The following is a 55382-nucleotide window of genomic DNA, read 5'->3' on the forward strand; positions in this document are numbered from 1 at the left end:
AACGACCCACCCGGACCTCCCTGCACACCGACCCGGTCCTGCCGCCCGGCGTGGACACGGTCCTGTCGGTGCTGCGCTCCTCGGCGGTGGTCCTCGACGAAGGGGACGCCGTCGTCAAGGCCAGCTCGGCGGCGTACGCCCTCGGTCTGGTGCGCGGCGGCAAGCTCTCCGTCGAACCCATGCTCCAGATGGCCCGGGACACCCGGCGCGACGGCGAGATACGGCAGGTCGAGCTGGATCTGCCCCGTCGCGGCACCGGCCGCGGCGAGGCCCTCGCCGTCTCCGCCCGGGTGGCCCCCCTCGGCTCCCGGCTCGTACTGCTCCTCGTCGAGGACCTCACCGAGGCCCGGCGCATAGAGGCGGTACGGCGCGACTTCGTCGCGAACGTGAGCCATGAGCTGAAGACACCGGTCGGCGCGCTCTCCCTGCTGTCCGAGGCGGTCATGGACGCCTCCGACGACCCGGAGGCCGTGGAGCGCTTCGCCGGGCGCATGCAGATCGAGGCGACCCGGCTCACCAACCTGGTGCAGGAGCTCATCGACCTCTCCCGGGTGCAGAACGACGACCCGCTGGAGGACGCCGAGCCCGTCCGTGTGGACGAGCTCGTCGCCGAGGCGATCGACCGCTGCCGGCACGCCGCCGGCACGAAGCAGATCAACATGGCCGCCGGCGGCACCGAGGACCTCAGCATCTGGGGCAACCGGGGCCAGCTGGCCGCGGCGCTCGGCAACCTCGTCGAGAACGCCGTCAACTACTCGCCCGCCCGAACCCGCGTCGGCATCGCCGCACGCCGGCTCACCGCACCGGGCGGGGACCACATCGAGATCGCCGTGACCGACCAGGGCATCGGCATCTCGGACAAGGACAAGGAGCGCATCTTCGAGCGCTTCTACCGCGTCGACCCGGCCCGTTCCCGTGCCACAGGTGGCACCGGCCTCGGTCTCGCGATCGTCAAGCACGTGGCCGCCTCGCACGGCGGGGAGGTCACGGTGTGGAGTTCCGAGGGACAGGGCTCCACGTTCACCCTGCGGCTGCCGGAGGCGGGTGCGGCCCGCGACCGTGCTCAGCAGCACCCCGATCTCGACGACGAGGCCGGGCAGCCCGCACTATCGAATTCCCCCACTTCCCCCGACTCACCCGCGTACGAAACGCTTTCCGCCCCGGAGGTCCTTCCGTGACCCGAGTGCTCGTCGTCGAGGACGAGGAGTCCTTCTCCGACGCCCTGTCGTACATGCTCCGCAAGGAGGGCTTCGAGGTCGCCGTCGCGACCACCGGGCCCGACGGACTCGACGAGTTCGAGCGCAACGGCGCCGATCTCGTCCTCCTCGACCTGATGCTGCCCGGCCTGCCGGGCACGGAGGTCTGCCGTCAGCTGCGCGGTCGCTCCAACGTGCCGGTGATCATGGTCACCGCCAAGGACAGCGAGATCGACAAGGTTGTCGGCCTGGAAATAGGAGCCGATGACTACGTCACCAAGCCGTTCTCCTCACGCGAGCTGGTCGCCCGTATCCGGGCCGTCCTGCGCCGCCGCGGCGAGCCCGAGGAGGTCACCCCGGCCGCGCTGGAGGCGGGCCCGGTCCGCATGGACGTGGACCGCCATGTGGTCACGGTCTCCGGCTCCAAGGTCGACCTGCCTCTCAAGGAGTTCGACCTCCTGGAGATGCTCCTGCGCAACGCGGGCCGGGTCCTGACCCGAATGCAGCTCATCGACCGGGTCTGGGGTGCCGACTACGTCGGTGACACCAAGACCCTCGACGTCCACGTCAAGCGCCTGCGCGCCAAGATCGAGCCGGACCCGGGCGCCCCGCGCTACCTGGTCACGGTCCGCGGCCTCGGCTACAAGTTCGAGCCGTAGACCGCGGGGAGAAGACAAGACGAAGGGCGGGGCCCCGGATTTCCGGGGCCCCGCCCTTTTTCCACAGCTGTGGAGCCGTCTCTACGGCGATGCGGTCGCCGTCAGCCGGTCAGTGACCGGCGGCCGACTGCGAGGCGGCGTCCGTCGGGGTGGCCGTGCCGGCTCCCTGACCGCCCTCGGTCCCGGCACCGGGGGTCTCCGAGGAGCCCGCGGAGGCACCACCGCTCGGCGTGGCCTCGGCGCCGGCGTTCGGAGTACCGGTCGGGGTCCCCGTCGGCGAGGACGCCGTCTCCGGCGCGGCCGGGACCTCGGTCGGCCCCCAGCCCTCGAAGTAGTTCTCGGCGGGCACCACGAAGGCGCGCAGGCTCACGTCACCGGTCTCGCTGAAGGTGAAGGTGATCTTCTGCGCGTTGCCGTCTCGGACGGCCTCACGGCTGCTCGACAGCACCGCGGAGGCGTTGTCCTTGCCGCCGATGATCAGCCGGCCGCCGGCCGGGATGGTCAGGCTGCCGCCCTTGGCGGCCTTGAGCTCGGCGGTCTTGTCGGTGTCGTCCACCTTGATCGCGTCGAGCGTCTGGGCCGTCTTGCCGGAGTTGAACAGGGTCGCGGAGATCGCGGCCGGCCCGGTCGACTCCAGGTCGGGCTGGGTGATGACGAGGGCGTTCTGGATCTTGATGTCGCCGACGCTGGTGGCCGCGTTGTCCGGCTTGATCTGCAGCGTCTGGGCGTCGTTTCCTGCGGCGCACGCGGCGAGCGAGGTGATCGAGAACGCGAGGGCGGCGGCAGCGAGTGCGCCGCGTCGAAGGCTGCTGCTCACGGCGGCGGCAACTCCTTGACTCGAACGGGGGGCGCGTAAAGCCGCCCTAAGTGTCTGTCAGCGGCCTTAGGTTACCGAGCCGTTCCCGCGCGACCGCACCCGACCCTCCCCTCACAGGCCGAACAGCCGTCGAAGTCCCTCTTCCAACCCCGTCTCTTCACCCACAAGCGGCCCGGGAGTCACATTGCCCGGTCGCTCGTCCGTCATTCACATAAGCCCCTCGCAAGCACCCGCGCAAAATCTCCGTGAAGGAATGTGCGACGCCCCGGAAATTGATCACCGGCCATGCCGTCCGACCTGGCTGTGATCAATTCCGGGATTCGTCCGGGACCCGACTCGGGACGCCGAACGGAGTAGCGGAAGTCGCACACTTGGAACCGGACATTTGTGTACGTTCGACCACTTGGAGGCGCCGCCGGATGTGTGTAACGTACGCGTTTCCCTGCGTCCGCAGAGCCGCTCCCACCTGCGAATACCTTCTTCCGGTCGGCCCGCGAAGCACGTTCCTGTTGGAGTTGTCAAGCCCCGAGATATGCCCTGACCTGCGAAAACGCCATTCAGAACCCGCAGTTTCCGTGTTACCCTGGATAGCCACGGAAGGGGTACCTGTCACATGACGTTCAAGGTTGGCGACACCGTGGTCTATCCCCATCACGGGGCCGCGCTGATCGAGGCTATCGAAACTCGCCAGATCAAAGGCGTGGACAAGACCTACTTGGTGCTGAAGGTCGCCCAGGGTGACCTGACGGTACGTGTGCCAGCGGACAATGCGGAGTTCGTCGGCGTGCGTGATGTGGTCGGTCAGGACGGGCTGGACCGGGTCTTCGAGGTGCTGCGCGCGCCGTACGCCGAGGAGCCCACGAACTGGTCGCGTCGTTACAAGGCAAATCTGGAGAAGCTCGCCTCCGGCGATGTCATCAAGGTCGCGGAAGTCGTGCGTGACCTGTGGCGTCGTGAGCGCGAGCGCGGACTCTCCGCCGGTGAGAAGCGCATGCTCGCCAAGGCCCGCCAGATTCTGGTGAGCGAGCTCGCCCTCGCGGAGAACACCAACGAGGACAAGGCCGAGGCCCTGCTCGACGAGGTTCTCGCGTCCTGACGCGGTTTCATCCGCCTCAGTTCATTCAGCACAGTGCTGTATGGCTTTAAAAAGTGCCGCGGTGCCCGATGACGTATTTCCTGTCGCCGGGCGCTGCGGCATGTTCGCTCGCGGGCGCTGTTCCACCTGCTTCGCAGGCCGCTCTCGGGGGTGCCCCCGATACTTGACGTGCCGGGCCCGGCAGCAGGCTCGACCGACTGTCACGGAAGGGTCCGGTCAAGGCTCGCGCCCGGCACTCCCCCAAGCTCTCGAATTCAGTCGAGCAGGGGGCACCCCCAGGGCCATACCCAACTAGGCCGAGCACACAAACCTGACAGGAACCGATGTCTGACGATTCGCGCCCTTCGCCCTCGGAAACCCGCAGCGCAGCCCGTACGGCCGTGGTGATTCCGGCCGCCGGCAGGGGCGTACGCCTCGGTCCGGGCGCGCCCAAGGCACTTCGCGCGCTGAACGGCACGCCCATGCTCATCCACGCGGTCCGCGCGATGGCCGCGTCCCGTGCCGTCTCCCTGGTGGTCGTCGTCGCCCCGCCCGACGGCGCCCCCGAGGTCAAGAGCATGCTCGACGCCCACGCCCTGCCCGAGCGCACCGACTTCCTGGTGGTCCCCGGCGGTGAATCCCGCCAGGAGTCCGTCAAGCTCGGCCTGGACGCGCTGCCGCCGGACTTCGACATCGTCCTGGTGCACGACGCGGCGCGCCCGCTGGTGCCGGTGGACACCGTGGACGCGGTCATCGAGGCAGTGCGCGACGGAGCGCCGGCCGTGGTGCCCGCGCTGCCGCTCGCGGACACCGTCAAGGAGGTCGAGCCCGCGCGGACGCCCGGCGCACCCGAACCGGTCGTGGCCACCCCCAACCGCGCCCGACTGCGTGCCGTGCAGACCCCGCAGGGCTTCGACCGCGCCACGCTGGTCCGTGCCCACGAGACGGTGACGGACGACGTCACCGACGACGCGAGCATGGTCGAGCAGCTCGGCCCCACCGTCGTGGTCGTCCCCGGCCACGAGGAGGCCTTCAAGGTCACCCGTCCGCTGGACCTGGTCCTGGCCGAGGCGGTCCTGGCGCGCCGGAGGCTGAACGATGGCTTCTGAGCAGCCGATGCCGCTGCCCCAGGTGGGCATCGGCACCGACATCCACGCCTTCGAAGAGGGCCGCGAGCTGTGGTGCGCCGGCCTGAAGTGGGAGGGCGAGGGCCCCGGACTCGCCGGCCACTCCGACGCGGACGTCGTCGCGCACGCCGCGTGCAACGCGCTGTTCTCGGCGGCCGGCCTCGGCGACCTGGGGCAGCACTTCGGCACCGGGCGCCCCGAGTGGTCGGGCGCCTCCGGCGTCGTACTCCTCACCGAGGCGGCCCGGATCGTGCGTGAGGCGGGCTTCCGCATCGGCAACGTCGCCGTCCAGGTCGTCGGCCCCCGCCCGAAGATCGGCAAGCGGCGCGACGAGGCGCAGAAGATCCTCTCGGAGGCGACCGGCGCGCCGGTGTCGGTGTCGGGCGCGACGACGGACGGGCTGGGGTTCCCCGGCAGGGACGAAGGGCTGATGGCCGTGGCGACCGCGCTCGTGGTGCGGACCACGATCTGACTGTTATCCACAACCGTCCGAGGCACCGGGCATCGCCGACTACCCTGGACCCGTGACTATTCGCCTGTACGACACCAGCGCCCGGCAGATCCGTGACTTCACCCCGCTCAAGCCGGGTTGCGTCTCGATCTACCTCTGTGGCGCCACCGTGCAGGCAGCACCGCACATCGGACATATCCGCTCCGGCCTGAACTTCGACATCATGCGCCGCTGGTTCGAGTACCGCGGCTACGACGTCACGTTCATCCGCAACGTCACGGACATCGACGACAAGATCATCAACAAGGCGGCGGACCAGGGCCGCCCCTGGTGGTCCATCGGCTACGAGAACGAGCGCGCGTTCAACGACGGTTACACCGCGCTCGGCTGCCTGCCGCCCACCTACGAGCCCCGCGCCACCGGCCATGTCACCGAGATGGTCGAGATGATGCGCACGCTCATCGAGCGCGGCCACGCGTACGAGGCCGGCGGCAGCGTCTACTTCGACGTGCGCTCCTGGCCGTCGTATCTGGAGCTGTCCCGGCAGGACATCGACGACCTGCGCCAGCCCGACGAGGGTGTCGCCGGCAAGCGCGACGCCCGCGACTTCGCCATGTGGAAGTCGACCAAGCCGGGCGAGCCCGACTGGGAGACCCCGTGGGGCCGGGGGCGCCCCGGCTGGCATCTGGAGTGCTCGGCCATGGCGCACAAGTACCTGGGCAGCGCCTTCGACATCCACGGCGGCGGCCTGGACCTGATCTTCCCGCACCACGAGAACGAGATCGCCCAGGCCAAGGCCTTCGGCGACGACTTCGCGCGGTACTGGGTGCACAACGCCTGGGTCACCATGAGCGGCGAGAAGATGTCGAAGTCGCTCGGCAACAGCGTGCTGGTCTCCGAGATGGTCAAGGCCTGGCGCCCGATCGTCCTGCGCTACTACCTGGGCACCCCGCACTACCGCTCGACCATCGAGTACAGCGAGGATGCCCTGCGCGAGGCCGAGTCGGCGTTCGCGCGGATCGAGGGCTTCGTGCAGCGTGTGGTCGAGAAGGCCGGCGCCGTCGAGCCGTCCGCCGAGTTGCCGCCCGCCTTCGTCGAGGCCATGGACGACGACCTCGGTGTCCCGCAGGCCCTCGCCGTCATCCACACCACGGTCCGCCAGGGCAACAGCGCGCTGGCGGCCGACGACAAGGAAGCCGCCGTGGCCCGCCTCGCCGAGGTCCGCGCCATGCTCGGCGTCCTCGGCCTGGACCCGCTGGACGCCCACTGGGCGGGCGAGTCCGACCGGGGCGAGGACCTGCACGGCGTGGTCGACAGCCTGGTCAGGCTGGTTCTCGACCAGCGCGAGGCGGCCCGCACCCGCAAGGACTGGACGACCGCGGACGCCATCCGCGACCAGCTCAAGCAGTCCGGCCTGGCCATCGAGGACGGCCCCGACGGACCCCGCTGGAGCCTCGGCCCGCGCTGACCGGACCCGGCTCCCGGAAGATCGATTGTGCCGCCCGGCCCCCCGGGCGGCACACTTCATAGACGTACGTACGACACACCCACGACAGACAGGTAGGTCATGGCCGCGAACAACCGCCGCATGTCCGGCAAGAAGGGCGCGCAGGTCGGCAGTGGCGGCCAGCGGCGCAAGGGTCTCGAGGGCAAGGGCCCGACGCCGCCCGCCGAGATGCGCAAGAAGCACAAGAAGAACCGCATCGCGACCGCCAAGGCGAAGCAGGCCGCGCGCCGCCCCGCGCCGCGCGGCCGTGGCGGCAAGGGCACGTCCGAGATGGTCGTCGGCCGTAACCCGGTCGTCGAGGCACTGCGCGAGGGCGTCCCGGCCTCCACGCTCTACGTCCAGCAGTTCATCGACAACGACGAGCGTGTCCGCGAGGCCCTCCAGCTCGCCGCCGACCGCGGCGGCATCAACCTCATGGAGGCCCCCCGCCCCGAGCTGGACCGCATGACGAACGGCCTGAACCACCAGGGCCTCGTCCTCCAGGTCCCGCCCTACGAGTACGCCCACCCCGAGGACCTCGCCGCCGCCGCGGCCGACGCGGGCGAGGACCCGCTGATCGTCGCCCTCGACGGTGTGACGGACCCGCGCAACCTCGGTGCCGTGGTCCGCTCCGTCGCCGCCTTCGGCGGCCACGGGGTCGTCGTCCCCGAGCGCCGTGCGGCGGGTATGACGGCCGGTGCCTGGAAGACGTCCGCCGGCACCGCGGCCCGTACGCCGGTCGCCCGCGCCACGAACCTGACCCGCGCGCTGGAGGCGTACAAGAAGGCGGGCATCGCGGTCGTCGGTCTCGCGGCCGACGGCGAGGCGGAAGTCGGTGACCTGGAGGCCCTCGACGGCCCGGTGGTCATCGTGGTCGGCAGCGAGGGCAAGGGCCTGTCCCGCCTGGTCGGCGAGACGTGCGACTTCCGGGTCCGCATCCCGATGCCGGGCGGAGCGGAGTCCCTCAACGCCGGTGTGGCGGCGGGAATCGTCCTCTACGAGGCGGCCAGCCGACGCGCCTGAACAGACATCCGTGGCGTCACCCGTGCGGGTTAATTCTGGTGACAGTGGTGCGACCTGCGCATCTTTGACGGGGTCCGGACAGATCGGACCGGTCAAAGCAGTGTCCTAACCACACGTCACTCGGTTAGTTGAGTGTGGACACCAGAACACCCCGCACACCCACGGGGGACCGTTCGTCGGGATACGACGACGCTCCCGCGCTGAGCATGGTGAAGGTGCCGAGCGATCCGGCGCAGATCATCGTCAATCACGCGAGCTTCCGCGTGCTGCTGGGTTCGTCTGCCCGGCGCACCAAATCTCCGCGGATCGCACGGCACTTGAGCGCCACCGAGGCCACCTCCCTGATGCCGCTCGTCAACGCGGCCGGCAGAGCGGGCGCGGCCCCGGGCGCCCGCCGCCGGGTCGCCGTCTGGAACGGCACGTCCGCGCCCGACGACACCGGCGCCCACCGGCTCCTCCAGGCCGTGCGGGACGGCAGCGTCCGCCACGGCGACGAACCGCTTCCCGCCGGGGGCGGCACGCAGGTCATCCCGCGCGTCGACGTCGGTTACGACGGCGGCTACGAGGACGAGATGGCGCGGACCGTCGAGACCCCGATCGTGGGCGCGCAGCGCACGCACGAATCCGTCGAGACCCGGCTGCTGCCCCACATGCGCACGGTCGAGAGCGCCTACGACGAGGAATTCGAGTACGCCGCCGAGGACTTCGTCGACGAGGAGCCCGACGGCCCGGACGACGACGTCGACGACTCGTCCCGCCGCCCGGGCGCCGACGACCCCGCGCGGCACGCGTACTACCCCGGCCGCCGTATGAACCTCGGCGTCGTCCTGCTCCCGCTCCGGGTCTTCCTCGGCTTCATCTCCATCTACGCCGGCATGGGCAAGCTCTGCGACCCCGTCTACTTCGACGGCGGCAAGCGCGGCTCGATGGTCAAGTGGCTCAACACGCTCCACCCCTGGGAAGTGGCCGAGCCCCTCCGCCAGTTCGCCCTGGAACACCCCGTCGGCTCCGGCCTTGTCATCGCCTTCTTCCAGGTGATCGTGGGCGTGCTGACGGTCCTGGGCTGCTGGCAGCGAGTGGCCGCGGTGGTCGGAGCCCTGCTGTCCGCCGCGCTCCTGGTCACCGTCAGCTGGAAGAGCGTCCCGGTCTACGACGCCCCCGACATCATCTACCTCGCTGCCTGGTCCCCGCTGATCATCGCCGGCGCCCCCGTCTACTCCATCGACGGCCGCCTGGCGGGCATGGCCTGGCGCCGTCTGGGCCCCCGCTCCGACATCTGGGAGCTGCGCCGCTACGTCCTTCGCCGCGGCGCCCTGATCACGGCGATCGTCACCGGTCTGACCCTCCTGGTCGGCTCCCTGCTCGGTGGCGCGGTCCGTGACGCCGACCGTGTCGTGGTCCCCGGCCCCGGCGAGGCCCCGCGCAACGAACTGCCGGGCTCGCCCCTGCCGGAGGAGTCCGACCGGCAGCACGACAAGTCGCCGTCCGCCTCCAACTCGCCCACCCAGGGCGCGACATCGGGCGCGACGACCCCGTCGGGCGCGGCGACGACGCCGGGCGCCACCGCCGACACGGGTTCGACGGGCGTCGGTACGCCCAGCCAGACGCAGGGCACGGAGGGTCAGGCCCCGCCGCAGCAGTCGGCTCCCGCCGACGAGGCGCCCAGCACCACCACCGGCCCCACCTCCGGAGGCCCCACCTCCGGCGGCAACTCCTCAGGCGGCTCCACGGAAGAAGAACCGGGCCTGGTAGGCGGCCTCCTGGGCTGACCCCTCCCCACCCCGAACGGGCCCCGGCCGCCCCCAGCGCCCGGGGCCTCTCGCCGTCCCCACCCACACCAACCCTCCCAACCCCTGGGACCACCACCCCAGCCCCCGCTTCGGCCTAAAGGACCTCGTCCTCAATCGCCGGACGGGCCGAGCGCTTGGCGGGCTGAGAGATCCGCGGGCCGGCAAGGAGGAGGGGCCGAGGCGGGGCCAGAGGCAGGCGGGACTCCTCGGCCTCAGCGCCGGGCGGTTGAGAGTTCGCGGGGCGGAGGGGCAGCTGGCGCCTGTGAGTGGGGGGCGGGGTGCCATGCCTACTGGCGCCGGGCTGGTTCAGAGATGCCGCCCGGGGCCGCAGGCCGGGGTTAGCAGAGGCGAGTTCCCTTGGCCGCTTGCGCTGGCGTAGGGAAGGCGCGGGGAGGCCGCTGAGGTAGGGCTGATGCCGGGCGGCGTCGGCCCGGCGAGGATCTGGTCGTCGTACCCCCAATTGCCCGCCAGCCGCGTACGGCGGCAAGGGGACGTGCCGGGGGGTGTCCGCCCGCAGCGGCCGGCGTCAAGAAACAGCGGCCCTCTGAGGCACAGCAACCGCCGGACCGAGGACGGACACCCCCCGGCACGGCCCCGACCCACCCCCACCCGCAGGCGCTACACGACGACGAACCCCCATCCCGCCGGCGTCAGCGCCCCAGCGCCGCCAATTCCTTCGCGGCCTCCGTCAGGTCCTTCGCCGTGTCGATGGCACGCCAATACGCCCCCTGCGGAATCGGGAACCCGGCCAGACGCCGCTCACGGGCAAGGTGAGGGAACGTCGTGCGCTCATGGTCACCGCGCTCAGGCAGCAGCGAAGAGAACTCGGGCGAGAACACATACACACCCGCGTTGATCTCGAACGTCGACGGCGGAGCCTCGATGAAGTCCGTGATGTGCCCGAAGCCGTCCGTCTGCACAGCCCCCCACGGCAGACGAGGCCGAGCGAGCGCCAGCGTCGCCACAGCGTCCCGCTCGGCATGGAAGTCGGCCATGTCGCGCAGCGAGAACCGCGTCCAGATGTCACCGTTCGTCGCATACCAGGGCCTGTCCGGATGCGGCAGATGCGCCGCCGCGTACTTCAGACCGCCACCCCGCCCCAGCGGCTCCGTCTCGACGACGGTCGTGACCCGCACAGGAAGATCCGCCGACTTCAGCCAGTCCTGAAGCACCTCGGCGAGATGCCCACAGCTGATCACCACATCCGTCACACCCTCCTCGGCCAGCCAGACGAGCTGGTGGCCGATGATCGGCGTCCCCGTACCGGGGATCTCGACCATCGGCTTGGGCCGATCGTCGGTGTACGGACGCAGCCGGGACCCCTGGCCCCCGGCCAGGACGACGGCTTGAACGGGGCGGGTCGCGGCGTTCGGATCAGTCATGCCCGAACTGTACGCGGCGCCCCGCTCACGGCATTCGTCGGCAACGGTTCCTCAATCAGCCGTTACCGTCCGGAAGCGGAGTGTTCCTCGAACCGCACCCAAATCGGGGCGGCGGCAGCAACGCCGGGCGCCACCCAGTGGCGCCGGCGCTCGCGCCCACCGTCAGCTGTGCGCCGCGGCGACCCCCGAGGCGAACGCGGTGTCGCAGACGGGCCGGGAATACGACTGTGCCCGAGTCGGCCCGTACACACGAACCGCCGCACGACCGAGCGCGCGGGCGATCGAGGCACAGTGCCGGGCGAGCGACGGCCGGTCGTCGACGGCCTGCTGGAGGTGGGTGAGCGCGACGCTCGGGTTCTTCTCCTGGAGCTCGGTCAGCAGCTGGTCGCGCAGCACGTCCTGCGGAGCACGCGGCGCGCTGTTCCTCGCGGCACCCGCGCTCGAGACGTCGGTCGCGGTGAGCACCGAGTCCGAGGGGTTGCCCGACCAGTTGACCCGGGTGACCGCGAGGGTCCCGGAGAGCACCAGGACGACGGGCAGGACGAAGGCGATGGTGCGGCCGAGCTGGCGGGCGGGGCCCCGGTGGCCGCGTCGTGTCTGTTGGTTGGTGGAGTGCTTCACGCGAGTGAGGGTAGCGTTCGGTGCTGATATGGCGACATTTAGTCACCGGTTCGGGGGACGAAGGGGCCTTCAAACTCGGGCGGCGCGTTGACGCACAGCGCTCGAAATGACCGGTATGCCGGGGTATTTGTCGACAACGAAGAGGGCCCCGCAGCGCTCTGCGGGGCCCTCTTCGTCAACCTGGGTGAATTACCCGGAGTTGTGCTGCCTCAGTCGGACAGGCGCGCACCCGTGGAGGTGGAGAACACGTGGGTCTCACCGGAACGCGGGACGACGTGCAGCGTGCTGCCCTTCTCGGGCACGTCACGGCCGCTGACACGGACGACGAGGTCCTTGCCGTCGTCGCCCACCTTGGCGGTGCCGTAGACGTACGCGTCGGCGCCGAGCTCCTCCACCACGTTGACGGTGACCGCGAGACCCTGGTCCGACTCGGCGCCGGCCACGTCGAAGTGCTCGGGGCGGACGCCCACGGTGACGGTCTTGTCGGTGGCGCCGGCGAGCGCCTCCCGGTCCACCGGCACGACCGAGTTGCCGAACTTCACGCCGCCGTCGGTGATCGGGACCTCGACCAGGTTCATGGCCGGGGAGCCGATGAAGCCGGCGACGAAGAGGTTGGCCGGACGGTCGTACATGTTGCGCGGGGTGTCGACCTGCTGGAGCAGACCGTCCTTGAGGACGGCCACGCGGTCGCCCATCGTCATGGCCTCGACCTGGTCGTGGGTGACGTAGACGGTCGTGATGCCGAGACGGCGCTGGAGCGAGGCGATCTGCGTACGGGTCGAGACACGGAGCTTGGCGTCGAGGTTCGACAGCGGCTCGTCCATGAGGAAGACCTGCGGCTCACGCACGATGGCGCGGCCCATCGCGACACGCTGGCGCTGACCACCGGAGAGCGCCTTCGGCTTGCGGTCCAGGTACTCGGTGAGGTCGAGGATCTTCGCGGCCTCTTCGACCTTCTTGCGGATCTCCGCCTTGTTGACGCCGGCGATCTTGAGCGCGAAGCCCATGTTGTCGGCGACGGACATGTGCGGGTACAGCGCGTAGTTCTGGAACACCATGGCGATGTCCCGGTCCTTCGGCGGCAGGTGCGTGACGTCGCGGTCACCGATGCGGATGGCGCCGCCGTTGACGTCCTCGAGCCCCGCCAGCATGCGGAGCGAGGTGGACTTGCCGCAGCCGGACGGACCGACGAGGACGAGGAACTCGCCGTCCCCGACCTCGATCTCCAGACCGTCGACGGCGGGCTTCTCGGTGCCCGGGTAGATCCGGGTCGCCTTGTCGAACGAGACAGTGGCCATGATGAATGGGCCCCCTTCTACCGGCAGGAACGTGCCGGACGATCCGTTGTAGGAAGGTGGTTGGTTTAGTCCACATGAGCGGACTGGCTCTGGACGGTACCTGGCGTTCGCCTGGTCTGTCAGTACCTGGGGGCATGTGAACTTCGCGGAAATTTTCGACAGGGCCCACTCGGAACCTGGGTACACTGCACGGGCGCGTGCGTGACAGCGCGTGCAGGCCTCCTTAGCTCAGTTGGTCCAGAGCGGCTGTCTTGTAAACAGCAGGTCGTCGGTTCGAATCCGACAGGGGGCTCAATCTGCGGGGCGGTTGTCGATGACACCGCCCCGTTCTGCTTTTCCCCACACCCGTGTCGGTGAATTCCCTCGCCTCATGTCCCCATAGGGACACGGGACATGCGCCTGCGTGGAATAGGATCCCGGATCGCTACTGCTAGTGTTCGTGCAGTCACAGTAGGCAATCAGCCTCAATGTTCATGTAATGAAATCCGAGGGTTCCATGCGCAAGCTTCACAAGGTCATGATCGCCGCAGCTGCTGCCGGCGGCCTGTCCGCCGTCGGTGCCGGTACGAGCGTCGCCTACGACGCCGCGCCGTCCGTTTCGGACCTTTACCGCCCCTACCAGGAGTGCAGCCCGCAGACGGTTGCCGCGACCGACGTCCCGGTCGCCGTGCTCGGTCTGTCCGAGACCTTCGACACCACCTGCGGTCAGTTCAACAACGCCTTCACCGGCTGAGGTCGGCGGCGTAGTCGTGCGCGACGCCTTCCGCGGGCCCCTTCGGGGTCGTACCCGAAGGGGCCCGCTCATGCGTGGATGCCCGGGGCGCGAGCACGCGCCGGCGGCCCGCGCGCGGTCGCGACGGCCCTGATGAACTCCGGTGCGGCGATGTGCGGTTGGTCGGACGCGGATCGGTCGCCCTCAGGTCAGTCCTTCGTTTCCTAAGCGAAACGGCCCCGAGTGTCCCGGTTGTGTGGGGCGCCGGGGTCCGTCTCTGCGACACCCCCAGGGCCCGGCGCGGCCGTTCGCGGTGTACGACGTCCGGGCACACCCCCACAAAGGAGACGCAACACATGTTCAACGGCAAGAAGTTCGTGGCCCTCACAGGGCTTCTCGGCGGCCTCGCCATGACCTGTCTCGGCGCCACCCAGGCCCACGCCGCGGGCCCGGGTGCCTGCACCATGGACCCCGGGGGCAACATCATCTGCACCCAGCAGGTCACGGGCCAGACGCCGGAGGGCGATGGCTTCACCCTGCGCAGGACGGTCAACTGCCAGCCGACGCAGCCCTTGACCCTGCCCACCCCGGGCGTGCTGTCCAACGGGCAGACGAGGATCGGCCCGCACATCACCTGCGCTGATGCCGAGACCCCCGCTCCGGTGGCGGCCCCGACCACCACCGACACCAGCGACCGGGACGAGAGCAGCCCGTTGCTGGCGCGCCTGTTGGGCTGAGCGTCTTCTTCGGCGGATGGCCGGACCGGGTTACCGGGTCCGGCCATCCGCCGTTTTCGCGCGTCCACGACCCATTTCTCGGCAAATGGGTGACCGGCACTCAACGCCCGTGTCCAGACAGCGGGGACGCGTCGTTTCCCATTCAGAGAAATCGGTGTGCGCACCGATGCCTTGTCATGGCCCGACACGACACGGAAGGGACAGAGGTCCCAAATTGCTACGGTTTGCGTGTATATGCTCACATTAAGTAGTCAAGCCAGGGCGTCACGCCCCGGGAAGAAAGGGTCAAACTATGCGCAGGTTTCAGCGCGTTGCAGTCGTAGCAGCTGCGGTCGCGGGTCTGTCCGCGTTCGGTGTCGGCGCCGGTAGCGCCTTCGCCGGCGACGAGGGCTACGACGGTCAGGCTGTCACCGCGGTCGCCACCTCGACGGCCAACGCCGTTGCCACGGCGGGTGCTCCGTACGACAAGGCTGCCGCTGCTCCGCAGGCCGCTCCGCAGGCTGCGCCGGAGGTTGCTCCGCAGGCCGCCCCCGAGGTCGCCCCGCAGGTCGCTCCCGAGGCCGCTCCCGAGGTCGCCCCGCAGGCTGCCCCCGAGGCTGCCCCGCAGGTCGCTCCCGAGGCTGCCCCGCAGGTCGCGCCGGAGGCCGCCCCCAAGGCCACCCCCGAGTACGGCTACGGCGAGTACACCGCTCCGACCGCCGCCCAGTAACCAGACCCCGAGGGTCGATGCGCGATTCTCAGGGCACAGCCGCATCGACTTCCGTCGGAACACCGTATGCACGGCGCACGATCTGAATGCTCCCGCTCCTGGTTCAGGGAACAGGTCGGGCCGTTCCACGGTGTGCTGGACAACACCCTTAGCAACGCAGCCCGGACGCGCGGCAGACCCATCAGGGGAGCGCGGCCGGGCTGTGTCATTTCCGGACTCCTCCAAGGCAATCCGAGATTCTCCAAGGCAGAAGGAACGCAGCACATGATTGCTCGACACAAGATCGCCACCGTCTCGGGGCTCCTCGGAGCTCTCGCCGCGCTCTACGGCACCGCGGTGCCGGCGCACGCCGACGACACCAAGGGCGCCTGCAAGATCACCGCCCAGGGCGACATCGTCTGCGTCAAGAAGAGCGAGGTCGTCCACAAGGACAAGCGCAACGGGTACGTGCTCCAGCAGAAGCAGGACTGCTCCACGGTCGAGCGGCCGAGGTTCGTCGGGCCGGAGGAGGGCATGAAGAACGGCGGGTCCGTGCAGAGCGGCCCGGTCGTGGAGTGCAACAACCGGGCGAAGCTGCCCAAGGGCTTCAAGCTCCCCAAATTCGACTTCTGAAGCACATCGAAAACACAATGCCGGATCGGAAGGAATTCCGATCCGGCATTCTTTTATTATTAGTACGTTTATGGTGGCGGCCCGGAAAATGCCGGTGCCCCGGCCGTACGGCCGGGGCACCAGGGGAAGGATCTGGCCTACGTCACTTGCCGAAGGCGCTGTTGTTGCAGCCCATGCTCGAGCCCAGCGCGGTCTCCTGCGCGCCCGGGTTGCCCTCGCCGTTGAGCAGGTTGCCGCCCAGGCCGTTGGCGATGCCGACCTGGCCGAGGATGTCGACGTTGGCGTCGTGCGAGCGGCAGGTGCTGCTCTGCAGGATGCTCAGGCTGCTGCCCTTGCTGCTCTTGCCGTAGTCGCCTCCGTCGGCGTGGGCGACGCCGGACCCCAGAAGTCCGACGCTCCCGAGGGCGGCGACCAGGACGGCGGCCTTGCGGAGCTTGTGCATGTTCATCTCCGGTGGAGTGGAGTGGGTCGATCTGGTGCAGACCGACTTCGTACATTTACGGAGGCTAATAGGAAGTATTCCGACGCAATCGGCGGCACGCCGAATTCTGAAAAGACTCACCATCTTGGCCGATAGCGCCGAAATGTTCTGGCGAACGAGCCAATCCGGCGCAAAGAGGAGTCCCGGCACCGGGCTTGACGCTCGGTACCGGGACTTTGTTTCCCGCTTCGGCCGGCCGTGCGGCCGTCAGTGCCTCAGAAGGCGCTGTTGTTGCAGCCCATGCTGGAGCCCAGGTGGGTGTCCTGCGCGCCCGGGTTGCCCTCGCCGTTGAGCGCGCTGCCCAGCAGGCCGTTGAGGACGCCGACCTGGCCGAGGACGTCGACGTTCAGGTCGTGCGACTTGCAGTTGGAGCTCTGCAGGACGCTGAACTTGTCGCCGCCCTTGCCGCCGTGCCCGCCGTGGCCGTCAGCGGTGGCCGTACCGGCACCCATGAGGCCGATGGTGCTGATGGCGGCGACCAGGACGGCAGCCTTGCGAAGCTTGTGCATGTCTTCTCCGGTGGAGTGAGGTGGGTGCGATCTGTGCGAGATCGACTTCGTACAGTTACCGGAGATTAATACGAAGTATCCAGACATATATGAACGACGCGCCGAGGTTCGCGATCTCACGCCGGAAGCACCCAGAAGTCGCATCACATGCGAACGGGCCCCAGGCGCCGGCCGTCGCACCGGACGCCTGGGGCCCGTGGTCGAAAGTCGGCGTCAGCCCGTGTAGCGGGCGTGGGCCAGGGAGTTGGCCTGGCTGTTGGCCTGCTCGCACTTGACGCCCTCGGTCTCGGCGGCGGCGAGCACGGCGACCGGGACGGCGGCGTTGAGCAGGGACTGCGGGCTGCACTCCTGGTACGGGCGGAACAGGTTGGCCTGCTCGATCGGCCCGGACGGCGCGACGTTCGGCTGCTGGTTGACCTGGGGGCTGATCTTCGGGCTCAGTTGCGGGTTGACCTGAGGGGTGACGTCGGCACCGTGGGCGGGCAGCGTCGCCGGCCGCTGTGCGTTGGGCAGGTTGGAGCGCTGGGCGCTGGCCTGCGAGTTGGTCCACGAGGTGGCCTGGAGATCCTGCTGCGGAGCGGGTGGCGGGACGGAGCCGTAGCCGACAGGGGCGTCGGCGACGCTGGGGCCGACGCCGATGGCCGACAGACCACTGGCTGCTGCTACGACGAGCGCGACCTGGTGAAGCTTGCGCATGGAACTCGGCCCTTCATTGACCTGTGCATGAACGTACGGAAATGCGACTGCGATGGACCATCGCTCTCTCTCCTGGTGCGGAACGAGGCAACTGCGAATCCAGTCACGTGAGTCGGGAAGGGGTCACCCAATTGCCGCAGGGTGTGTAAATCCGATGGATGGCAATGGGGTGACGGAATTACGGATCCCGTGACTTGGCCGAGTAAATGTCGTTGCCAGTCGAGAGAGGGCAGTACCAGGAATCGGTAGGAGAAGCCATGGGTTCCGCTGCCGGCTCCGGCGTGAAGTCCACATGACAGCTCAGGCATTACCCCTGTAAGGGCGCAGTACGAATATCAGACTGAGCACACGCAAGACTGCACTGAATACAACGGATTTCCCTGTACAGGTAATGAAGGGCCGAGGGTTCCATGCGCAAGCTTCACAAGGCCGCGCTCGTCGTCGCAGCGGCCGGCGGTCTGACCGCAATCGGCGCCGGCGTCAGCGAGGCGGCCGACTATCCCGTCGGGTACGCAGGTGCCGCTCCGGCGCCCGCTCCCGAGTACCCGGCACCTCAGTACGCTCCCGCTCCGCAGTACGCCCCGGCGCCCCAGTACGCCCCGGCTCCGCAGTACGCTCCCGCTCCGCAGTACGCCCCGGCGCCCCAGTACGCTCCGGCCCCGCAGTACGCTCCGGCTCCGCATTACGCGCCGCCGCAGGTCACCGCGTCGGCCCGGTCGGCGGGCTACGCCGAAGCCTCCCGTCCCCAGTACCAGCCGCAGCAGGCTCCCCAGTACGCGGCTCCGGCGCCCGCCCCGCGTGAGCAGACCGGTTACGCCACCGCCTCGGCCTCGTCGGGCGGTTCCGCGCAGGCCGGCGTCCCGCAGTACTCCGCCCCGGCGCAGGCGGCTCCCCAGGTCACGCCGCAGGCGGCCCCGCAGGTCATGCCGCAGGTCGCCCCGCAGGTGTCCGCTCCGCAGGTCTTCAACCCGGAGCCCCCGCCGCGGGTCGCGCCGCAGGTCAACCCGCAGGTGAACCCCGAGGTGAGCCCGCTGATCAACCCGCTGAACACCAGCACTCCGCAGGTGCCCGGGCTCGGCCTCGGACAGGTCGCGGCGCCGCCCGTGGGCCAGCTGGGTCTGCCCCGCCTCGGCTGACGGCCGTTCGCAACAGGCCGTCGTTCCAACCTCATTCGCTGCACACCCTTCCGCTCGATCCATACGGAGAAGAAATGCGCAAGCTCCACAAGGCCGTCCTGGTGGGCGCCGTCCTCGGCAGTGTCGGTTCCCTCGGCATGGGCACCGCCTTCGCCCACGGTGAGGCCGGGGCCCACGACGTGGACATCACGCAGGGCATCGAGTGCCGTTCGCACGACATGAACATCGACGTCCTCGGCAGCGTCGGCGCCCTCAACGGCGTGCTGGCCAACGCGCTCAACGGCGAGGGCTCCCCGGCCGCGCAGCCCAGCCACCTGGGTTCGGACATGGGCTGCAACAGCTCGGCGCTCAAGTAACCGTACGAAGCGTCCGGTTCGACGCCCGCTCCGTCACGGGGCGGGCGTTGGACTTGCGGGCCGTGGACACGGCAGCGATCCGGCGCGGGCCGGGCCGTGCCGTGCACGCCGAGTGAAAGGGCGACCTGTCGCATGAGACTGTCCTGTGCCGACGAGATGCTGCTGCTCAACGGCTGTCCGGGAGTCATCGGCCTGGCGACGGTCCTCACCGGCGAACGGCCCGATGTGCAGCGGGTGCGGGCCCGTGTCGTCGAGCGCTGGGCGGGCCTGGAGCGGATGAGCTGTGTGCTCGACAGAGCGTGCGGACGACGAGGGTGCGCGCGGTGGGCCGTACCGGGGCCGTTCGATCCTGTCGCGCAGGTCGTCGAGGAACGGGCCACGCTGGACGAACTGTGGGCCCGCAGTGTGGACCGGCCGCTCGCCGACGGGGTGCCGCCCTGGCGGCTGCATGTGATCCCGGACGCCGAGCGCGGCGGTGACTTCGCGCTGGCGCTGGTGGCGCAGCACGCGCTGCTGGACGGGCGGTCGCTCGCGACGCTGATGCGTGCGCTGATGGACGACCCCGGGCCGGCGGGCCGGCGGGAGCGGCCGGTGCCGTTGCCGCGCAGCGGACTGCGCGCGGCCGGCCGGGAACTGAAGGCGATGTCGGCCCCCGGACAGGCCCTTCCGACATGGCCGCCGGAGCGGACGTACACCTCGGTCGCGGTGCGTGAACTGCCCGCGCACATCGTCCGGTCCGCGCGCCGGCAGCCCGCCGACGGCCGCGGCGCGACGCTGAACGAGCTGCTGGTGGGCGCGGTGGCCGGGGCGCTGCGGGCGAGGTTCGGGCCGGTGCGGCGGTGGCAGGAGCGGGACGTGCCCGTGTACACGGCCGTACCGTGCGATCTGCGCGGCCGGGGGAATCCGGGTGAACTCGGCAACACCCTCACCGTGGTCCGGGTGCCGCTGCCCGTCGACCTCGACGGCTCCGTGGCCCGGCTGCGGGCGTGCCAGGACGCGATGGCCGCCGTCCCCGACCGGGCCGCCGTACACGCCACCGTGCTGTTCCCGGCGGCGGAGGCGGCGCGGCGCACCGGGCCCTGGGTGACCAGGCTGCTGACCAGCCGGGGGCGCCACTCCTGTTTCGCGGCGACCGCGACCACGGCCATGAAGTGGCCCGGCGGGCCGGGCACCTTCCAGGGCCGCCGGCTCGTGCGCACGGTCGGGCTGCCGCCGCTGCAGTACCCCGGCACCGTCAGCTTCGCCCTGGCACAGGCAGGGGACGCGTTCACGCTCACCGCGGTGGGCAACGCGGGCCCGGACGACGCGATTCGGCTCGCCGACGCGGTCGTCACGGAGTTCGAGACATGGGCTCGGACGGCGACGCCGTCAGTGCTCTGACGGCACCAGGAGAGGGAGGCAGTTGCATGGAAGCCGAATGCCGGGACACGGGCGGCGTATGGGAAGCGCTGCGGCCGCTGTGCGCGCAGGTGATGTCGGTGCCGCAGGAGGCGGTCGTGCCGCAGGCCCGGCTGGTCGCCGACCTGGGAGCCGACAGCCTGGACATCACCGAACTGGAGGCGGCGTCCGAGGAGTTGTTCGGGGTGACCCTGCGCGGGACCGACAAGTCCGCGGTGGCGACCGTGGGTGATGTCGCCGAGCTCATCGTGCGGCTGCGCGCCGGTACGCCCGACGCCCACAGCACCCTGGCCCGATGACCGGCCCGAACGCCGTCGCCGTCACGGGCCTGGGCGTCCGCTGCGGCGCCGGGGCGACGCCCGAGGAGCTGTGGGAGAGCCTCGTGCGGTGTCGTTCGGCGAGCACGCTGCACGCCTTCGACGACGAGGGCACCGTCGTACACCCCGCGTGTCCCATGCCCCGCTTCGACCCCGCCGGGTATCTGACGGTCAAGGAGATGCGGCGGGCCGACCGGTCGGTGCAGCTGGCGCTGTGCGCGGCCGCGGACGCCGTGGAGGACGCCGGGGGGCTCCATGTCCCCTCCCGCAGGCGGGCGGTGGTCACCGGCACCGGCTACGGCGGGGTGATCAGCCAGGAGAGCGGCATCGGGCATCCCGACGTGCTGTACGCGCCGCGGCTGATGCACAACGCGGGGGCGTACTGGATCAGCGACCGGTTCGGTGTGACCGGGCCGAGTCTGACGATCTCCACCGCCTGCGCCTCCGGGACGCACGCGGTGGGCGAGGCGATGCAGATGATCCGGGCCGGTTCCGCCGACGTGGTGGTGGCCGGCGGGCACGACAGTCCGCTGACGGCCACGACCGCGCTCGCCTTCGGGCGGGCCGGGGCGATGGTCACCGAGTGCGAGGACCCGGCAGCCGCGTCACGGCCGTTCGACGCCGGGCGGCAGGGGTTCGTCCTCGCCGAAGGAGCCGCGTTCCTGGTGCTGGAGCGGCTGGACCTGGCCCGCGCGCGGGGCGCCCGTATCCACGCCACGCTCACCGGGTACGGACGCACCTCCGACGCCCACCACCTCACCGCGCCGCATCCCGACGGGCTGGGTGCCGTCGCGTGCATGGAGCTGGCGCTCGCCGACGCCGGGACCACGGCCGACGCGGTCACGCACGTCAACGCGCACGGCACCGGCACCGAGTTGAACGACCTCGCCGAGGCGCGGGCCATCGCGACCGTGTTCGGGTCGCGCAAGGTGCCCGTGACCGCGCCGAAGGCCGTGACCGGGCACGGGCTGGGGCTGGCCGGAGCGCTGGAGGCGGTGATCACGGTCATGTCGGTGCGGGAGGGGCTCGCGCCGCCGACCGCGCACCTCACGCGCCTCGACCCCCGGTGCGAGCTGGACCTGGTCACCGGTGAGCCGCGCAAGATCCCCGACGGGCCGGTGATCAGCAACAGCTTCGCCTTCGGGGGCCACAACGCCTGTGTCGTCCTCGACTCGCCCCACGTCTGAGCGGCGAGGGCGGGACCAAGGGCGAATCGGGAACGGGAGGCTGTGGAAGATGAGGCTGACGGCCATCGAGGAAGGCCATCTGCGCAACGGGATGCCGGGGACCATCGGCATCGCCGCGGTGTTTCCCGGAGAACCGTTCGATCCGGCGCGGGTGCGGACCAGGGTCCAGGAACGATGGGGCGCCCTGGAGCGGATGAGTCTGGTCCCGGTGCCTCCCGCCGGGCCGTCGGCTGTGTACGGCCACCGGTGGTCGTCCGCCCGGCCGTTCGATCCCGCCGATCACGTCGCCGTCAGCGACCAGGACGTGGACTCCCTCTTCGCCGACGGTGTCGCGCGCACGCTGCCGGCCGGGCGGCCGCCGTGGAAGCTGCTGGTGACACGGCACCCGACCGCGGCGGGCGAGCAGGCCGTGGTGCTGTTCGCCCATCACGCGCTGCTCGACGGCAGGTCGCTGGAGACCCTCTTCCGGCTGCTGATGGACGACGCCGCGCCGCCGAGGCCGCCGGCACCGGTCGAGGGGACGCGGCAGCGGCCGTCGGTGGGGCTCGCCACCGTCGGCAGGGAGCTGCGGCGCATCGGGGTTCCCGGCCAGCCCGTCCCGCCGTCGTCCGGCGGGGGACCCGGGCCGTCGGTGGCCGTCGTGCGGATCGACCCGCAGGTGATGCGCGCTGCCCGGCGTCAGCCGGCCGGTGGACGCGGGGCGACGCTGAACGAACTTCTGCTGAGCACGTACGCCGGAGCCCTGCGTGCCTGCCACGGGCCCCTGCGGTCCTGGCCGAAGGGACCGACGCCGCTGTACGCCACGGTGCCGGTCGACCTGCGGACCCGGTACGACGCACAGCGGCTCGGGAACGGCGTCACCGCGCTGCGTATCGCGCTGCCCGTCGACCTCGACTCGCCGGTGGCCCGGCTGCGGGCCTGCCAGGACCAGGTCGCCGAGTTCGAGCACCGCCGCGAGGCGCATCGCGCGATCCTGCCCGCGCTCCAGGGCGCCGCGCGTACCGTGCCGTGGCTGGCTGGGGTGATGGCCAGGCGTCTGGCGCGTCCCGAACTGACCACGAGCCTGTGCACCGCCTTCAAGTGGCGTGACAACCCCAGCCACTTGGACGGGCGGCCTCTCGCGCGTGTCGTCCCGCTGCCGCAGTTGTCGCCGCCGGGTACGGCGAACCTCTGCCTCGTGCACACCGCCGACGCCTACACCCTCACCGTCGTCAGCCATCTGCGCACGGGTGACGCCGAGCTGATCGGGGCCGCGGTGGTCCGGGAGCTGGAGGCGGTCGCGGAGGGCGGGGCGCCTGCCGCACGGGCGGTCGAGGGCCTTCGTATGTCGTGAGTCCCCTGTCGTGAGTCCCCTGTCCTGCGGCCCCTGTCCTCAGTCCCTTGTCCTGAGTCTCGTGTCCCGGTCACGGCTTTCGGGCGTCGTGGCTCAGGGTGCGGGCCAGCCGGGGGCGGGTCAGGGCGTCGGTGCTGTCGACGAACTGGTCCACCGTGCCGACGGGCGGCATGTCCTTCAGCACCGGGTCGCCTATGCGGGCGAGCAGGGCGGTCGTGAAGCGGTCGGCGCGCAGGACCTCGAAGGGGCGGGAGTGGTACGGGCGGGTGCTGGGGGAGACGCGGTCGGTCAGGTGCAGGTCGTTGTGCTGGTGGGCGACGATCTCGTAGGCGTGAGCGAGATGGCGTTCCCGGGTGTGCCAGTCCGTCGCGGCGAGCGCGGCCGTCAGGACGGGGGACAGCCGGGGCCCGGCGGCGGTGCGGGCGAAGGCGCTTCCGAGCCATTTGCCGTACGGCGGATAGCGGCGGTCCATCAGCAGGCACAGCCGCATCAGGTCGCGGGCCAGGCGGGCGGCGGTGACGGCGGAGCCCAGTTCGTCGCCGACCTCGCCTGCGCGGCCCACGAACGCCTCCTCCTGCGCGATGCGCTGCCACTGGCAGGCCAGGACGTACAGCCAGACGTCATGGGGGTACCAGCGCAACGCGCGGCGTAACGGGGTGAGGGTGTGCAGCCCGTCGTGGAACACGGCGCCCGCGGTGACCTCGGCGAGCAGCTGGGTGGGGGTGGCCAGCCAGTCGGCCGTCGTGAGGCCCTGGGCCGGGTCGAAGCCGAGGGTGTCGTTGAACCAGATGGCGGCGCCGGTGACTTCGACGCGGTGGTGGACGGGGCCTTCGGTGGCGCGCATGACGCGGATGTCCCGGTCGGCCGCCCCGGTGAGCGCGAAGTTCGTGGGGTGGCCGAGGAACGTCTTCGGGAGGTGCTCGGCCAGCACGTGTCTGATCCGGGCGGCGTGCCGGGGCACGTCGTGGCGGTGCAGGAACACCTGGAGGCGTGGGCCCCATTCATGGTCGGCCGAGCGCGGCGTGTCGTGGCCGAGCACCTCGGAACCGCTGCCGATACGGGCGGCCGAGTGGGGGACGCCGGGAGCGGCCTCCTCCAGCAGCGGCCGCACCGCGTCGGTGTAGAAGCGGCGGGAGAGTTCGAGACCGGGGACGAACTCGGCCTCGGACGTGGGGGAGTTGGAGGGGCGGCGCATATTCGTGGGGCTCATGCCAGGGAGCCGTGCCCAATCGGTGGGCGGTCATGCGCACAACGTTCACACCGACGTGGGCCGGGGGTCGGAGCCGAGCTTCGTCAGGGACTCGTCCGTCAGGCGGTATACCGTCCACTCGTTCTGGGGGCGGGCGCCGAGGGAGTCGTAGAAGGCGATGGACGGGGTGTTCCAGTTCAGGACGGACCACTCCAGGCGCTGGTAGCCGCGTTCCACGCAGATGCGGGCCAGTTCGGTGAGGAGGGCCTTGCCGTGGCCGGCGCCGCGGGCGGTGGGGCGGACGTAGAGGTCCTCCAGGTAGATGCCGTGGACCCCGCGCCAGGTGGAGAAGTTCAGGAACCAGACGGCGCAGCCGACGGTCTCGCCGGTCGCGTCGTCGGCGGCGATGTGGGCGTAGGCGGCGGGGCGGTCGCCGAAGAGGGCCTCATGGAGCTGCTCCTCGGTGGCCTTGGCCTCCTCCAGTGCCTTCTCGTACTCCGCGAGTTCCCGGATCAGGGCGTGCAGGGCGGGGATGTCGGCGGGTGTGGCGGGTCGGATCATGAACCGAGGCTATGGCCTCGCCGGCGGATCGCGGCCTAGCAGGGGTGCTTCCGCAGGCGGCGGGCGATTTCCAGGTGTGCGTCGAGCGGGGCCTCGCCCTCCTCGATCTGCCACAGGGAGTTCTGGAGCACGCGGCCCAGTGTCCAGGCGCGGGCCCGGGCCCGGTCCAGGCCGAGGACCTCCGTCATGGCGTCGAAGCGCCAGAGGACCTCGTCGGCGTCGAAGCGGTTCCACAGGGCCGGGAAGAGGTCGAAACCGGGGTCGCCCGCCAGGGGCTTGGGGTCGATGGCGAGCCAGGGGGCGCGGTCGGCGGCGAGGACGTTCTCGAAGTGCAGGTCCCAGTGCAGGAGCCGGTCGCCGGGAGCGTCCGCGACCTCGCGCAGCGCCGCCGTGCAGTCGGCGAGGACGCGGCGGGTAGCGGGGTCGGGGGTCTCCTCCAGGGCCGCGGGTGTGCGGTCCAGCATGGAATCCGCGAGGTCGCCCAGGCGGCGCAGGTCCGGCGGGGCCTCGGTGGTGGTGAGGCGGGCCAGCAGGCGGGCGACGACCAGGGTGGCCTCCCGGGAGTCCGGGAGGTCGTCCAGGAGGCGGTCCGCGTCCAGGCGTTCCAGGAGCAGGGTGCCGGTGGCGTCGTCGGAATCCAGGAGCCGGACCGCTCCGTCGCCGTGCCACGCCCGCAGCGCGACCGGCTCGCCGACGGTCTCCTCGTCGACGTCCTGGAGCTTGAGCACGGCCGGTGTCCCGTCGGCCCGCAGCACCGGCACGACCAGCGCGCAGCGGCCGTACATCGTCGGCCCGTCCGGGCGCAGCTCCCAGTGCTCCAGGAAGCGCGTGGCGCGTGCCGCGAGTGAGGCGACGTAGGCGCGGCCCGCCTCTCCGTCGTAGCGCACGTGCTGGGCGATGAGCTCGTCCGGAATGTCGATCACTTTGCGACCCTACTGGGGTGCCGGAATCGGCTCACGCGAATTAACGTCCTCGCCATGAGCAGCTCGGTCAGTGACGCCGTGAACGGCGGGATCTCCTTCTGGTACGCCGACGACGGCCTCCCTGCGGCGCGCGAGCCGCTCGGCGGGGACGCCTCCGCGGACGTGGTGATCGTGGGCGGTGGGTACACGGGACTGTGGACGGCCTACTACCTGAAGCAGGCGGTTCCCTTCCTCCGGATCACCGTCCTTGAACAGAAGTTCTGCGGGTACGGGGCCTCGGGGCGCAACGGCGGCTGGCTGTACAACGGCATCGCGGGGCGCGACCGGTACGCCAAGCTGCACGGCCACGAGGCGGCCGTACGCCTCCAGCGGGCCATGAACGACACCGTGGACGAGGTGATCCGGGTCGCGGAGGCGGAGGGTTTCGACGCCGGGATCCACAAGGGCGGCGTGCTCGAAGTCGCCCGTACGCCCTCGCAGTTGACGCGGCTGAAGGAGTTCCACGCGCAGGAGCTGGCATTCGGCGAGAAGGACCGTGAGCTGTACGACGCCCGGCGGACCGCCGAGCGGATCAAGGTGGCCGACGCGGTCGGCTCGACGTGGACACCGCACGGGGCACGGGTGCACCCGGTGAAGCTGGTGAAGGGGCTCGCGGCGGCCGTCGAGGCGCTCGGCGTGACCATCCACGAGCTGACGCCGGTCACCGAGATCCGGCCCAAGCACGCCGTCACCCCGTACGGCACCGTCCGCGCGCCCTATGTCCTGCGCTGCACCGAGGGGTTCACGGCGAACCTCAAGGGCCAGCACCGGACCTGGCTGCCGATGAACTCCTCGATGATCGCCACCGAGCCGCTGACCGACGAGCAGTGGGAGTCGGTGGGCTGGGACGGGCGCGAGACGCTCGGCGACATGGCGCACGCCTACATGTACGCCCAGCGCACGGCCGACGGGCGGATCGCGCTGGGCGGGCGCGGGGTGCCGTACCGCTTCGGGTCGCGGACGGACAACGACGGGCGCACGCAGCCCGAGACCGTCGAGGCGCTGCGGGAGATCCTGGTCGGCTTCTTCCCGTCGCTGGCCGGGGTGCGGGTCGAGCACGCGTGGTCGGGGGTGCTGGGCGTGCCGCGCGACTGGTGCGCGACCGTCACGCTGGACCGGACGAGCGGGCTCGGCTGGGCGGGCGGTTACGTCGGCTCCGGCGTCGCCACCGCGAACCTCGCGGCGCGGACCCTGCGGGACCTGGTGCAGATCGACTCCGGGCAGGGCGTGCGCACCGAGCTGACGGATCTGCCGTGGGTCGGGCACAAGGTGCGCAAGTGGGAGCCGGAGCCGCTGCGCTGGCTGGGCGTGCACGGGCTGTACGCCGCGTACCGGGCGGCGGACCGGCGGGAGTCCAGCACACCGAGCGCCGAGTCGTCCCGGGCGGCACGGGTGGCGGACCGCATCGCGGGGCGGCACTGACGGCGCGGGGACGACGGCGCAGGGGCGAGGGCGTAGGGATGACGGGGGAGGGGCTCCGCGGTCCGAAGGGGCTCCTCCCCCCGCCTGTGGGGGCGGTCAGGTCACCGGTTCCGGGGTCGGGGTCTCGTGCGGTGCCCCGTGTTTCGGCGCCTTCGCCGTGACCATCAGGGTCGCGACCAGGCCGGCCATGAGCATGATCGCGGCGGCCCACCAGATGGCGACCGTGTAGCCGTGCACCACGCCCTCCCGGGTGACCAGGTCCCGCTGGGCCGGGTCGGTCAGATGGGCCGTGATGTAGGCGGCGCTGCTGCTCGTCGCGATCGTGTTCAGCAGGGCCGTGCCGATCGAGCCGCCCACCTGCTGCGAGGTGTTGACGGTCGCCGAGGTCACGCCGGAGTCCTGCGGGGCCACACCCGCCGTGGCCGTGGCGAACACCGGCATGAAGATCAGGCCCATGCCGAGGCCCATCAGGATCAGCGCGGGCAGGATCTCGCTCGCGTACGACGAGTGCACCGTCAGCCGGGTCAGCAGCACCATGCCGATGGTCGCGAGCAGGGCGCCCGGGCCCATGAGAACGCGGGGCGCCACATGGTTCAGCAGACGGGCGGCGATCTGCGTCGAGCCGATGATGATCGCGGCGGTGAGCGGCAGGAAGGCCAGGCCGGTCAGCACCGGCGAGTACTCCAGGATGACCTGGAGGTAGTAGGTCATGAACAGGAACAGCCCGAACATGCCGATCACGGCCAGCGCCATGGTGAGGAAGCAGCCGGCGCGGTTGCGGTCCTTGACGATGTGCAGCGGCAGCAGGGGCATCGGTGCCCTGGCCTGCCACCAGACGAAGGCCGCTAGCAGGGCGACGCCGCCCGTGAACAGGGAGAGCACCAGCGGGTCGGTCCAGCCGCGCGGCTCCGCCTCGGCGAAGCCGTAGACGATGGCGACCAGGCCGCCGCACCCGAGCAGCACGCCGGGCACGTCCAGGCGGGCGCCGGCCTGGACTGGGCTGTCGTGCAGCAGGGCGAGTGCGCCGAAGACGGCGATCACGGCGATGGGCACGTTGACGTACAGGCACCAGCGCCAGTCCAGGTACTCCGTGAGCAGTCCGCCGACGATGAACCCGATCGCGCTGCCGCTGCCGGCCAGGGCGCCGTAGATGCCGAACGCCTTGCCGCGCTCCTTGGGGTCGGTGAACGTCGTGGTCAGCAGCGACAGGGCCGAGGGGGCCAGGACTGCGGCGAAGACGCCCTGGAGGGCGCGGGCGCCGAAGAGCATGCCGGCCGTGGTGGCGGCACCGCCGAGCGCGGAGGCGGCGGCGAAGCCGATCAGGCCGATGACGAAGGTGCGCTTGCGGCCCACGAGGTCGGCTATCCGGCCGCCGAGCAGCAGCAGTCCGCCGAAGGCCAGCGTGTAGGCGGTGATCACCCACTGGCGGTTGCCGTCGGTCATGCCGAGGTCGGCCTGTGCGGAGGGGAGCGCGATGTTCACGATGGTCGCGTCCAGGACGACCATGAGCTGCGCGAGCGCGATGATCACCAGCCCCCACCAGCGGCGGGGATCCGCGTCTCGGGCTGATTCACCCGTTCGGGTGACGGTCACTCGGCCAGAAGACCATGGTTCGGGACGTATCGCATCTGGGGACGTATCTGGGGACGTATCCGGGGAGTTGTTGTCGCCGGTCATGGCTCCAGCACCACCTTTCCGGTGGTCGCGCGGGTTTCCAGGGCGCGATGGGCGGCCGCCGCCCCGGCGAGCGGGAAGCGCTGCACGGACGGGGTGAGCCGGCCCGCGGCGGCCTCGGCCAGCGCACGCAGTTCGAGGGTCTGTACGGGGTTGGGGCCGCCGGCCCTGCGCATCATCGCGGGGCCGAGCACGTTCTCGGAGACGCCGTCGACGAGGTAGGGCTCGCCGTTGCGCAGGCCCTGGCCCGACCAGCCGAAGACGAGGTGCCGGCCGCCGGGCGCGAGCAGGGCGACGCACTCGCGGGCCACGTCGCCGCCGACGCCGTCGAGGACGACGGTGGCGCCGCGCCCGCCGAGGAAGGCGCGCACCTTCCCGGGCCACGCCGGGTCGGTGTAGTCGACGGCGAGATCGGCGCCGTTCTCCCGCACCCGGGCGGCCTTCTCCGGCCCGCCGGCCAGGCCCACGACGACCGCGCCCGCGTTCCTGGCGTACTGCACGAGCAGGGTGCCGATGCCGCCGGCCGCCGCCGGGATCACGGCCACCGCGTCCGGGCCGAGCTCGGCGAACTGGAGGATCCCCATCGCCGTACGGCCCGTGCCGATCATGGCGACGGCCTGAGCGAAGTCGAGATCGGCCGGGATCTCGTGGACCCGGTCGACGTCGGTGACGGCGAGCTCGGCGTAGCCGCCCGGCGCGAAGCCGAGGTGGGCGACGACCCGCTTGCCGAGCCAGAGTCGCGCGACGCCCTCGCCGAGGGACTCGACGACTCCGGCGACCTCACGGCCGGGGATCGTGGGCAGCGTGGGCGGCTCGGGTGCCGGGCCCTGGATGCCTTCGCGCAGGGCCGTGTCGAGGAGGTGGACGCCGGCCGCCGCCACGGCGATCCGGACCTGGCCGGGTCCTGGTGCGGGGTCGTCGGTCACCTCGTAGGAGAGGTTCTCGGCCGGGCCGAAGGTGTGCAGTCGGATGGCGTGCATCGGGGTCCCCCATCGCTCGGAAGTCGGTTCTGCCGGGCCGCCCGTCCCGTCGTCGGAGCGGCTCGACGATGCTCCGACCTCAAGCTCGCTTGAGGTCAAGGGCGTGCCGGCCGAGTGCCAGGGACACGGCCGTCAGCGCGCTGTTGAAGGACACCTCGGACAGCACGCCGGGGGCCGCGACCTGATCGCCCGCCAGGTAGACGCCGTCGCCGCGGTCCACGGCCGGGCGGTCCCGCCAGCTGGTGCCGGGCAGGTCGACGGCGCCGGTGCGGCCGTTCGCCAGGGCCTCGCGCCGCCAGGTGACGCGCTCGCGCCAGCCGGGGAAGCCGAGGTCGAGGAGCTGCTCGGCACGGGCGATGCCGTCGGCCCGGGACTCGTGCGGGGCGATCGGGATCTGACCCTGGATCAGCTGCTCGCCGGCCGGGGCCAGCGAGCGGTCCTGCGCGGTGAACCGCTCCAGCCACCCGGTCCCGTCGAGGTCGGAGACGACGAACGCGTCCCCGCGGCGGGTGCGCACGGCGAGGTCGATCAATGCCGTACGGCCGCTCGTCCAGGTCAGCGAGTCGTCGCGGAGGAGCCGGCGGGCGGCGTCGAGGGAGGTGGCGACGACGACGGGCGTGTCGGTCGTGAGCCGGTCGAGGCTGTCGATCCGGGACAGGGTCTCCATCCGCACCCCGAGGTTCCAGGCCCGGGCCGCCATCCGGTCGATGAGGTTCGCCCAGCCGCCCTTCGGATAGTGCGCCTCCGGCGGCAGCTTGGTGGCCCGGCGCAGCCGCTCCTGCACGAACGCTGCGGACAGGGCGCCGGGGTCGTGGTGGAACAGCGCGACGGCGGAGTAGTGGGCGGCGGCACGGGCGCCCTCCTCGCCGGCGATGCCGGTCGCCCACGTCAGGAAGTCGACGTCGACGGGCGCCTGCGGCAGGGCCGGCCGCAGCAGCTTCAGCATGGCGAACGGCGGGGTGCGGCGCAGGACGCCACGGTGCCGCAGTCTGAGCCGGGCGGCCTCCAGGGGCGGGATCGGCGCGAGCGGGCCGATGAGGTCCCGCTGCTTGAGCCAGGCCCAGTGCGGGCCGCCGCTGTACAGCGCGTGCGGTCCCTCGTTCGTCCGGTACGGCCCCTCGGCGGTCCGCGCCCGCCCGCCGAGGGTGTGATGGGCCTCGTACACGGTGACCTTGGCGCCCGCCTCGGCGGCGGTGATGGCCGCGGTGAGTCCGGCGAAGCCGCCGCCGACGACGGTGATGCGGTGCATGGCTGGGGGTCTCCCTCGCGCTCGGTTCGCCTTCCTTGCCTTCTTCTGTGACTACGACGGAGCGGGGCCACCGGAATGTGACATCACCGGTGTCCGCGCAGGTCAGGGGGATTGTCAGTGGCGGGGTGCAGCATGGGGGCATGGCGAGGAGAGCGACGGGGCAGAGCGGCGGGCCGGGCAGGGGCGCGGTGAAGGGGGCGAGACGGCCGGAGCTGCGGCTGCCCCCGCTGGAGCCGTTCCGGGACGGGGAGTTGGAGCCGGACGGCGACTACGACAGCCTGGAGTTCCGCGAGGAGGACCTCACCGGGCACGACGGCGGCGGGGCCCGCTTCATGGACTGTGCGCTGAGGGGCTGCGTCCTGGACGAGACGCGGCTCCATCACGCCCGGATCCTGGACTCGGTCCTCACCGGGCCCCGCGGTGTCGGCACCGACCTCGCCGAGGCGACCCTGCGCGATGTGGAGCTTCTCGACGCCCGGCTGGGCGGGGTGCAGCTGCACGGTTCCGTGCTGGAGCGGGTCGTGATCCGCGGCGGCAAGATCGACTACCTGAACATGCGCAAGGCCCGGCTCAGGGACGTCGTCTTCGAGAGCTGCGTCCTGGTCGAGCCGGACTTCGGGGGCGCCCGGCTGGAGCGGGTGGAGTTCGTGGACTGCGTGGTGAAGGGGGTGGACCTCACCGAGGCGACGCTGGCGGACGTGGACCTGCGCGGGGCTTCGGAGCTGGAGATCGCGCGAGGCGTGGACCGGCTCGCCGGGGCCGTGATCAGCTCCGGCCAACTACTGGATCTGGCACCGGTGCTGGCGGCCCAGCTGGGGGTCCGGGTGGAGGGCTGACGGCCGGAGCCGGGGGCCCGGGTGGAGGGCTGGCTGCTCGGCGGGGTGCGGGGTCACGTCACCCGGGGATAGCGGGCCTGGAGTGTCCAGATCGCCGGGTTCTCGCCCAGGTCCTCGTGCAGGTCGATCAGGTCGGCGAGCAGGTCGTGCAGGAAGTCGCGGGCCTCGCGGCGCAGTTCCGCGTGGGCGAAGGACAGCGGGGCCTCCTCGGCCGGCATCCAGTCCGCCTCGATGTCCACCCAGCCGAAGCGGCGCTCGAAGAGCATGCGGTCGGTCGACTCGGTGAAGTCGAGTTCCGCGTGCTGGGGGCGGGAGGCGCGGGAGCCCGCCGGGTCCCGGTCCAGCCGCTCGGCGATGTCGCACAGGGCCCAGGCGAAGTCGAGCACCGGCACCCATCCCCAGGCTGTGGACAGCTCCCGGTCCGCCTTGGTGTCGGCCAGATACACGTCCCCGCAGAACAGGTCGTGGCGCAGGGCGTGGACGTCCGCGCGGCGGTAGTCGGTCTGCGGGGGATCCGGGAAGCGGTTGGAGAGGGCGTAGCCGATGTCGAGCACGGAGGTGATGGTGTCACGCCCGCACTCATAGGATCACTGGCGTGTCCCGTTCCGCACCTGTTGTCCCGGCCCGTCCGACCGTACGGCTCCCGTGGCCCGACCGGCCGCTCCCGGCCGCACGGATCTCCCGGGTCGTCGCCTGCGGCCTGCTCGCCCTGGCCCTCACGGCGTGCGGCGGGGTGCACGGCACCCCGGGCGGTTCCGGCGTGCGCGACCCGTACTTCCCCAAGGCGGGCAACGACGGCTACGACGTCAAGCACTACGGCCTCGACCTCGCCTACGACCCCGGCGAGCGCCACCTCGGCGGCACCGCCGAGATCACCGCACGCGCCGAGAAGGACCTGTCCGCCTTCGACCTCGATCTGAAGGGCATGGACGTCGAGAAGGTGTCGGTGGAGGGCAGGGCCGCGCGCTGGAGCCGCAACGGCCAGGAGCTGGTCGTCCGGCCGCACGACGACCTGGAGGAGGGCGAGACGTTCCGGGTCACCGTCCGCTACTCCGGAACCCCGCAGACCCTCACCGACCCCGACGGGTCCAAGGAGGGCTGGCTGCCGACCGACACCGGCGCGCTCGCCCTCGGGGAGCCGGCGGGGTCCATGGTGTGGTTCCCCGGCAACCACCACCCGTCGGACAAGGCGTCGTACGACATCTCGGTCACCGTGCCGAAGGGGCTGGAGGCCGTGTCGAACGGCGAGCCGGCCGGGCGGACCACTCGCGGGGGCCGCACGACCTTCCGCTGGCGCACGGCCGAACCCATGGCCGGCTATGTCGCGACGCTCGCCATCGGCGACTACGACATCGCCCGCTCCACGGTCACCACGACCGAGGAGGACCTGCCCGTGTACACCGCCGTCGCCCCGGACCAGGCCGGCCCCGCGCGCAAGGTGCTGGCGCGGATCCCCGAGATCATGGAGTGGGCGGAGTACAACTTCGGCCCCTACCCCTTCTCCTCCACCGGCGCGATCGTCGCGGGCGAGGGCGACGCCGAGTACGCCCTGGAGACCCAGAACCGGCCCGTCTTCCCGGGCGCCCCCGGCACCGAACTCCTCGTCCACGAGCTCGTCCACCAGTGGTTCGGCAACTCCGTGACCCCGAAGAGCTGGCGGGACATGTGGCTGAACGAGGGCTTCGCGACCTACGCGGAGTGGCTGTGGGAGGAGGACAACGACGGCGACTCCGCCCAGGAGACCTTCGACGACCTCTACGAACACGGCGAGGACGAGCACGAGGACCTCTGGGACTTCCCGCCCGCCGAGCCCACGAGCGCCGGCCACATCTCCGACTCGCCCGTCTACGAACGCGGCGCGATGGTCCTGCACAAGATCCGCCAGAAGGTCGGCGACGACACCTTCTACGACATCGTCCAGGGCTGGGCCGCCACCCACCGCCACGGCAACGCGGACACCGCCGACTTCACGTCCTACGTCGAGAAGAAGGCCCCGGACGAGGACTTCACGACCATCTGGAAGGACTGGCTGTACGGCGACGGCCGGCCCGAGCACCCGTAGCCCGTCAGACGGCCCGCTCCAGGTCCCTGCGTATCGCGGCCCGCGCGGCCCACACCGCCTTGGCGTGCTTGAGCCGCCGCTCCTGCAACTCCGGTGAGTCGAGCGGCGGCTCACCCGCCGAGAACAGGTCCTGGAGGTCCCGCAGGGTCGCGTAGACGTTCTCGAGGACGTCCGACATCTCCTGCGGAGCGCATATCAGCGCCGTCTCACGGGCCTCGTCGCAGCCCGACGCACGGAACGCCTCCCGCACGGACGCCTCCCGCACGGACGCCTCCCTCGTCCCGCCTTCCGCGTGGCCGGCGGCGGCCGCGTACATGCCCTCGTAGGCGAGCCGGTACTTCGTCAGCACGGTCACATAGATCTGCCGGCGTTCCTGCCGGGTCCGGTCGGCCAGGTCGCGGCGCCAGCGGGCCCGGTCCGCCAGCAGCGTCGAGCCGATGCCGACCAGTGCGCCCAGGGCGGTGCCGGCCAAGGTCGTCCAGTCCACGTCGTCCGCCTGCTCAGGCCAGCTGCTTCTGCAGGACCGTGCAGGGGCGGTCGAGTTCGCGGTCGCGGCCGTAGGCGATGGTGTCGTAGCCGAGGGCCGACCAGAAGGCGAGGGCCTTGGGGTTGTTGTCGAGGACGGCCAGGCGTACGGCGGTGCGGCCCGCCGCGCGGAAACGGTCCTCCACGAGGGTGGCCAGCTGCCGGCCGTATCCCTTGCCGTGGGTCGTGGCGTCCACCATCAGCAGTCCGATCCACGGGTCCGGGTCGACCGGGTCCGGGTGCTGGGCCAGGGTGATGGCGATGGCGACCAGACGGCCCTCGCTGCGGGCCAGCAGCACCTCCGCCCCGGGGACCGCCAACTCGTCGGCCAGCGCGGTGGCCACCTGCTCCGGGCGGACGTCGTCGGGGTCGGGGAAGTCGCCGCTGAGCGCGTGGAACTCGCGGTTGGAGGCGTAGAGGGCGGTGAGTTCGGTGAGGACCGGCGCCGGGATGTCGTGGTCCGGGGTGAGGGGGAGGGGGTCGAGGATCATTCGGGCAACTTATCGAAGAGCTCCGGCACAAGGATCGTGGCGGGTGGTCCCGGTCGGCCTCGCACACGCCGGAACTCCCGGCCGGCCGTGCGGCGCCTGAACCCCTTGCTTCGCCGTACAACGCCGGAACCCCCGGCCGGAGCCGGGGGTTCCAGGGTGGTGCGGGGTGCTCAGACGTTCACGCCGAAGTCCTGGGCGATGCCGACCAGGCCCGAGGCGTAGCCCTGGCCGACCGCGCGGAACTTCCACTCGGCGCCGTTGCGGTACAGCTCGCCGAAGACCATCGCGGTCTCGGTGGCCGCGTCCTCGGAGAGGTCGTAGCGGGCGATCTCGGCGCCGCCGGCCTGGTTGACGATGCGGATGTACGCGTTGCGGACCTGGCCGAAGTTCTGCGAGCGGTTCTCCGCGTCGTAGATCGAGACCGGGAAGACGATCTTGTCGACGTCGGCCGGGAGGCCGGCGAGGTTGACGTTGATCGCCTCGTCGTCGCCCGCGCCCTCGCCGGTGCGGTTGTCACCGGTGTGGACGATGGTCTGGTCCGGCGTCTGCTTGTTGTTGAAGAAGACGAAGTGACCGTCCGAGTAGACCTTGCCCGTGGGGTTGACCGCGATCGCCGAGGCGTCGAGGTCGAAGTCCGTGCCGGTGGTGGTGCGGACGTCCCAGCCGAGGCCCACGGTGACGGCGGTCAGGCCCGGAGCCTCCTTGGTGAGCGAGACGTTGCCACCCTTGGACAGGCTTACAGCCATTGTTGGGAGTCCCTTCCCTCGTTGCGGTACGGCTAGAAGCTACAGCTACCCCTATGAACGCGGAGAGGGGTACCTCAGGTTCCAGGTGTCTTTACTTTCTTTGCCAAAGAGCACCCGTAGGGGATACACGGCGATATTCGCGTGACGTGGACCGGACAGACGCGGGACCATGGACGGCATGTCCGGTCCCTACGTCATCCGTGGCTCCGTCTCCCTGCCCGAGGCCGAGCTCATGTGGCGTTTCTCCAGGTCGAGCGGGCCGGGTGGCCAGCACGTCAACACCAGCGACTCGAGGGTGGAGCTGAGCTTCGACCTCGCGAAGACCGAGGCGCTGCCCGAGGTGTGGAAGGCGCGGGCGCTGGAGCGGCTGGCCGGAAAGCTCGTCGACGGCGTCCTGACCGTGCGCGCCTCCGAGCACCGCTCCCAGTGGCGCAACCGCGAGACCGCCGCCGTACGCCTGGCCGCGCTGCTCGCCGAGGCGAGCGCCCCGCCGCCCAAGCCGCGCCGGGCGACCCGCATCCCCCGCGGCATCAACGAGCGCCGGCTGAGGGAGAAGAAGCAGCGCTCCGACACCAAGCGAGGACGCTCCGGGCGGGACTGGGGGTAGGCGCCGGGGCCGGGAGTCACATTCCCGCCGCGCGATCCGTCAACGCAGTGACGACGGACGGAACGCGACGAGAGGCAGCTACCGATGAGCGCCGACGGCACTGGCACCGACGACACCGACTTCCTCGCCCGGCGCTTCGAGGCGCACCGCGGCCATCTGCGGGCCGTGGCGCACCGCATGCTCGGGTCGACGGCGGAGGCCGAGGACGCCGTGCAGGAGGCCTGGTTCCGGATGAGCCGGTCCGACACCAGCCGGGTCGACAACCTCGGCGGCTGGCTGACGACCGTAGTCGGCCGGGTCTGTCTCGACATGCTCCGCTCCCGCAAGTCGCGCGCGGAGGAGCCCCTGGACACCGCGGCGGCACCACCCGGCGGCCCGGCCCAGGGCTCCGCCGGAGCCGTCCCACGGCCGGTCGACCCCGAGCAGGACGCGCTCCTCGCGGACTCGGTGGGCGTCGCCCTGCTCGTCGTACTGGACACCCTGACGCCCGCCGAGCGGCTCGCGTTCGTGCTGCACGACCTGTTCGGGGTGCCGTACGAGGAGGTCGCGGCCGTCGTGGACCGTACGCCGGCCGCCGCGCGGCAGCTCGCCAGCCGGGCCCGGCGCCGGGTGCAGGGCGCCGAGGTGCCCGAGCACGACCGGGCCCTTCGGCGCCGGCAGCGGGCGGTCGTCGACGCCTTCCTCGCCGCCGCGCGCGAGGGTGACTTCGAGGGGCTGCTCGACGTCCTCGACCCGGATGTCATCGCCCGCTCCGAGGCCGGGGTGACGACCGGTGCGGCGGCGGTGGCGCGGGGCGCCTCGACGTTCGGGTCGGCCGCCCTGGGCGCGCGGCCCGCCCCGGTCGCCCGGCACGCGCTCGTCGACGGCGCGCCCGGCACCGTGGTGCTGGTCGGCGGTCGGGTGGAGCGGGCGCTGCGGTTTGCGTTCGTACGGGATCGGATCGCCGTGATCGACATCGTGACGGATCCGGAGCGGGTGGCCCGGCTGGACATCGAGTCGGCCTAGCGCCGGCCCGGCGGGGCGGGACGCCCGAGGGGGCCGGCTCCCGCTCCGCCTACAGCTCCAGCACGCCCACCGTCTGGTCGCCCGAGGTCTCCCCGGTGGGCCTGAAGCCCAGTCCGGTGTAGAAGCCCGCCGGGCCGTCGGGGCCGGGGTGCCAGGTGACGTACAGCTCGGTGGCGCCGCGCCGGCGCAGCTCCGTGGCCACGGACTCGACGGCGAAGCGGCCGTAGCCCCGGCCCTGCTCCCCGGCGGCGATGTTCAGCCGCCACAGGCCGGAGCGGCGCAGGCTGCCGTCGCCGCGCCAGTCGATGCCGAGGAAGGCCATCAGGAAGCCGACCGGGCGGTCGCCGTCGACGATGAGACGGGGCCAGGCGACGCCCTCGGGATGGACGTATGCCTCGGCGAGGGACTCCACGACGGGGGAGACCGCGTGTTCCTGGTCGGGCCTGACCCGTATGCCGGTCGCGGCTTCGAAATTTCCAGGTGTGATCTTTTCGAGGCGGGGAGTGGAAGTCGTCGGCGTCATCCGGGCACGGTATGTCGCGTGATCAGTGGTCGGCCACGGGAATTCGACTGCCGTATCCGCGGCGGAGATCATCCCAAGTGCCGGTAACGGCCCCGGAAATAGGTCAGCGGGCGTCCGTCCGCACTCGGCAGCGAGGCCGACAGCACGCGGCCGATCACCAGGGTGTGGTCGCCGGCCGTCACCCGCTGCTCGGTGCGGCACTCCAGGGTGGCGAGGGCGCCGCCCACCAGAGGGGCGCCGGTCTCCTTGCCGCGGACGTAGGGGATGTCGGCGAACAGCAGGCGGTCGCTGACCCGGCCCTTCATCGCGAAGCGTCCGGCGATGTGGCGCTGGCTCTCCGCGAGGACCGAGACGGCCCACAGCGGCTGCTCGTCGAGCAGGTCGTCCATCCGGGCCCCCGTACGCAGGCTGACCAGCACCAACGGCGGATCCAGGGACACCGACATGAACGCCGTCGCCGTCATCCCGACGTCCTCGCCGGGCGGCGCGTGCGGATCGTCCGGGTCCAGCGGCGGCTCCAGCGCGGTCACCAGCACCACGCCCGCGGCCAACCGCGACATCGCGGCACGGAACTCGTCGTCGCTCACTCCCTCAGCATGCCCAAAGGGGCTGCGGGAGGCGGGGAGGACTGCGGTCACGGGCGGCGCGGGGAGAGAAGTGTTCGGCACGCCGGAAACGCTAATGTCGGTCCCGCACGCCCCGCATCGGGCCTGCGCCCGAGAACGGACCTAGGACTCCCGACGGAGTCGTGGGGATTGTTCGTGGCCGTTTCGTGGCATCTCCACGGGCGCGCCAACTTTGCGTTCAGTAAACACACAGGAAAAACGCAGAAACACCGCTCAATTGTTCACGTTTAGCTGTGACTTGAGTCACAAGAGCCATTAATTGTTGACCCTGTGTACCGAGTGGGCAGCGCGCTGTGATTCAGTGGCGGGGACTAGCAAGGGACGTTACGCCGAAGTAGGACCCTTGATTCGCTGCGAGGTCTCGGGGGGAGGGCGACCATGGAGACCGAGTCGGAGCCGTACGTCCGTCTTGCGACCCTGCGGCAACTGCACCAGGTCATGGCGGACATGAACACGGCCCGCAGCCTGGCGGACACACTCCAGACCGTGGCCGACGGCGTCGTCAACGGCCTCGGCTACGAGCTCGCGTGCGTCAACCTCGTGCGCCCCGACGGCGATCTCGTCGTCGCCGCCTTCGCCGGCAACCCCGCCGCCGAGGCCCTCATCACCGGCCGGGTCGGCTCGCGCGAGTCGTGGGAGCGCCGGCTGAGCATGGGCCAGCACTGGGGCGACCTGGTGTTCATACCGCACACCGAGGGCTGGATCCTCGACGACGACGACGTCCCGCAGTGGTACACCGACGGGCCCGCGCCCCGCTTCGAGGACGAGTGGCACCCCTCGGACCGCCTGTTCGCCCCGATGTACACGCCCGGCGTGCAGGGCGGCGCGTGCGGCGAGCTGATCGGCGTCCTGTCCGTGGACCGGCCGCGCAACGGCCGGCTGCCGGGCGCCTGGGGGCGCGAGGCGCTCCAGATGTACGCCTTCCAGGCAGCCATCGCGATCAGCAACGCACGTCTACGCGCGAATATGCAGCGGGCACTGGTCAGGCTGGAACGGGAGCAGCAGGCCCTGCGCGCGAGCGAGGAGAGCTTCCGGCAGGCCTTCGAGTACGCCCCCTCCGGCATGGCCATCGCCGAGATGGGCGGCGACCAGCACGGCCGCATCCTGCGCACCAACGACGCGCTGTGCCGTCTCCTCGGCCGCCCCGCCTCCGCGATGCGCCGCTACTCCTTCTCCGACCTCGTCCACCCCGAGGACATCGGCACGCTGCTGCGGACCTCCGCCGAGGGCGGGCGCGCGGAGCTCAGGCTCGGGCGCCGGGACGGCTCGTACGTCTGGGTGTCGCTGCGCAACAGCGTCGTCGCGGACGCCGCCGACGGGCCCCGCTTCCTGCTGACCCACGTCGAGGACATCGAGGAGCGCAAGCGCCGCGAGCTCCAGCTCGCCCACCGCGCCTCGCACGACTCGCTCACCGGGCTGCCGAACTCCGCCGAGCTGCGGGCGCGCCTGGCCGCGCGGCTGTGCCGGCGTCCCACGCACGCGGGTGCCCTGGAGTCCATGGACGCCGCCTACGGCCACCCCGCCGTCTTCGACGCGAACGGCCACGGCTTCGACTTCCCGGGTGTGGCGGCGCTGGACGCCTACGACCACCACGTGCACACCGTCTCCCCGGACGAGGCCGAGCGCGACGACGGCACCAAGGGGCTCGCGGTGCTCTTCTGCGACCTCGACGGCTTCAAGTCGATCAACGACCGGTTCGGGCACAACGCGGGTGACGCGGTTCTCATCGAGGTCGCCCGGCGGCTGACCCGGCAGGTCCGCGACGGCGACACCGTCGCCCGGCTCGGCGGCGACGAATTCGTGATCCTCGCCGACGGGCTCGGCCGCGCCGACGCCCAGGACCTCGCCGTCCGGCTGCGCAGCGAGATCATCCAGCCGATCCGGGCCGAGGGCCGCGCCGTGCGGGTCGGGGCCAGTTTCGGCATCGGGTGGGCGCACTGCGGGATGACCGCGGACGAAGTGTTGAAGTCCGCTGACGAGCGGATGTACGTAGAGAAACGATCTCGTCCCAAACAACACAGACGCGCGGGATGAATCCCAGGTCAGCGAGCTGATGCGGTCTGAGTCACCCGTTTGGGCCATCAGGAGCGGGTAGGCTCGCCCTTCTGACCGCCCTATCGCAACGCCCGCACCTGGTGAGGAGTACCAAGGGATGACGTCCGGCAACAACGGCGCCAGTACGCCCGAGGACGACGACCCGTTCGGCTACCTCTACGCCGACGGCCAGGCCAACGGAGCCCAGCCGCCGTCCGGTGGCTACGGCTACCCGAACGCCGTCAACCGGGTGCGTGCCGTCGGCCAGCGCCAGTACGGCCAGCAGCCGACCGCTGCGGCCCCCCAGGTACCGCAACAGCAGGGCGGCTACGGCCAGCCGAACGCGCACTACGCGGCGCCGGAGACGCACCCCGGCGGGGCGACGACCGTCCAGCAGACGTCGTACAGCGGCGGCAGCGGGAACGGCCGTGGGCGGGGTCCCAACACCAAGGGCCTCCTCATCGGCGCGATCGCCGTCGTCGCGGCGGTGGTCATCGGCATCAGCGTGGCGATGCTGGGCGGCGACGACGACAAGGACAAGAAGGACGACGCGGCACAGCCGACGCAGTCGCAGTCCCAGCAGAGCAGCGCGCCGAGCCCGTCGAACAGCAACAGCGCGGCCGCCGAGGACGACCTGCCGACGATCGACGCCAAGGCCCTGGCCCTCGCCGGCGGCGCCGCCACCGCGTCCGACATCAAGGGCGCCCAGGCGGACGGTGGCGTCTACGTCACCGGCTTCAACCAGGCCGGCTCCTCGGTCTCCTGGTCCGTGAGCGACATCCCGAAGAGCGGTAAGTACACCGTCTACGTCGGCTACAGCGTCCCGGGCAAGGACCAGAACGCCACTCTGACGATCAACGGCACGGCGGCCAAGGCCCCGGTCGACCTGAAGAACTGGTCGGGCGGCCCCGAGGGCGACTACGAGAAGGGCTGGACGAAGACCTACAACTACATCCAGCTCAACAAGGGCTCGAACACGATCAAGTTGTCCTGCGAGCAGGGCAACCAGTGCGACGCCCTCATCGACCAGATGTGGCTGGTCAAGGGCTGGGTCGGGTCCTAGTCCCGGTCACGCGGCGGTGACCTCCGCGGTCACCGCCACCCGGTGCAGGAACTCCTCGTAGGCCGCCCGGTCGAACTGACCCGCTGTGGGGGACACGACGGTTGCCGCCGACAGGGCCGTCGCCCGGGTCAGGCGGTCGGGCCAGGGCAGCTTCTCCACCAGCCCCGACAGCAGACCCGCCACCGCCGCGTCGCCCGCGCCCGTGGGGTTGCCGTGGAGGCGGGTGGGCGGGGTGGCCTGCCAGCGGCCCTCGGGGGTGACGGCCAGGAGACCGGACTCGCCGAGGGAGGCGACCACCGTGCGGGCGCCGCGCCTTCGGGCGTCCTGGGTGGCGCGGAGCGGGTCGTGGGAGCCGGTCAGTTCGGCCAGTTCGTCGGCGTTGGGCTTGATGATGTCCGGCCGGGCGGCGACACCCCGGCGCAGCGCCTCCCCGCTGGTGTCCAGCAGGACGGGCACCTCCGCCGCCTTCGCGGACCGCACCAGACCGGCGTACGCACCCACCGGCACCCCCGGCGGCAGGCTGCCGCACAGGGCCACCACGGAGGCCGACGCCAGCAGGTCGTCGTACGCCTCCTGGAAGGCGGACCACTCGGCGGGCGTGACCGTCGGGCCGGGCTCGTTGAGCTGGGTCGTGTCACCGGTGCGCTCGTCGACGACGGCGATGGTGCGCCGGGTCGGGCCGGAGACCGGCAGCAGGGCGTCCACCACGCCGGGTACGCCGGTGAGTTGATCCTGGACCACCCGGCCCGTCGCGCCGCCCGTGAAGCCCGTGACCGTCACCTCGTGTCCCAGGGCCGCCAGCACCCGGGCCACGTTCAGCCCCTTGCCGCCGGGGCGCTCGATCACCTCGGAGACCCGGTGGGAGGCGTGGGGCCGCAGCGCCCGGACGCGATAGGTGATGTCGAGAGCGGTGTTCAACGTGACCGTGAGAATCACCTGTACTCGACCTCCCCCGAAGAGTTCAGCATGTGTGCGCCGTCCGTCTGCCGGTTGTTCCCTCCGGCAGATGCCGATCATGCCAAACGGGCGGCGGCCGTCCCAGTCTCGCAGGACAACCACCGCCCCCAACAGGCGGACACATCACCCCAGTTGTGGATCGACCACCCATTCGCCCCGGCGCATCACGCCCTTGAGGTCGAAGTCGGAGTCCAGAACGAGCAGGTCGGCGTCCTTGCCGGGCTCCAGCGAGCCGATGCGGTCGTAGCGGCCGAGCAGCTTGGCGGGGTTGGCGGACAGGGCCGTCACCGCGTCCTCGACGGGCAGTCGGTCGACGGTGACCGCCCGCTTCAAGGCGCGGTCCAGGGTGAGGGTCGAGCCCGCGATCGAGCCGCCCTCGACCAGCCGGGCCACCCCGTCGGCGACCTCGACCTCCAGCGGGCCGAGCATGTAGCGGCCGTCGCCGAAGCCGGCCGCGTCCATCGCGTCCGTGATGAACGCGACCCGGTCGGCGCCCGCGTGATGGAACGCCAGCTGCAGGGACGCCGGGTGCAGGTGCGTGCCGTCGTTGATCAGCTCGACCGTGATGCGCTCGTCCTCCAGCAGGGCCGCGATCGGGCCCGGCTCGCGGTGGCCGAGCGGCGGCATCGCGTTGAAGAGGTGCGTGGCGACCGTCGCGCCCGCCTCGATCGCCTCCACCGTCTGCTCGTAGCTGGCGTCGGTGTGCCCGATCGCCGCGATGACGCCGCGCTCGGCGAGGAGGCGTACGGAGTCGATGCCGCCCGGCAGTTCGGTGGCGAGGGTGACCATCGTCGCGTGGCCGCGGGCGGCGTCGACCAGCCTGCGCACGTCCGCCGGGTCGGGGTCGCGCAGCAGCTCCTCGGAGTGCGCGCCCTTGCGGCACGGGGAGATGAACGGTCCCTCGAAGTGGATGCCCGCGATGTCGCCCTGCTCGGCGAGCTCCGCCAGCAGGCCCGCGCGCCGGGCGAGGAAGTCCATGTCGCCGGTGACGGTGGAGGCGACGAGGGTGGTGGTGCCGTGCAGACGGTGGGTGTGGATGCCCTTCAGCACGTCCTCGGGGGTGCCCGAGGTGAAGGAGGCGCCGCCGCCGCCGTGGTTGTGGATGTCCACGAAGCCCGGCAGGAGCCAGTGGCCGGTCACGTCGATGTGGTGAGCGTTCTCCGGGGCCGCGCCGGCGATGCGCGTGCCGTCGATGACCACTTGGCCCTCTTTGAGGATTCCCGTCGGCATGACCACGTTGGCGCCGGACAGGACGAGGGGCGCCTTGTCGGTTGCGGGGTGCGGGCGTTCCGTGGCTTGTCGCGCAGTTCCCCGCGCCCCCAGGTCGGCTGCCATCAGGGAGTTACCTCCGTACGGTCGGTGTTGTCGAGGAGATCCCAGGCCAGCAGCCCGGCGCCGAGGCAGCCGGCCGTGTCGCCCAGGGCCGCGGGGACGATGGACGGCAGCTTCTGGAAAGTGACCCGCTGCCGGACCGCGTCCCGCAGTGGTGTGAACAAGGTTTCCCCCGCCTCGGCCAGGCCGCCACCGATGATCAGGGTGCGGGGGTCCAGCAGGGTGAGAGCGGTGACCAGGCCGTCGGCGAGGGCGTCCACGGCCTCCTGCCAGATCCGTACGGCGTTCGGGTCGCCGGACGCGACGGCCTTGGCGCAGTCCGCGGCGTCCGCCTCCGGGTCCCCGCAGGCGGCGGCCCACGCCTCGCTCACCGCCGCGGCGGACGCGAACCGCTCCAGGCAGCCGCGCTGGCCGCACGGGCAAGGGGCACCGCCCGGCCGTACGACGATGTGGCCGATCTCGCCCGCGAAGCCGTGGGCGCCCGCCTCCACCCGGCCGTCGATGCCGATGGCGCCGGCGATCCCGGTGCCGAGCGGCACGAACAGGAAGCGGTCGGCACCCCGGCCCGCGCCGATCCGGCCCTCGGCGAGACCGCCGGTGCGTACGTCGTGGCCGAGGGCGACGGGGACGCCGCCGAGCCGCTCGGACATGAGCCGGCGCAGGGGTACGTCCCGCCAGCCCAGGTTGGCCGCGTAGGCGGCGATGCCGTGCTCCTCGTCGACGATGCCGGGCACGGCGACGCCGACGGCGGCCGCGGGCTCGCCGAAGCGCTCCTCGCCGTGCGCGCGAAGCTCCGCGGCGAAGTCGAGGATGCCCTCGACCACCGCGTCCGGTCCGCGCTCGCGTCCGGTCGGACGGCGGGCCTGATGGAGCAGCTCACCGCCCGCGCCCGCGAGGGCGGCCTTCATCCCGGTGCCGCCCACATCGAGGGCGATGACATGTCTCACGGGGGACAGTGTGGCTTGCGCACCCGCGAGAGGTCTAGTCCACTTACGTGGTGTAGACCTTATGGGGGCAATATGTATGACGTTTCGAAAATTTCGAACATGGGCGTGGGGCGGTTTGGCGTGCAGGGGCGTAGTCGTGGTCGTAGGCGTACGGGAGCGATGGCGGCGGTGTCCGCGCTGGGTCTGACGGCGGCCCTGGGCGGCTGCGGGCTGACCGGCGGCTCGGACGACGTGACCCTGCGGCTGGTCGCCGCGGACTACGGCGACAGCGAGTCCAACGGCTCCCAGAAGTACTGGGACAAGCTCGTCACGGCCTACGAGGCCGAGCACCCCGGCGTCACGGTCGACGTCACCGTGTACTCCTGGAACGACGTCGACGCCAAGGTCAAGAAGATGGTCGACGCCGGGAAGGCGCCGGACATGGCCCAGATCGGCGCGTACGCCGACTACGCCGCGCAGGGCCTGCTCTACCGGGCCGACGACCTGCTCTCCATCCCCGTGCAGGCCGACTTCGTCGCCCAGTTCGCGGACGCGGGCCGGGTGCGGGACGTGCAGTACGGCATCCCGTTCGCCTCCTCCACGCGGCTGCTCTTCTACAACAAGACGCTCTTCGAGAAGGCCGGCATCTCCGCGCCGACCACCTGGAAGGAGCTGGCCGCCGACGCCGAGGCGCTCAAGGCACAGGGCGTGAAGACGCCGTACGCGCTGCCGCTCGGTGCCGAGGAGGCGCAGGCCGAGACGATGCAGTGGCTGCTCAGCGGCGGGGGCGGCTACACCGACAGCGACCTCGGCACGTACAGCATCGACTCCTCCGAGAACGTCGCCACCCTCGACTGGCTGAAGGACAACCTGGTCGGCAAGGACCTCACCGGCCCGGTCGCACCCGGCGAGCTCAACCGCGCCGACGCGTTCGCCGCCTTCGCGGCCGGTGACGTCGGCATGCTCAACGGCCACCCGTCCCTGATGCAGATGGCCAAGAAGAAGGGCGTGAAGTTCGGCATGGTGCCGATGCCCGGCATCGACGGCCCGAGCAAGGTCTCCATGGGCGTGGCGGACTGGATGATGGCCTTCAAGGAGAACGGCCACGCCGAGGAGGTGGGCGACTTCCTCGACTTCGTCTACGACAAGCAGAACGTCCTGGACTTCTCCCGCGAGTACGACCTGCTGCCGGTGACGAACTCCGCGTCCACGGTGATGACCGCGGCAAAGCAGGACGCCGACCTCAAGCCCTTCCTGGAGCGGCTCCCGCTCTCCGAGCTCTACCCGGTCGGCCGCACGTCCTGGGCCGAGGTCAGCGCGGACATCAAGAAGCGCATAGGCAGCACCGTCACCTCCGGCGGCAGCCCGTCGGCGATCCTGGGCGGCCTCCAGTCGACGGCGACGCGGGCCGAGAGCGCCGAGTAGCGGCCGTTGTCGGTGGCGGGGGTTACGGTGCGAGCCATGGACCAGCACCAGGACCCGCCCGAGGCCGCCCTCGCCGACCGCGAGCGGGCCATCCTCGCTCTGGAACGCCGGGGCTTTCCGGGCCCCGGCGTCAAGGAGCGCGCGATACGCGAGGAACTGGGCCTGGCCCCCGTGCGCTACTACCAGCTGCTGAACGCCCTGCTGGACGACCCCAGGGCCCTGGCCCACGACCCCGTCACGGTGAACCGGCTGCGGCGGGTCCGGGAGGCCCGGCGGGCGGAGCGCTGAGCGAGGGGTGCGCGGAGCCCTCGCTGGATAGGGTCCTTGTATGGCCAGTGACCAGGAAAAGGATCTGACCGACCCCGACCGGGCCGACTCCACGGCCCCTCTGCCCACCCCCGCGACCGCGAACGGACGCGACGGGCTCGCCGCACTCCTCGCGCGGCCCGCGCGGGCACTGATCGCCCTGGACTTCGACGGGACGCTCGCCCCGATCGTGCCGGACCCGGAGCAGGCGCGGGCCCACCCCGACGCCCTGCCGGCGCTCACGGCGCTCGCCCCGAAGGTCGCCGCCGTCGCCGTGATCACCGGCCGCCCGGCCGATGTCGCCGTGCGGTACGGCGGATTCGCCGGCGTCCCCGGCCTTGAGCACCTCGTCGTGCTCGGGCACTACGGCGCCGAGCGCTGGGACGCCGTCAGCGGCGAGGTCACCGCACCCGACCCGCACCCCGGCGTCGCGGCCGTGCGGGCCGAACTGCCCGGCATCCTCGAAGCGAACGGCGCCGCGACCGGCACCTGGACCGAGGACAAGGGACACGCCGTCGCCGTCCACACCCGCCGTGCCGCCGACCCGCAGGGCACCTTCGAGGCCCTGCGCAACCCCCTCGCCGACCTGGCGGTGCGCAACGGCCTGATCGTCGAACCCGGCCGCATGGTCCTGGAACTGCGCCCGCCCGGCATGGACAAGGGCGTCGCGCTGAGCGAGTACGTCCGCGAGCTCGGCGCCGAGTGCGTCCTGTACGCCGGCGACGACCTCGGCGACCTGCCCGCCTACGCCGCCGTCGACAAACTCCGCTCCGACGGCACCCCCGGCCTGCTGGTGTGCAGCGGCAGCGAGGAGGTCACCGAACTGTCGGAGCGGGCGGACGTCGTGGTGGACGGCCCGGCAGGGGTCGTACGGCTGCTGCGGGCGATCGCCGCCGCCGGCTGACCCCTGGCCCCGCCTCCGCTCAGGCGGACGGGCCGGGCTGCTCCTCCAGTGCGTGCAGCTGGTCCAGGAACCACTGGGCGGGCGGTAGCGCGGTCGCTGCGGCCGCCAGGCGCTTCGAGCGCTCCGCCCGCTCCTCCGGCCCCACGGACAGCGCCTCGTGCAGCGCCCGTGCCGTGCCGACCACGTCGTACGGGTTGACGGTGATCGCGTCCTCGCCGAGTTCCTCGTGGGCCCCGGCCTCCCGCGACAGCACCAGCGCGCACCCCTCGTCGGAGACGAGCGGCATCTCTTTCGCGACGAGGTTCATGCCGTCCCGGATGGGATTGACCAGCGCCACGTCCGCGAGCCGGTAGGCGGCGAGCGAGCGGGCGAAGTCGTCCTTGACGTGCAGCACGACCGGCGTCCAACCCGGCGTGCCGTACTGCGAGTTGAGCTCGTCCGCCAGCCGCTGCACCTCGGCCGTGTAGTCCCGGTACACCGCCAGGTCCTGCCGCGAGGGGTAGGCGAAGGCCACGTGCACCACCCGCTCGCGCCACTCGGGGTGGTCGTCGAGGAGCTGCCGGTAGGAGAGCAGGCCGCGGACGATGTTCTTGGACAGCTCGGTCCGGTCGACCCGCACGATCGTCCTGCGGGCGGTGCCGTCCGGGGCCGAGCCGATCTCGTCGCGGAGCGCGGTCATCCGCTCCGTCACGTCCGCCCGGTGCGAGCGTTCGCGCAGGAAGTCCGCGTCCGCGCCCAGCCCGTGCACGCCGATCCGCGTGCCTCCGAGCCCGTCGGCGAACCGGGCGCAGCACGCCTCGAAGGCGTCCGCCCACCGCCGGGTGAGGAACCCCAGCCGGTCCGCGCCCAGCATCCCGCGCAACACCTGCTCGGCGATGTCGTCGGGCAGCATCCGGAAGTACTCCGGCGGCGCCCACGGCGTGTGCGAGAAGTGGCCGATCCTGAGGTCGGGGCGCAGCTCACGCAGCATCCCCGGCACCAGCGTCAGGTGATAGTCCTGCACCACCACCGCCGCCCCCGGCGCCGCCCGCCCGGCCAGCGCCTCGGCGAAGGCGCGGTTGTACGCCTCGTAGGACGCCCACTGCCGGCGGAACTCCGCGTCGAAGACCGGCTCCAGCGGCGTCTGGTAGAGCATGTGATGGACGAACCACAGCACCGAGTTGGCGATGCCGTTGTACGCGTCCGCGTGCACGTCGGCCGGGATGTCCAGCATCAGCACGCCGTCCTCGCCGACCCCGCGCCGCACCGCCTCGCGGTCGCCGTCGGACAGCGCCGAGCACACCCACAGGGCGCCCGCGTCCGGCCCGATCGCCGACAGCCCGGAGACGACTCCGCCGCCGCCGCGCCTGGAGGTCAGCGAGCCGTCGTCGCCCACCTGGTACGAGACCGGGCCGCGGTTCGACGCGACGAGCACCTTGGCAGCACCGTGCGCACCCGGCGCATCCTGCGTGGAAGCCATAAGCCTCAACCTAGCCCTCCCAGGAAACGCTCAAACGTGCGGTTCCGCTCAGTGGGGGGCTCTTGTCAGCCCTGTATACGGCCGGTTTCCGGCGTTTACGCGACCTTCCGCGTCGCGTACTCGGCGATCTCCACCATCGGCGGCCGCTCCTCGGTGTCCACGGAGTACGTACGCGGCTCGAAACCGTCCTCGCCGCGCTCGAACTGGGTCAGGGACGGGCGCACCAGGTGCCCGCGGGCGAGCCGCAGCTGCGCCGTGCGGTAGATCGCGGCGGACATCCGGCCGAGCGCCTGCCCGTCCTGGTGCCGGTGCTTGCGCACCCCCACGTCCACCTGGGCCAGCGCGTCGAGCCCCACCAGGTGCAGCGCGTCGACCAGCATGCCCAGCTCGACGCCGTACCCGACGGGGAACGGGAGCTGTTCCAGCAGGCTGCGGCGGGCCGCGTACTCGCCGCCGAGCGGCTGCACGAAGCCGGCGAGCTGCGGCCAGTGCATGTTCAGCAGCGGGCGCGCCATCAGCTCGGTGACCCGGCCGCCCTGCCCGGCCGCACCGGCGAGCGGGCGGTCGTACATCGCCTTGACCAGGTCCACGCCGGGGTCGGTGAGCAGCGGGCCGACGATCCCGGAGACGAAGTCGGAGGAGAACTCCTTCAGGTCGGCGTCGATGAAGCAGACGATGTCGCCGCCGGTCACGAGCAGGGAGCGCCACAGGACCTCGCCCTTGCCGGGCACGGCCGGGACGCGCGGCAGGATCTCGTCGCGGTGCACCACGCGGGCGCCCGCCGCGGCGGCGACCTCGGAGGTGCGGTCGGTGGAGCCGGAGTCGACGACCACGATCTCGTCGACCAGCGGGACCTGCCGGACGAGGTCATGGGCGATGATCGCGACGATCTCGCCGACCGTCTCCTCCTCGTTGAGCGCGGGCAGCACGACGGACACCGACTGGCCCGAGCGCTGTTTGGCGGCCAGGATGTGATGCAGCGGGCGGTCGGCAACGGACCAGGAGCGGCTGCTCAGCCAGCGCTCTGCTTCTTCCAGCACGGTCGGCGGCTCCTCACTGTCGGGACGTCTGTGATCCATCTCGCGGTTCGGACGGCTAGCTCAACTGTCCTGGCGTTCGGTTACAGTCTTGAACAACGCGGATGACCATCGCATGTCCGAGGTCGGCCGTCGTCCACAACCGAATACCGCTCATCCAGAGGGGCAGAGGGATACGGCCCGATGAAGCCCCGGCAACCCTCCAGTCGGTTCTCGTAGATCAGTGTTGATCGTTCCGCGAGGCTCCCGGCTAGGGAAGGTGCCAAATCCGTCTCACGGCGAGATGCGTCGTGAGGAAGATGAGGAGAAAGGGCCTCGCCTCACATGGCTGCGCAGACTGTTGCAAGCACCACCGAATCCACCGTAGACCTCGGCCCCGCCGCGGCGCTCTCCTGCCGCGAGTGCGGTCACCGGGTACCGCTCGGCCCGGTCTTCGCGTGCGAGGAGTGTTTCGGCCCGCTGGAGATCGCCTACGACTTCTCGGCCTACGACGCCGAGGAGCTCCGCAAGCGGATCGAAGCGGGCCCCGCGAACATCTGGCGCTACGCGCCGCTCCTGCCCGTCCCGGCCAACGTCGCCGACAAGCCGAACCTCAACCCCGGCTGGACCAAGCTCGTCAAGGCCGACCACCTCGCGAACGAGCTCGGCGTCGACGCCGGCAAGCTGTTCGTCAAGGACGACTCCGGCAACCCGACGCACTCCTTCAAGGACCGTGTCGTCGCCCAGGCCCTGGAGGCCGCCCGCGCCTTCGGCTTCACCACGCTCTCCTGCTCCTCCACCGGCAACCTGGCCGGCGCGGTGGGTGCCGCGGCCGCCCGCGCCGGCTTCCGCTCGTGCGTGTTCATCCCGCACGACCTGGAGCAGGGCAAGGTCGTGATGGCCGCGATCTACGGCGGCGAGCTCGTCGGCATCGAGGGCAACTACGACGACGTGAACCGCTTCTGCTCCGAGCTGATCGGCGACCCGGCCGGCGAGGGCTGGGGTTTCGTCAACGTCAACCTGCGGCCCTACTACGCCGAGGGCTCCAAGACCCTGGCGTACGAGATCTGCGAGCAGCTCGGCTGGCAGCTCCCGGACCAGCTGGTCGTCCCGATCGCGTCCGGCTCGCAGCTCACGAAGATCGACAAGGGGCTCCAGGAGCTGATCAAGCTCGGGCTCGTCGAGGACAAGCCGTACAAGATCTTCGGTGCGCAGGCCGAGGGCTGCTCGCCGGTGTCGACCGCGTTCAAGGCCGGCCACGACGTGGTCCGCCCGCAGAAGCCGAACACCATCGCCAAGTCGCTGGCCATCGGCAACCCGGCCGACGGGCCGTACGTCCTCGACATCGCGCGCCGCACCGGCGGGTTCGTGGAGGATGTGACGGACGAGCAGGTCGTCGACGCGATCAAGATCCTCGCCCGGACCGAGGGCATCTTCGCGGAGACCGCCGGTGGGGTGACCGTGGGTGTGACGAAGAAGCTGATCGAGAACGGCGTCCTCGACCCCACCAGGACCACCGTCGTACTGAACACCGGCGACGGCCTCAAGACGCTGGACGCGGTGGCCGGCACCGGCCTCACCGCCACCATCCGCCCGAACCTGGACTCCTTCCGAGAGGCTGGCCTCGCATGAGCGTGACCGTTCGCATCCCGACCATCCTGCGCACCTACACCGGCGGGCAGGCCGAGGTCGCCGCCGAGGGCGGCACCCTCGCCGAGGTCATCACCGACCTGGAGAAGAACCACACCGGGATCGCCGCCCGGGTGCTCGACGACCAGGGCAAGCTGCGCCGGTTCGTCAATGTCTACGTCAACGACGACGACGTGCGTTTCGAGCAGGGCCTCGAGACGGCGACCCCGGACGGCGCGGGCGTTTCCATCATCCCGGCCGTCGCCGGCGGCTGACCGAATGACCGATCATTACCTTCGGTAACCCAGGTTACTGAGAGTTCACCGAATTGCCCCCTCCGTGAGAGAAGCGGAGGGGGCAATTCTGTGTGGTTGAGCGAGGTACAGTTGGGGAACGTGCCGCTGATCTCCGAGTCGGTTGCCTTGAATTTCTGCCGTAAGCCCGACAAGAAGTAGCCAAAGTGTGCGGGTTTTTTGCGGCTTTTGTTCCGTATGCCGGGTCCGACTTGACCTGAAGTCAGCGGAATTGTCCCCACATTCCCGACCGGTCGTGCCCGGATTTCTCGTCCGATTGACCTGTTGCAGACGGCAGTTGGGCAGATACATTCAGCCGCGGTCGACGCGTTCCGGCGCACGCCCCCGACCGATGGGGGGTGAGGTCTGACCCGGATCCGCGAAGTGTGGATCTGTGCAAGGGCCAGTAATAGGGGAGTTAGGCATGGCTCAGGGCACCGTCAAGTGGTTCAACGCGGAGAAGGGGTACGGCTTCATCGCGGTCGACGGTGGTGCGGATGTTTTCGTCCACTACAGCGCGATCCAGATGGACGGTTACCGCACCCTGGAAGAGGGCCAGCGGGTCGATTTCGAGATCTCGCAGGGTCAGAAGGGGCCGCAGGCGGACATGGTCCGACTGGCGACCGGCTGAAGCACGCGTCGACTAACAGCAGCGACGTACTTCTTCGAAGGGCCCGCACCTCCTCGGGGTGCGGGCCCTTCGTCGTGTTCGCGACCTGTCCGGGACCCGTTCGCGCCCTGTTCGCCCCCGGCGGAGCGCCTCGCCCGATCCCCGAGAGCCGCTTGCACTCGCATGGGTCGAGTGCTAATCATTGGCGTTAGCACTCTGAAGGTGAGAGTGACAAAGAAGGACCGGGTCGGTGAGGCCCGCAGGCCAGGTGGGGCAAGGAACCACGAGGCATGTGAGCCGTCCGTCGCGGGCGCGGGCGCGGTCCGAAGGAATCACCCCCAGTCCTGGAGGGACCACTTCACATGGCCAAGATCATCGCGTTCGACGAGGAGGCGCGGCGCGGCCTCGAGCGCGGCATGAACCAGCTCGCGGACGCCGTCAAGGTGACGCTCGGCCCCAAGGGTCGCAACGTCGTCCTCGAGAAGAAGTGGGGCGCCCCCACGATCACCAACGATGGTGTCTCCATCGCCAAGGAGATCGAGCTCGAGGACCCGTACGAGAAGATCGGCGCCGAGCTGGTCAAGGAAGTCGCCAAGAAGACGGACGACGTCGCCGGTGACGGTACGACCACCGCGACCGTTCTCGCCCAGGCCCTGGTCAAGGAGGGCCTGCGCAACGTAGCCGCCGGCGCCAACCCGATGGCCCTCAAGCGCGGTATCGAGCGTGCCGTCGAGGCCGTCTCCGCCGCCCTGCTCGAGCAGGCCAAGGATGTCGAGACCAAGGAGCAGATCGCTTCCACGGCCTCCATCTCCGCCGCCGACACCCAGATCGGCGAGCTCATCGCCGAGGCGATGGACAAGGTCGGCAAGGAAGGCGTCATCACCGTCGAGGAGTCCCAGACCTTCGGTCTGGAGCTGGAGCTCACCGAGGGTATGCGCTTCGACAAGGGCTACATCTCGGCGTACTTCGCCACCGACATGGAGCGGATGGAGGCGTCGCTCGACGACCCGTACATCCTGATCGCCAACTCCAAGATCGGCTCCGTCAAGGACCTGCTCCCGCTCCTGGAGAAGGTCATGCAGTCGGGCAAGCCGCTGCTGATCATCGCCGAGGACGTCGAGGGCGAGGCCCTGTCGACCCTGGTCGTCAACAAGATCCGCGGCACCTTCAAGTCCGTCGCCGTCAAGGCCCCGGGCTTCGGTGACCGTCGCAAGGCGATGCTGAACGACATCGCCATCCTCACCGGTGGCGAGGTCATCTCCGAGGAGGTCGGTCTCAAGCTCGAGAACACCTCCCTGGACCTCCTTGGCAAGGCCCGCAAGGTCGTCATCACCAAGGACGAGACCACCATCGTCGACGGTGCCGGCTCCTCGGACCAGGTCGCGGGTCGCGTCAACCAGATCCGCGCCGAGATCGAGAACAGCGACTCGGACTACGACCGCGAGAAGCTCCAGGAGCGCCTGGCGAAGCTCGCGGGCGGCGTGGCCGTCATCAAGGCCGGTGCCGCGACCGAGGTGGAGCTCAAGGAGCGCAAGCACCGCATCGAGGACGCCGTGCGCAACGCCAAGGCGGCCGTCGAGGAGGGCATCGTCGCCGGTGGTGGCGTGGCTCTGCTCCAGGCTTCCGCGGTCTTCGAGAAGCTGGAGCTCGACGGCGACGAGGCGACCGGTGCCAACGCCGTGAAGCTCGCGCTGGAGGCCCCGCTGAAGCAGATCGCCGTCAACGGTGGTCTCGAGGGTGGCGTCGTCGTGGAGAAGGTGCGCAACCTGGCCGTCGGCCACGGTCTGAACGCCGCCACGGGTGAGTACGTCGACATGATCGCCGAGGGCATCATCGACCCGGCGAAGGTGACGCGTTCCGCGCTGCAGAACGCCGCGTCGATCGCCGCGCTGTTCCTCACCACCGAGGCCGTCATCGCCGACAAGCCGGAGAAGGCCGCCGCGCCCGCCGGCGGCGGCATGCCGGGCGGTGACATGGACTTCTGATCGACCGCGGAGGCTCCGGTCTCCGGTTGATCAACGTCCTTCCCGAGGGCGGCACCTCTTGTTGCGACATTCGCGACAGGGGGTGCCGCCCTCGGTGCGTTGGCGGGTGCGGGTGGTTCGTGGTTGCTCGCGCAGTTCCCCGCGCCCCTAAAAGAAGGGCGTCCGCCGCGCGCCCTCCAGGGGCGCGGGGAACTGCGCGACCAGCCCCCACGCACCCGCAGTCGCTCGCAAACCGATTGTGCTCCCCGGGAATGCGGAGTCTCACACTCATCGTTGCTTAATGAGGTGCAACAATGCGTGTGCACATACTGACCGGTATAGACAGACCCCTCTTCCCAGGAGCCCCCACGTGACCGTCACTCAGCCCGCTGCCTCTCGTGCGGCGCAGATTCTGGCTCGGCCGACTGCGATCAACGGCCTCACCGTTCCCAACCGCATCGTGATGGCGCCGATGACGCGGATGTTCTCGCCGGGTGGTGTGCCGGGGGCGGACGTGGAGTCGTACTACTCGCGGCGGGCCGCCGCCGGTGTGGGGCTGATCGTGACCGAGGGGACGTACGTCGGGCACGAGTCCGCCGGGCAGAGCGACCGGGTGCCGCGGTTCCACGGTGAGGAGCAGCTCGCCGGCTGGGCGAAGGTCGCCGACGCGGTGCACGCCGCGGGCGGCACCATCGTGCCGCAGCTGTGGCACATCGGCATGGTGCGCGAGCAGGGCCAGCCGCCGTACGCCGAGGCGCCCGCGGTGGGTCCGTCCGGGCTGCGGATCGGGGCCGAGGAGGTCACCGGCAGGGCGATGACGCGGCGTGACCTGGACGACGTGATCGGCGCCTTCGCCGAGGCCGCCGCGGACGCCGAGCGCATCGGCTTCGACGGCGTG

Annotated in this window: 57 protein-coding genes, 1 tRNA gene and 1 riboswitch (2 of these 59 running past the window's edge); of the genes, 34 read left to right on the forward strand and 24 right to left on the reverse strand. The window is 71.0% G+C overall.

From position 1 onward, the window contains the following. Together phoR and phoP are read left to right on the forward strand one after the other, a co-directional pair. Window positions 1–1178 carry the 3' portion of a two-component system sensor histidine kinase PhoR gene (gene phoR, locus CP983_RS23275; RefSeq protein WP_107906126.1) on the forward strand. The gene continues 100 nt to the left of window position 1, outside the view, so only the last 1178 of its 1278 coding nucleotides appear in the window; its start codon lies beyond the left edge, outside the window; it ends in the stop codon at window positions 1176–1178. Between the two features lie 5 nt (window positions 1179–1183). After that, complete coding sequence (gene phoP, locus CP983_RS23280) at window positions 1184–1855, forward strand: two-component system response regulator PhoP (RefSeq protein ID WP_004000192.1); 672 nt, start codon at window positions 1184–1186, stop codon at window positions 1853–1855. A 109-nt stretch (window positions 1856–1964) separates the two neighbouring features. Here the strand turns inward: phoP and CP983_RS23285 are convergent, their stop codons facing one another. Next, window positions 1965–2672 carry a copper chaperone PCu(A)C domain-containing protein gene (locus tag CP983_RS23285; RefSeq protein ID WP_125528820.1) on the reverse strand — a complete coding sequence of 236 codons (708 nt, stop codon included), beginning with the start codon at window positions 2670–2672 and terminating at the stop codon, window positions 1965–1967. Window positions 2673–3285: 613 nt separating this feature from the next. Between CP983_RS23285 and CP983_RS23295 the strand changes: the two genes are divergently transcribed. The 6 genes from CP983_RS23295 (at window position 3286) to CP983_RS23320 (ending at window position 9603) form a co-directional block, all read left to right on the forward strand. Next, on the forward strand, window positions 3286–3768 hold the full coding sequence (locus tag CP983_RS23295) for a CarD family transcriptional regulator (protein WP_003953493.1): 483 nt from the start codon (window positions 3286–3288) through the stop codon (window positions 3766–3768). Between the two features lie 323 nt (window positions 3769–4091). After that, the gene (ispD, locus tag CP983_RS23300; protein ID WP_107906124.1) at window positions 4092–4856 is read left to right on the forward strand and encodes a 2-C-methyl-D-erythritol 4-phosphate cytidylyltransferase; all 765 of its coding nucleotides are present in this window, start codon (window positions 4092–4094) and stop codon (window positions 4854–4856) included. Further along, the gene (gene ispF / locus CP983_RS23305; RefSeq protein ID WP_150501551.1) at window positions 4846–5346 is read left to right on the forward strand and encodes a 2-C-methyl-D-erythritol 2,4-cyclodiphosphate synthase; all 501 of its coding nucleotides are present in this window, start codon (window positions 4846–4848) and stop codon (window positions 5344–5346) included. Before ispD ends, ispF begins: the two co-directional genes overlap by 11 nt. Before the next feature lie 52 nt (window positions 5347–5398). Then, entirely contained in the window at window positions 5399–6793 is a 1395-nt protein-coding gene (gene cysS, locus CP983_RS23310) for a cysteine--tRNA ligase (protein WP_150501553.1), read from the forward strand. 99 nt (window positions 6794–6892) lie between these two features. Continuing rightward, on the forward strand, window positions 6893–7834 hold the full coding sequence (rlmB, locus tag CP983_RS23315) for a 23S rRNA (guanosine(2251)-2'-O)-methyltransferase RlmB (protein WP_150501555.1): 942 nt from the start codon (window positions 6893–6895) through the stop codon (window positions 7832–7834). A 134-nt stretch (window positions 7835–7968) separates the two neighbouring features. Then, window positions 7969–9603, forward strand: coding sequence for a DoxX family protein (locus CP983_RS23320; RefSeq protein WP_150501557.1), 1635 nt, complete (start codon window positions 7969–7971; stop codon window positions 9601–9603). Between the two features lie 671 nt (window positions 9604–10274). Here the strand turns inward: CP983_RS23320 and CP983_RS23325 are convergent. The 3 genes from CP983_RS23325 to CP983_RS23335 all read right to left on the reverse strand — a co-directional run bounded on the left by CP983_RS23325 (window position 10275) and on the right by CP983_RS23335 (window position 12925). Continuing rightward, window positions 10275–11006 (reverse strand): nucleotidyltransferase family protein, encoded by a 732-nt coding sequence (locus CP983_RS23325; RefSeq protein WP_126899199.1) that lies wholly within the window; start codon window positions 11004–11006, stop codon window positions 10275–10277. A gap of 162 nt (window positions 11007–11168) precedes the next feature. Then, on the reverse strand, window positions 11169–11627 hold the full coding sequence (locus tag CP983_RS23330) for a hypothetical protein (RefSeq protein WP_030955655.1): 459 nt from the start codon (window positions 11625–11627) through the stop codon (window positions 11169–11171). A gap of 209 nt (window positions 11628–11836) precedes the next feature. Further along, entirely contained in the window at window positions 11837–12925 is a 1089-nt protein-coding gene (locus CP983_RS23335; RefSeq protein WP_107906118.1) for an ABC transporter ATP-binding protein, read from the reverse strand. A 217-nt stretch (window positions 12926–13142) separates the two neighbouring features. Here CP983_RS23335 and CP983_RS23340 point away from each other — a divergent pair. From CP983_RS23340 to CP983_RS23360, 5 genes are all read left to right on the forward strand, one after another. Then, window positions 13143–13217 (forward strand) — tRNA-Thr (locus tag CP983_RS23340). Window positions 13218–13421: 204 nt separating this feature from the next. Further along, a complete protein-coding gene (locus CP983_RS23345; protein ID WP_030955657.1) occupies window positions 13422–13658 on the forward strand; it encodes a hypothetical protein in 237 nt (78 codons plus the stop codon). 335 nt (window positions 13659–13993) lie between these two features. Further along, entirely contained in the window at window positions 13994–14374 is a 381-nt protein-coding gene (locus tag CP983_RS23350) for a hypothetical protein (protein WP_150501559.1), read from the forward strand. Window positions 14375–14666: 292 nt separating this feature from the next. Further along, window positions 14667–15083 carry a hypothetical protein gene (locus CP983_RS44475; protein WP_150501561.1) on the forward strand — a complete coding sequence of 139 codons (417 nt, stop codon included), beginning with the start codon at window positions 14667–14669 and terminating at the stop codon, window positions 15081–15083. A gap of 264 nt (window positions 15084–15347) precedes the next feature. Beyond that, window positions 15348–15695, forward strand: coding sequence for a hypothetical protein (locus CP983_RS23360; protein WP_229914794.1), 348 nt, complete (start codon window positions 15348–15350; stop codon window positions 15693–15695). Between the two features lie 142 nt (window positions 15696–15837). Here CP983_RS23360 and CP983_RS23365 read toward each other — a convergent pair whose 3' ends face one another. The 3 genes from CP983_RS23365 to CP983_RS23375 all read right to left on the reverse strand — a co-directional run bounded on the left by CP983_RS23365 (window position 15838) and on the right by CP983_RS23375 (window position 17381). After that, window positions 15838–16137, reverse strand: a complete 300-nt coding sequence (locus tag CP983_RS23365; RefSeq protein ID WP_030957966.1) for a hypothetical protein — start codon at window positions 16135–16137, stop codon at window positions 15838–15840. Window positions 16138–16391: 254 nt separating this feature from the next. After that, window positions 16392–16685, reverse strand: coding sequence for a hypothetical protein (locus CP983_RS23370; protein ID WP_107906115.1), 294 nt, complete (start codon window positions 16683–16685; stop codon window positions 16392–16394). A 213-nt stretch (window positions 16686–16898) separates the two neighbouring features. Further along, a complete protein-coding gene (locus CP983_RS23375) occupies window positions 16899–17381 on the reverse strand; it encodes a hypothetical protein (RefSeq protein WP_125524054.1) in 483 nt (160 codons plus the stop codon). Window positions 17382–17791: 410 nt separating this feature from the next. On the opposite strand from CP983_RS23375, the gene CP983_RS44060 reads away from it, so the two are divergent. The 6 genes from CP983_RS44060 to CP983_RS23405 all read left to right on the forward strand — a co-directional run bounded on the left by CP983_RS44060 (window position 17792) and on the right by CP983_RS23405 (window position 23108). Continuing rightward, complete coding sequence (locus tag CP983_RS44060) at window positions 17792–18517, forward strand: hypothetical protein (protein WP_107906113.1); 726 nt, start codon at window positions 17792–17794, stop codon at window positions 18515–18517. 74 nt (window positions 18518–18591) lie between these two features. Next, window positions 18592–18873 (forward strand): hypothetical protein, encoded by a 282-nt coding sequence (locus tag CP983_RS23385; RefSeq protein WP_125524052.1) that lies wholly within the window; start codon window positions 18592–18594, stop codon window positions 18871–18873. Between the two features lie 132 nt (window positions 18874–19005). Beyond that, window positions 19006–20253 (forward strand): wax ester/triacylglycerol synthase domain-containing protein, encoded by a 1248-nt coding sequence (locus CP983_RS23390; RefSeq protein WP_150501563.1) that lies wholly within the window; start codon window positions 19006–19008, stop codon window positions 20251–20253. A gap of 26 nt (window positions 20254–20279) precedes the next feature. After that, on the forward strand, window positions 20280–20570 hold the full coding sequence (locus CP983_RS23395) for a phosphopantetheine-binding protein (protein WP_107906110.1): 291 nt from the start codon (window positions 20280–20282) through the stop codon (window positions 20568–20570). Next, complete coding sequence (locus tag CP983_RS23400; RefSeq protein WP_150501565.1) at window positions 20567–21775, forward strand: beta-ketoacyl-[acyl-carrier-protein] synthase family protein; 1209 nt, start codon at window positions 20567–20569, stop codon at window positions 21773–21775. Before CP983_RS23395 ends, CP983_RS23400 begins: the two co-directional genes overlap by 4 nt. A 49-nt stretch (window positions 21776–21824) precedes the next feature. Then, a complete protein-coding gene (locus CP983_RS23405) occupies window positions 21825–23108 on the forward strand; it encodes a wax ester/triacylglycerol synthase domain-containing protein (protein ID WP_150501567.1) in 1284 nt (427 codons plus the stop codon). Between the two features lie 70 nt (window positions 23109–23178). Here CP983_RS23405 and CP983_RS23410 read toward each other — a convergent pair whose 3' ends face one another. The 3 genes from CP983_RS23410 to CP983_RS23420 are packed head-to-tail and all read right to left on the reverse strand — an operon-like array spanning window position 23179 to window position 25781. Then, window positions 23179–24318 carry a DUF4037 domain-containing protein gene (locus CP983_RS23410; protein WP_208852841.1) on the reverse strand — a complete coding sequence of 380 codons (1140 nt, stop codon included), beginning with the start codon at window positions 24316–24318 and terminating at the stop codon, window positions 23179–23181. 45 nt (window positions 24319–24363) lie between these two features. Then, complete coding sequence (locus tag CP983_RS23415) at window positions 24364–24858, reverse strand: GNAT family N-acetyltransferase (RefSeq protein WP_150501569.1); 495 nt, start codon at window positions 24856–24858, stop codon at window positions 24364–24366. Between the two features lie 35 nt (window positions 24859–24893). Next, on the reverse strand, window positions 24894–25781 hold the full coding sequence (locus tag CP983_RS23420; protein ID WP_150501571.1) for an aminoglycoside phosphotransferase family protein: 888 nt from the start codon (window positions 25779–25781) through the stop codon (window positions 24894–24896). A gap of 54 nt (window positions 25782–25835) precedes the next feature. Between CP983_RS23420 and CP983_RS23425 the strand changes: the two genes are divergently transcribed. Beyond that, complete coding sequence (locus CP983_RS23425) at window positions 25836–27242, forward strand: NAD(P)/FAD-dependent oxidoreductase (RefSeq protein WP_189748793.1); 1407 nt, start codon at window positions 25836–25838, stop codon at window positions 27240–27242. A gap of 96 nt (window positions 27243–27338) precedes the next feature. Here the strand turns inward: CP983_RS23425 and CP983_RS23430 are convergent, their stop codons facing one another. The 3 genes from CP983_RS23430 to CP983_RS23440 all read right to left on the reverse strand — a co-directional run bounded on the left by CP983_RS23430 (window position 27339) and on the right by CP983_RS23440 (window position 31145). Beyond that, the gene (locus CP983_RS23430) at window positions 27339–28835 is read right to left on the reverse strand and encodes an MFS transporter (RefSeq protein ID WP_229914793.1); all 1497 of its coding nucleotides are present in this window, start codon (window positions 28833–28835) and stop codon (window positions 27339–27341) included. Window positions 28836–28915: 80 nt separating this feature from the next. Continuing rightward, the gene (locus CP983_RS23435) at window positions 28916–29896 is read right to left on the reverse strand and encodes a zinc-binding dehydrogenase (protein WP_150501575.1); all 981 of its coding nucleotides are present in this window, start codon (window positions 29894–29896) and stop codon (window positions 28916–28918) included. 79 nt (window positions 29897–29975) lie between these two features. Then, the gene (locus CP983_RS23440; protein ID WP_125524040.1) at window positions 29976–31145 is read right to left on the reverse strand and encodes an FAD-dependent oxidoreductase; all 1170 of its coding nucleotides are present in this window, start codon (window positions 31143–31145) and stop codon (window positions 29976–29978) included. Between the two features lie 140 nt (window positions 31146–31285). On the opposite strand from CP983_RS23440, the gene CP983_RS23445 reads away from it, so the two are divergent. Further along, the gene (locus CP983_RS23445) at window positions 31286–31981 is read left to right on the forward strand and encodes a pentapeptide repeat-containing protein (protein WP_150501577.1); all 696 of its coding nucleotides are present in this window, start codon (window positions 31286–31288) and stop codon (window positions 31979–31981) included. Window positions 31982–32034: 53 nt separating this feature from the next. Here CP983_RS23445 and CP983_RS23450 read toward each other — a convergent pair whose 3' ends face one another. Then, window positions 32035–32535: a hypothetical protein gene (locus CP983_RS23450; protein ID WP_030955888.1), complete on the reverse strand. Its 501-nt coding sequence runs from the start codon at window positions 32533–32535 to the stop codon at window positions 32035–32037. Window positions 32536–32576: 41 nt separating this feature from the next. Between CP983_RS23450 and CP983_RS23455 the strand changes: the two genes are divergently transcribed. Continuing rightward, a complete protein-coding gene (locus tag CP983_RS23455) occupies window positions 32577–34043 on the forward strand; it encodes a M1 family metallopeptidase (protein WP_150501579.1) in 1467 nt (488 codons plus the stop codon). 4 nt (window positions 34044–34047) lie between these two features. Here the strand turns inward: CP983_RS23455 and CP983_RS23460 are convergent, their stop codons facing one another. The 3 genes from CP983_RS23460 to CP983_RS23470 all read right to left on the reverse strand — a co-directional run bounded on the left by CP983_RS23460 (window position 34048) and on the right by CP983_RS23470 (window position 35805). Then, on the reverse strand, window positions 34048–34530 hold the full coding sequence (locus CP983_RS23460) for a hypothetical protein (protein ID WP_150501581.1): 483 nt from the start codon (window positions 34528–34530) through the stop codon (window positions 34048–34050). Between the two features lie 13 nt (window positions 34531–34543). Continuing rightward, the gene (locus CP983_RS23465; RefSeq protein ID WP_150501583.1) at window positions 34544–35059 is read right to left on the reverse strand and encodes a GNAT family N-acetyltransferase; all 516 of its coding nucleotides are present in this window, start codon (window positions 35057–35059) and stop codon (window positions 34544–34546) included. Between the two features lie 170 nt (window positions 35060–35229). Continuing rightward, on the reverse strand, window positions 35230–35805 hold the full coding sequence (locus CP983_RS23470; protein WP_107906089.1) for a TerD family protein: 576 nt from the start codon (window positions 35803–35805) through the stop codon (window positions 35230–35232). Window positions 35806–35974: 169 nt separating this feature from the next. On the opposite strand from CP983_RS23470, the gene arfB reads away from it, so the two are divergent. Both arfB and CP983_RS23480 read left to right on the forward strand, forming a co-directional pair. Beyond that, complete coding sequence (arfB, locus tag CP983_RS23475; RefSeq protein ID WP_107906088.1) at window positions 35975–36412, forward strand: alternative ribosome rescue aminoacyl-tRNA hydrolase ArfB; 438 nt, start codon at window positions 35975–35977, stop codon at window positions 36410–36412. Between the two features lie 84 nt (window positions 36413–36496). Continuing rightward, complete coding sequence (locus CP983_RS23480) at window positions 36497–37417, forward strand: sigma-70 family RNA polymerase sigma factor (RefSeq protein ID WP_150501585.1); 921 nt, start codon at window positions 36497–36499, stop codon at window positions 37415–37417. Between the two features lie 49 nt (window positions 37418–37466). Here CP983_RS23480 and CP983_RS23485 read toward each other — a convergent pair whose 3' ends face one another. Together CP983_RS23485 and CP983_RS23490 are read right to left on the reverse strand one after the other, a co-directional pair. Further along, a complete protein-coding gene (locus CP983_RS23485; protein WP_150501587.1) occupies window positions 37467–37940 on the reverse strand; it encodes a GNAT family N-acetyltransferase in 474 nt (157 codons plus the stop codon). Window positions 37941–38008: 68 nt separating this feature from the next. After that, window positions 38009–38608: a flavin reductase family protein gene (locus CP983_RS23490; protein WP_125524034.1), complete on the reverse strand. Its 600-nt coding sequence runs from the start codon at window positions 38606–38608 to the stop codon at window positions 38009–38011. A gap of 336 nt (window positions 38609–38944) precedes the next feature. Between CP983_RS23490 and cdgB the strand changes: the two genes are divergently transcribed. Together cdgB and CP983_RS23500 are read left to right on the forward strand one after the other, a co-directional pair. Next, entirely contained in the window at window positions 38945–40600 is a 1656-nt protein-coding gene (gene cdgB, locus CP983_RS23495; RefSeq protein WP_030952769.1) for a diguanylate cyclase CdgB, read from the forward strand. A gap of 118 nt (window positions 40601–40718) precedes the next feature. Continuing rightward, the gene (locus tag CP983_RS23500) at window positions 40719–41663 is read left to right on the forward strand and encodes a CBM35 domain-containing protein (protein WP_150501589.1); all 945 of its coding nucleotides are present in this window, start codon (window positions 40719–40721) and stop codon (window positions 41661–41663) included. A gap of 6 nt (window positions 41664–41669) precedes the next feature. Here CP983_RS23500 and CP983_RS23505 read toward each other — a convergent pair whose 3' ends face one another. The 3 genes from CP983_RS23505 to CP983_RS23515 form a co-directional block, all read right to left on the reverse strand. Continuing rightward, window positions 41670–42599 (reverse strand): 1-phosphofructokinase family hexose kinase, encoded by a 930-nt coding sequence (locus CP983_RS23505; RefSeq protein ID WP_150501591.1) that lies wholly within the window; start codon window positions 42597–42599, stop codon window positions 41670–41672. A 144-nt stretch (window positions 42600–42743) separates the two neighbouring features. Beyond that, window positions 42744–43955, reverse strand: a complete 1212-nt coding sequence (gene nagA, locus CP983_RS23510; protein WP_125524032.1) for an N-acetylglucosamine-6-phosphate deacetylase — start codon at window positions 43953–43955, stop codon at window positions 42744–42746. Then, window positions 43955–44899 (reverse strand): ROK family protein, encoded by a 945-nt coding sequence (locus tag CP983_RS23515; protein WP_150501593.1) that lies wholly within the window; start codon window positions 44897–44899, stop codon window positions 43955–43957. The genes nagA and CP983_RS23515 overlap by 1 nt, the downstream gene beginning before the upstream one ends. A 159-nt stretch (window positions 44900–45058) precedes the next feature. Between CP983_RS23515 and CP983_RS23520 the strand changes: the two genes are divergently transcribed. From CP983_RS23520 to otsB, 3 genes are read left to right on the forward strand one after another with little or no spacing between them, the layout of a single operon-like run. Next, window positions 45059–46303 (forward strand): ABC transporter substrate-binding protein, encoded by a 1245-nt coding sequence (locus tag CP983_RS23520; RefSeq protein WP_229914792.1) that lies wholly within the window; start codon window positions 45059–45061, stop codon window positions 46301–46303. 36 nt (window positions 46304–46339) lie between these two features. Continuing rightward, window positions 46340–46591 (forward strand): DUF3263 domain-containing protein, encoded by a 252-nt coding sequence (locus tag CP983_RS23525; RefSeq protein WP_107906080.1) that lies wholly within the window; start codon window positions 46340–46342, stop codon window positions 46589–46591. A 40-nt stretch (window positions 46592–46631) separates the two neighbouring features. Next, a complete protein-coding gene (gene otsB, locus CP983_RS23530) occupies window positions 46632–47513 on the forward strand; it encodes a trehalose-phosphatase (RefSeq protein WP_150501595.1) in 882 nt (293 codons plus the stop codon). A gap of 19 nt (window positions 47514–47532) precedes the next feature. On the opposite strand, the gene CP983_RS23535 is transcribed toward otsB, so the two are convergent. Both CP983_RS23535 and CP983_RS23540 read right to left on the reverse strand, forming a co-directional pair. Further along, window positions 47533–48972, reverse strand: coding sequence for an alpha,alpha-trehalose-phosphate synthase (UDP-forming) (locus tag CP983_RS23535; protein WP_150501597.1), 1440 nt, complete (start codon window positions 48970–48972; stop codon window positions 47533–47535). Between the two features lie 95 nt (window positions 48973–49067). After that, window positions 49068–50012, reverse strand: a complete 945-nt coding sequence (locus tag CP983_RS23540) for a glucosyl-3-phosphoglycerate synthase (protein ID WP_107906285.1) — start codon at window positions 50010–50012, stop codon at window positions 49068–49070. 147 nt (window positions 50013–50159) lie between these two features. Further along, window positions 50160–50315: riboswitch (SAM riboswitch) on the forward strand. A gap of 18 nt (window positions 50316–50333) precedes the next feature. Here CP983_RS23540 and thrC point away from each other — a divergent pair. From thrC to CP983_RS23565, 5 genes are all read left to right on the forward strand, one after another. Continuing rightward, window positions 50334–51620 (forward strand): threonine synthase, encoded by a 1287-nt coding sequence (gene thrC, locus CP983_RS23545; RefSeq protein WP_150501599.1) that lies wholly within the window; start codon window positions 50334–50336, stop codon window positions 51618–51620. Then, window positions 51617–51892 carry a MoaD/ThiS family protein gene (locus CP983_RS23550; protein WP_107906076.1) on the forward strand — a complete coding sequence of 92 codons (276 nt, stop codon included), beginning with the start codon at window positions 51617–51619 and terminating at the stop codon, window positions 51890–51892. Before thrC ends, CP983_RS23550 begins: the two co-directional genes overlap by 4 nt. Window positions 51893–52334: 442 nt before the next feature. Beyond that, the gene (locus CP983_RS23555) at window positions 52335–52541 is read left to right on the forward strand and encodes a cold-shock protein (protein ID WP_007493268.1); all 207 of its coding nucleotides are present in this window, start codon (window positions 52335–52337) and stop codon (window positions 52539–52541) included. 341 nt (window positions 52542–52882) lie between these two features. Beyond that, window positions 52883–54505 carry a chaperonin GroEL gene (gene groL, locus CP983_RS23560; protein WP_107906075.1) on the forward strand — a complete coding sequence of 541 codons (1623 nt, stop codon included), beginning with the start codon at window positions 52883–52885 and terminating at the stop codon, window positions 54503–54505. Window positions 54506–54854: 349 nt separating this feature from the next. Further along, a protein-coding gene (locus tag CP983_RS23565; protein ID WP_107906074.1) for an NADH:flavin oxidoreductase crosses the window boundary here: on the forward strand, window positions 54855–55382 show its 5' end (the start). The gene runs 600 nt beyond the window's last position; the window shows 528 of its 1128 coding nt (coding positions 1–528); its start codon is at window positions 54855–54857; the stop codon falls past the right edge of the window.

The sequence above is a fragment of the Streptomyces chartreusis genome (assembly GCF_008704715.1).
Lineage (GTDB): Bacteria > Actinomycetota > Actinomycetes > Streptomycetales > Streptomycetaceae > Streptomyces > Streptomyces chartreusis.

Excerpts from the sequence above, each read along its gene's own strand:
- CP983_RS23295 (WP_003953493.1), top strand. The coding sequence starts at position 3,286 with ATGACGTTCAAGGTTGGCGACACCGTGGTCTATCCCCATCACGGGGCC.
- ispD (WP_107906124.1), top strand. The coding sequence starts at position 4,092 with ATGTCTGACGATTCGCGCCCTTCGCCCTCGGAAACCCGCAGCGCAGCC.
- ispF (WP_150501551.1), top strand. The coding sequence starts at position 4,846 with ATGGCTTCTGAGCAGCCGATGCCGCTGCCCCAGGTGGGCATCGGCACC.
- rlmB (WP_150501555.1), top strand. The coding sequence starts at position 6,893 with ATGGCCGCGAACAACCGCCGCATGTCCGGCAAGAAGGGCGCGCAGGTC.
- CP983_RS23325 (WP_126899199.1), bottom strand. The coding sequence starts at position 11,006 with ATGACTGATCCGAACGCCGCGACCCGCCCCGTTCAAGCCGTCGTCCTG.
- CP983_RS23335 (WP_107906118.1), bottom strand. The coding sequence starts at position 12,925 with ATGGCCACTGTCTCGTTCGACAAGGCGACCCGGATCTACCCGGGCACC.
- CP983_RS23345 (WP_030955657.1), top strand. The coding sequence starts at position 13,422 with ATGCGCAAGCTTCACAAGGTCATGATCGCCGCAGCTGCTGCCGGCGGC.
- CP983_RS23350 (WP_150501559.1), top strand. The coding sequence starts at position 13,994 with ATGTTCAACGGCAAGAAGTTCGTGGCCCTCACAGGGCTTCTCGGCGGC.
- CP983_RS44475 (WP_150501561.1), top strand. The coding sequence starts at position 14,667 with ATGCGCAGGTTTCAGCGCGTTGCAGTCGTAGCAGCTGCGGTCGCGGGT.
- CP983_RS23360 (WP_229914794.1), top strand. The coding sequence starts at position 15,348 with ATGATTGCTCGACACAAGATCGCCACCGTCTCGGGGCTCCTCGGAGCT.
- CP983_RS23365 (WP_030957966.1), bottom strand. The coding sequence starts at position 16,137 with ATGCACAAGCTCCGCAAGGCCGCCGTCCTGGTCGCCGCCCTCGGGAGC.
- CP983_RS23370 (WP_107906115.1), bottom strand. The coding sequence starts at position 16,685 with ATGCACAAGCTTCGCAAGGCTGCCGTCCTGGTCGCCGCCATCAGCACC.
- CP983_RS23375 (WP_125524054.1), bottom strand. The coding sequence starts at position 17,381 with ATGCGCAAGCTTCACCAGGTCGCGCTCGTCGTAGCAGCAGCCAGTGGT.
- CP983_RS44060 (WP_107906113.1), top strand. The coding sequence starts at position 17,792 with ATGCGCAAGCTTCACAAGGCCGCGCTCGTCGTCGCAGCGGCCGGCGGT.
- CP983_RS23385 (WP_125524052.1), top strand. The coding sequence starts at position 18,592 with ATGCGCAAGCTCCACAAGGCCGTCCTGGTGGGCGCCGTCCTCGGCAGT.
- CP983_RS23390 (WP_150501563.1), top strand. The coding sequence starts at position 19,006 with ATGAGACTGTCCTGTGCCGACGAGATGCTGCTGCTCAACGGCTGTCCG.
- CP983_RS23395 (WP_107906110.1), top strand. The coding sequence starts at position 20,280 with ATGGAAGCCGAATGCCGGGACACGGGCGGCGTATGGGAAGCGCTGCGG.
- CP983_RS23400 (WP_150501565.1), top strand. The coding sequence starts at position 20,567 with ATGACCGGCCCGAACGCCGTCGCCGTCACGGGCCTGGGCGTCCGCTGC.
- CP983_RS23405 (WP_150501567.1), top strand. The coding sequence starts at position 21,825 with ATGAGGCTGACGGCCATCGAGGAAGGCCATCTGCGCAACGGGATGCCG.
- CP983_RS23410 (WP_208852841.1), bottom strand. The coding sequence starts at position 24,318 with ATGAGCCCCACGAATATGCGCCGCCCCTCCAACTCCCCCACGTCCGAG.
- CP983_RS23415 (WP_150501569.1), bottom strand. The coding sequence starts at position 24,858 with ATGATCCGACCCGCCACACCCGCCGACATCCCCGCCCTGCACGCCCTG.
- CP983_RS23425 (WP_189748793.1), top strand. The coding sequence starts at position 25,836 with ATGAGCAGCTCGGTCAGTGACGCCGTGAACGGCGGGATCTCCTTCTGG.
- CP983_RS23435 (WP_150501575.1), bottom strand. The coding sequence starts at position 29,896 with ATGCACGCCATCCGACTGCACACCTTCGGCCCGGCCGAGAACCTCTCC.
- CP983_RS23440 (WP_125524040.1), bottom strand. The coding sequence starts at position 31,145 with ATGCACCGCATCACCGTCGTCGGCGGCGGCTTCGCCGGACTCACCGCG.
- CP983_RS23445 (WP_150501577.1), top strand. The coding sequence starts at position 31,286 with ATGGCGAGGAGAGCGACGGGGCAGAGCGGCGGGCCGGGCAGGGGCGCG.
- CP983_RS23465 (WP_150501583.1), bottom strand. The coding sequence starts at position 35,059 with ATGATCCTCGACCCCCTCCCCCTCACCCCGGACCACGACATCCCGGCG.
- CP983_RS23470 (WP_107906089.1), bottom strand. The coding sequence starts at position 35,805 with ATGGCTGTAAGCCTGTCCAAGGGTGGCAACGTCTCGCTCACCAAGGAG.
- arfB (WP_107906088.1), top strand. The coding sequence starts at position 35,975 with ATGGACGGCATGTCCGGTCCCTACGTCATCCGTGGCTCCGTCTCCCTG.
- CP983_RS23480 (WP_150501585.1), top strand. The coding sequence starts at position 36,497 with ATGAGCGCCGACGGCACTGGCACCGACGACACCGACTTCCTCGCCCGG.
- CP983_RS23485 (WP_150501587.1), bottom strand. The coding sequence starts at position 37,940 with ATGACGCCGACGACTTCCACTCCCCGCCTCGAAAAGATCACACCTGGA.
- cdgB (WP_030952769.1), top strand. The coding sequence starts at position 38,945 with ATGGAGACCGAGTCGGAGCCGTACGTCCGTCTTGCGACCCTGCGGCAA.
- CP983_RS23500 (WP_150501589.1), top strand. The coding sequence starts at position 40,719 with ATGACGTCCGGCAACAACGGCGCCAGTACGCCCGAGGACGACGACCCG.
- nagA (WP_125524032.1), bottom strand. The coding sequence starts at position 43,955 with ATGGCAGCCGACCTGGGGGCGCGGGGAACTGCGCGACAAGCCACGGAA.
- CP983_RS23520 (WP_229914792.1), top strand. The coding sequence starts at position 45,059 with ATGGCGGCGGTGTCCGCGCTGGGTCTGACGGCGGCCCTGGGCGGCTGC.
- CP983_RS23525 (WP_107906080.1), top strand. The coding sequence starts at position 46,340 with ATGGACCAGCACCAGGACCCGCCCGAGGCCGCCCTCGCCGACCGCGAG.
- otsB (WP_150501595.1), top strand. The coding sequence starts at position 46,632 with ATGGCCAGTGACCAGGAAAAGGATCTGACCGACCCCGACCGGGCCGAC.
- CP983_RS23535 (WP_150501597.1), bottom strand. The coding sequence starts at position 48,972 with ATGGCTTCCACGCAGGATGCGCCGGGTGCGCACGGTGCTGCCAAGGTG.
- thrC (WP_150501599.1), top strand. The coding sequence starts at position 50,334 with ATGGCTGCGCAGACTGTTGCAAGCACCACCGAATCCACCGTAGACCTC.
- CP983_RS23550 (WP_107906076.1), top strand. The coding sequence starts at position 51,617 with ATGAGCGTGACCGTTCGCATCCCGACCATCCTGCGCACCTACACCGGC.
- CP983_RS23555 (WP_007493268.1), top strand. The coding sequence starts at position 52,335 with ATGGCTCAGGGCACCGTCAAGTGGTTCAACGCGGAGAAGGGGTACGGC.
- groL (WP_107906075.1), top strand. The coding sequence starts at position 52,883 with ATGGCCAAGATCATCGCGTTCGACGAGGAGGCGCGGCGCGGCCTCGAG.